General features: G+C 59.6%; 57 protein-coding genes and 1 tRNA gene (1 of these 58 running past the window's edge). 26 read left to right on the top strand and 32 right to left on the bottom strand.

From position 1 onward, the window contains the following. Positions 1–116: 116 nt before the first annotated feature. The 5 genes from K3177_RS05255 to K3177_RS05235 all read right to left on the bottom strand — a co-directional run bounded on the left by K3177_RS05255 (position 117) and on the right by K3177_RS05235 (position 7,806). Entirely contained in the window at positions 117–971 is an 855-nt protein-coding gene (locus K3177_RS05255) for a type 1 glutamine amidotransferase (protein ID WP_345725357.1), read from the bottom strand. 146 nt (positions 972–1,117) lie between these two features. Then, a complete protein-coding gene (locus K3177_RS05250; protein ID WP_221597393.1) occupies positions 1,118–3,043 on the bottom strand; it encodes a TonB-dependent receptor in 1,926 nt (641 codons plus the stop codon). Positions 3,044–3,118: 75 nt separating this feature from the next. Continuing rightward, complete coding sequence (locus K3177_RS05245; protein WP_221597392.1) at positions 3,119–3,835, bottom strand: hypothetical protein; 717 nt, start codon at positions 3,833–3,835, stop codon at positions 3,119–3,121. A gap of 598 nt (positions 3,836–4,433) precedes the next feature. Beyond that, complete coding sequence (locus tag K3177_RS05240; protein WP_221597391.1) at positions 4,434–5,192, bottom strand: class I SAM-dependent methyltransferase; 759 nt, start codon at positions 5,190–5,192, stop codon at positions 4,434–4,436. A gap of 709 nt (positions 5,193–5,901) precedes the next feature. Further along, the gene (locus K3177_RS05235; RefSeq protein ID WP_221597390.1) at positions 5,902–7,806 is read right to left on the bottom strand and encodes a M1 family metallopeptidase; all 1,905 of its coding nucleotides are present in this window, start codon (positions 7,804–7,806) and stop codon (positions 5,902–5,904) included. A gap of 180 nt (positions 7,807–7,986) precedes the next feature. Here K3177_RS05235 and K3177_RS05230 point away from each other — a divergent pair, with 180 nt between their 5' ends. The 4 genes from K3177_RS05230 to K3177_RS05215 all read left to right on the top strand — a co-directional run bounded on the left by K3177_RS05230 (position 7,987) and on the right by K3177_RS05215 (position 11,487). Further along, positions 7,987–8,850, top strand: coding sequence for a glycoside hydrolase family 16 protein (locus K3177_RS05230; RefSeq protein ID WP_345725356.1), 864 nt, complete (start codon positions 7,987–7,989; stop codon positions 8,848–8,850). Positions 8,851–8,925: 75 nt separating this feature from the next. Then, on the top strand, positions 8,926–10,383 hold the full coding sequence (locus K3177_RS05225) for a cytochrome ubiquinol oxidase subunit I (RefSeq protein ID WP_221597388.1): 1,458 nt from the start codon (positions 8,926–8,928) through the stop codon (positions 10,381–10,383). Next, positions 10,373–11,380, top strand: coding sequence for a cytochrome d ubiquinol oxidase subunit II (cydB, locus tag K3177_RS05220; RefSeq protein WP_221597387.1), 1,008 nt, complete (start codon positions 10,373–10,375; stop codon positions 11,378–11,380). Before K3177_RS05225 ends, cydB begins: the two co-directional genes overlap by 11 nt. Further along, on the top strand, positions 11,338–11,487 hold the full coding sequence (locus K3177_RS05215; RefSeq protein WP_221597386.1) for a DUF2474 domain-containing protein: 150 nt from the start codon (positions 11,338–11,340) through the stop codon (positions 11,485–11,487). Before cydB ends, K3177_RS05215 begins: the two co-directional genes overlap by 43 nt. Here the strand turns inward: K3177_RS05215 and hemF are convergent, their stop codons facing one another. Beyond that, entirely contained in the window at positions 11,488–12,345 is an 858-nt protein-coding gene (hemF, locus tag K3177_RS05210; RefSeq protein WP_221597385.1) for an oxygen-dependent coproporphyrinogen oxidase, read from the bottom strand. 45 nt (positions 12,346–12,390) lie between these two features. On the opposite strand from hemF, the gene pdeM reads away from it, so the two are divergent. The 5 genes from pdeM (at position 12,391) to K3177_RS05185 (ending at position 16,798) form a co-directional block, all read left to right on the top strand. Then, a complete protein-coding gene (pdeM, locus tag K3177_RS05205; RefSeq protein ID WP_221597384.1) occupies positions 12,391–13,095 on the top strand; it encodes a ligase-associated DNA damage response endonuclease PdeM in 705 nt (234 codons plus the stop codon). 135 nt (positions 13,096–13,230) lie between these two features. Next, positions 13,231–13,749, top strand: coding sequence for a translation initiation factor IF-3 (infC, locus tag K3177_RS05200; protein ID WP_103024566.1), 519 nt, complete (start codon positions 13,231–13,233; stop codon positions 13,747–13,749). A gap of 69 nt (positions 13,750–13,818) precedes the next feature. Next, complete coding sequence (locus tag K3177_RS05195; RefSeq protein ID WP_221597383.1) at positions 13,819–14,403, top strand: hypothetical protein; 585 nt, start codon at positions 13,819–13,821, stop codon at positions 14,401–14,403. A 194-nt stretch (positions 14,404–14,597) separates the two neighbouring features. After that, positions 14,598–15,905, top strand: a complete 1,308-nt coding sequence (locus tag K3177_RS05190; protein ID WP_221597382.1) for a cystathionine gamma-synthase family protein — start codon at positions 14,598–14,600, stop codon at positions 15,903–15,905. A 113-nt stretch (positions 15,906–16,018) separates the two neighbouring features. Then, positions 16,019–16,798 (top strand): ATP-grasp domain-containing protein, encoded by a 780-nt coding sequence (locus K3177_RS05185; RefSeq protein WP_345725355.1) that lies wholly within the window; start codon positions 16,019–16,021, stop codon positions 16,796–16,798. Positions 16,799–16,878: 80 nt separating this feature from the next. Here the strand turns inward: K3177_RS05185 and K3177_RS05180 are convergent, their stop codons facing one another. Continuing rightward, complete coding sequence (locus tag K3177_RS05180; RefSeq protein ID WP_221597381.1) at positions 16,879–17,412, bottom strand: J domain-containing protein; 534 nt, start codon at positions 17,410–17,412, stop codon at positions 16,879–16,881. A 155-nt stretch (positions 17,413–17,567) separates the two neighbouring features. Between K3177_RS05180 and K3177_RS05175 the strand changes: the two genes are divergently transcribed. Further along, entirely contained in the window at positions 17,568–17,717 is a 150-nt protein-coding gene (locus K3177_RS05175; RefSeq protein WP_221597380.1) for a hypothetical protein, read from the top strand. A gap of 62 nt (positions 17,718–17,779) precedes the next feature. Here K3177_RS05175 and pal read toward each other — a convergent pair whose 3' ends face one another. The 7 genes from pal to galE form a co-directional block, all read right to left on the bottom strand. Beyond that, a complete protein-coding gene (gene pal / locus K3177_RS05170; protein ID WP_103024562.1) occupies positions 17,780–18,289 on the bottom strand; it encodes a peptidoglycan-associated lipoprotein Pal in 510 nt (169 codons plus the stop codon). A gap of 74 nt (positions 18,290–18,363) precedes the next feature. After that, the gene (gene tolB / locus K3177_RS05165) at positions 18,364–19,761 is read right to left on the bottom strand and encodes a Tol-Pal system beta propeller repeat protein TolB (protein ID WP_234003233.1); all 1,398 of its coding nucleotides are present in this window, start codon (positions 19,759–19,761) and stop codon (positions 18,364–18,366) included. Further along, positions 19,758–20,618 (bottom strand): energy transducer TonB, encoded by an 861-nt coding sequence (locus tag K3177_RS05160; RefSeq protein ID WP_247714227.1) that lies wholly within the window; start codon positions 20,616–20,618, stop codon positions 19,758–19,760. Before K3177_RS05160 ends, tolB begins: the two co-directional genes overlap by 4 nt. 4 nt (positions 20,619–20,622) lie before the next feature. After that, complete coding sequence (locus K3177_RS05155) at positions 20,623–21,099, bottom strand: ExbD/TolR family protein (RefSeq protein ID WP_196847776.1); 477 nt, start codon at positions 21,097–21,099, stop codon at positions 20,623–20,625. Next, positions 21,099–21,797, bottom strand: coding sequence for a protein TolQ (tolQ, locus tag K3177_RS05150; RefSeq protein WP_221597379.1), 699 nt, complete (start codon positions 21,795–21,797; stop codon positions 21,099–21,101). The genes K3177_RS05155 and tolQ overlap by 1 nt, the downstream gene beginning before the upstream one ends. After that, complete coding sequence (locus K3177_RS05145; RefSeq protein ID WP_103024558.1) at positions 21,794–22,258, bottom strand: YbgC/FadM family acyl-CoA thioesterase; 465 nt, start codon at positions 22,256–22,258, stop codon at positions 21,794–21,796. Before K3177_RS05145 ends, tolQ begins: the two co-directional genes overlap by 4 nt. 88 nt (positions 22,259–22,346) lie before the next feature. Beyond that, positions 22,347–23,357, bottom strand: a complete 1,011-nt coding sequence (galE, locus tag K3177_RS05140; protein WP_221597378.1) for a UDP-glucose 4-epimerase GalE — start codon at positions 23,355–23,357, stop codon at positions 22,347–22,349. Between the two features lie 136 nt (positions 23,358–23,493). On the opposite strand from galE, the gene K3177_RS05135 reads away from it, so the two are divergent. Both K3177_RS05135 and K3177_RS05130 read left to right on the top strand, forming a co-directional pair. Continuing rightward, on the top strand, positions 23,494–24,102 hold the full coding sequence (locus K3177_RS05135; RefSeq protein WP_221597377.1) for a hypothetical protein: 609 nt from the start codon (positions 23,494–23,496) through the stop codon (positions 24,100–24,102). Then, positions 24,099–25,238, top strand: coding sequence for a M14 family metallopeptidase (locus K3177_RS05130; RefSeq protein ID WP_103024556.1), 1,140 nt, complete (start codon positions 24,099–24,101; stop codon positions 25,236–25,238). The genes K3177_RS05135 and K3177_RS05130 overlap by 4 nt, the downstream gene beginning before the upstream one ends. 9 nt (positions 25,239–25,247) lie before the next feature. Here the strand turns inward: K3177_RS05130 and K3177_RS05125 are convergent, their stop codons facing one another. The 5 genes from K3177_RS05125 to K3177_RS05105 form a co-directional block, all read right to left on the bottom strand. Then, positions 25,248–25,421: a hypothetical protein gene (locus tag K3177_RS05125; protein WP_173830077.1), complete on the bottom strand. Its 174-nt coding sequence runs from the start codon at positions 25,419–25,421 to the stop codon at positions 25,248–25,250. Between the two features lie 71 nt (positions 25,422–25,492). Further along, positions 25,493–26,512, bottom strand: coding sequence for a S66 peptidase family protein (locus K3177_RS05120; RefSeq protein WP_221597376.1), 1,020 nt, complete (start codon positions 26,510–26,512; stop codon positions 25,493–25,495). Further along, a complete protein-coding gene (locus tag K3177_RS05115) occupies positions 26,509–26,913 on the bottom strand; it encodes a cytidine deaminase (RefSeq protein WP_196847772.1) in 405 nt (134 codons plus the stop codon). Before K3177_RS05115 ends, K3177_RS05120 begins: the two co-directional genes overlap by 4 nt. Before the next feature lie 10 nt (positions 26,914–26,923). Then, on the bottom strand, positions 26,924–27,652 hold the full coding sequence (locus K3177_RS05110; RefSeq protein ID WP_221597375.1) for a glycoside hydrolase family 25 protein: 729 nt from the start codon (positions 27,650–27,652) through the stop codon (positions 26,924–26,926). Positions 27,653–27,661: 9 nt separating this feature from the next. Further along, positions 27,662–28,165: a UPF0262 family protein gene (locus tag K3177_RS05105; RefSeq protein WP_221597374.1), complete on the bottom strand. Its 504-nt coding sequence runs from the start codon at positions 28,163–28,165 to the stop codon at positions 27,662–27,664. A 139-nt stretch (positions 28,166–28,304) separates the two neighbouring features. On the opposite strand from K3177_RS05105, the gene K3177_RS05100 reads away from it, so the two are divergent. Continuing rightward, complete coding sequence (locus K3177_RS05100; RefSeq protein WP_221597373.1) at positions 28,305–29,825, top strand: replicative DNA helicase; 1,521 nt, start codon at positions 28,305–28,307, stop codon at positions 29,823–29,825. Between the two features lies 1 nt (position 29,826). Here K3177_RS05100 and K3177_RS05095 read toward each other — a convergent pair whose 3' ends face one another. Beyond that, the gene (locus K3177_RS05095) at positions 29,827–31,008 is read right to left on the bottom strand and encodes a phospholipase D-like domain-containing protein (protein ID WP_221597372.1); all 1,182 of its coding nucleotides are present in this window, start codon (positions 31,006–31,008) and stop codon (positions 29,827–29,829) included. Positions 31,009–31,116: 108 nt separating this feature from the next. Here K3177_RS05095 and rpoZ point away from each other — a divergent pair, with 108 nt between their 5' ends. Continuing rightward, positions 31,117–31,461, top strand: a complete 345-nt coding sequence (rpoZ, locus tag K3177_RS05090; protein WP_103024549.1) for a DNA-directed RNA polymerase subunit omega — start codon at positions 31,117–31,119, stop codon at positions 31,459–31,461. 107 nt (positions 31,462–31,568) lie between these two features. Next, positions 31,569–32,642, top strand: a complete 1,074-nt coding sequence (locus K3177_RS05085) for a DUF3667 domain-containing protein (protein WP_221597371.1) — start codon at positions 31,569–31,571, stop codon at positions 32,640–32,642. Positions 32,643–32,708: 66 nt separating this feature from the next. Here the strand turns inward: K3177_RS05085 and ftsH are convergent, their stop codons facing one another. The 6 genes from ftsH to K3177_RS05055 form a co-directional block, all read right to left on the bottom strand. After that, positions 32,709–34,667 (bottom strand): ATP-dependent zinc metalloprotease FtsH, encoded by a 1,959-nt coding sequence (ftsH, locus tag K3177_RS05080; RefSeq protein ID WP_221597370.1) that lies wholly within the window; start codon positions 34,665–34,667, stop codon positions 32,709–32,711. A 93-nt stretch (positions 34,668–34,760) separates the two neighbouring features. Continuing rightward, positions 34,761–35,384: an exopolysaccharide biosynthesis protein gene (locus K3177_RS05075; protein ID WP_247714226.1), complete on the bottom strand. Its 624-nt coding sequence runs from the start codon at positions 35,382–35,384 to the stop codon at positions 34,761–34,763. Between the two features lie 53 nt (positions 35,385–35,437). After that, positions 35,438–35,887, bottom strand: a complete 450-nt coding sequence (locus K3177_RS05070) for a MaoC family dehydratase (protein ID WP_221597368.1) — start codon at positions 35,885–35,887, stop codon at positions 35,438–35,440. Continuing rightward, complete coding sequence (locus K3177_RS05065; protein WP_221597367.1) at positions 35,887–37,305, bottom strand: aldehyde dehydrogenase family protein; 1,419 nt, start codon at positions 37,303–37,305, stop codon at positions 35,887–35,889. Before K3177_RS05065 ends, K3177_RS05070 begins: the two co-directional genes overlap by 1 nt. 25 nt (positions 37,306–37,330) lie before the next feature. Continuing rightward, positions 37,331–38,410, bottom strand: a complete 1,080-nt coding sequence (locus K3177_RS05060; protein ID WP_221597366.1) for a CaiB/BaiF CoA transferase family protein — start codon at positions 38,408–38,410, stop codon at positions 37,331–37,333. Positions 38,411–38,422: 12 nt separating this feature from the next. Further along, positions 38,423–39,589 (bottom strand): acyl-CoA dehydrogenase family protein, encoded by a 1,167-nt coding sequence (locus K3177_RS05055; RefSeq protein WP_221597365.1) that lies wholly within the window; start codon positions 39,587–39,589, stop codon positions 38,423–38,425. Positions 39,590–39,912: 323 nt separating this feature from the next. On the opposite strand from K3177_RS05055, the gene K3177_RS05050 reads away from it, so the two are divergent. The 5 genes from K3177_RS05050 to K3177_RS05030 all read left to right on the top strand — a co-directional run bounded on the left by K3177_RS05050 (position 39,913) and on the right by K3177_RS05030 (position 46,219). Continuing rightward, positions 39,913–40,998, top strand: coding sequence for a DNA adenine methylase (locus tag K3177_RS05050; protein ID WP_221597364.1), 1,086 nt, complete (start codon positions 39,913–39,915; stop codon positions 40,996–40,998). Then, positions 40,995–43,208 (top strand): DNA methyltransferase family protein, encoded by a 2,214-nt coding sequence (locus K3177_RS05045; protein WP_221597363.1) that lies wholly within the window; start codon positions 40,995–40,997, stop codon positions 43,206–43,208. Before K3177_RS05050 ends, K3177_RS05045 begins: the two co-directional genes overlap by 4 nt. Next, positions 43,208–43,825: a hypothetical protein gene (locus K3177_RS05040; protein ID WP_221597362.1), complete on the top strand. Its 618-nt coding sequence runs from the start codon at positions 43,208–43,210 to the stop codon at positions 43,823–43,825. The genes K3177_RS05045 and K3177_RS05040 overlap by 1 nt, the downstream gene beginning before the upstream one ends. A 335-nt stretch (positions 43,826–44,160) precedes the next feature. Beyond that, entirely contained in the window at positions 44,161–44,937 is a 777-nt protein-coding gene (locus K3177_RS05035) for a 5-methylcytosine-specific restriction endonuclease subunit McrB (RefSeq protein WP_221597361.1), read from the top strand. Between the two features lie 76 nt (positions 44,938–45,013). Continuing rightward, positions 45,014–46,219: a 5-methylcytosine restriction system specificity protein McrC gene (locus tag K3177_RS05030; RefSeq protein ID WP_221597360.1), complete on the top strand. Its 1,206-nt coding sequence runs from the start codon at positions 45,014–45,016 to the stop codon at positions 46,217–46,219. On the opposite strand, the gene K3177_RS05025 is transcribed toward K3177_RS05030, so the two are convergent. Next, complete coding sequence (locus tag K3177_RS05025; RefSeq protein ID WP_221597359.1) at positions 46,205–46,519, bottom strand: DUF6471 domain-containing protein; 315 nt, start codon at positions 46,517–46,519, stop codon at positions 46,205–46,207. The two genes, K3177_RS05030 and K3177_RS05025, sit on opposite strands and share 15 nt — an antisense overlap. Positions 46,520–46,718: 199 nt before the next feature. Between K3177_RS05025 and K3177_RS05020 the strand changes: the two genes are divergently transcribed. Next, positions 46,719–47,744, top strand: a complete 1,026-nt coding sequence (locus tag K3177_RS05020) for an IS1595 family transposase (RefSeq protein WP_221597358.1) — start codon at positions 46,719–46,721, stop codon at positions 47,742–47,744. Here the strand turns inward: K3177_RS05020 and K3177_RS05015 are convergent. Next, on the bottom strand, positions 47,734–48,240 hold the full coding sequence (locus K3177_RS05015) for a hypothetical protein (RefSeq protein WP_221597357.1): 507 nt from the start codon (positions 48,238–48,240) through the stop codon (positions 47,734–47,736). The genes K3177_RS05020 and K3177_RS05015 overlap by 11 nt on opposite strands. Before the next feature lie 157 nt (positions 48,241–48,397). Next, positions 48,398–48,471, bottom strand: a tRNA-Gln gene (locus K3177_RS05010). 189 nt (positions 48,472–48,660) lie between these two features. Here K3177_RS05010 and K3177_RS05005 point away from each other — a divergent pair. Then, positions 48,661–49,878, top strand: coding sequence for a Ppx/GppA phosphatase family protein (locus K3177_RS05005; RefSeq protein WP_221597356.1), 1,218 nt, complete (start codon positions 48,661–48,663; stop codon positions 49,876–49,878). Continuing rightward, the gene (locus K3177_RS05000; protein ID WP_196847727.1) at positions 49,871–50,530 is read left to right on the top strand and encodes an RlmE family RNA methyltransferase; all 660 of its coding nucleotides are present in this window, start codon (positions 49,871–49,873) and stop codon (positions 50,528–50,530) included. Before K3177_RS05005 ends, K3177_RS05000 begins: the two co-directional genes overlap by 8 nt. 60 nt (positions 50,531–50,590) lie before the next feature. Here the strand turns inward: K3177_RS05000 and K3177_RS04995 are convergent, their stop codons facing one another. Next, positions 50,591–51,271 (bottom strand): c-type cytochrome, encoded by a 681-nt coding sequence (locus tag K3177_RS04995; RefSeq protein ID WP_103024541.1) that lies wholly within the window; start codon positions 51,269–51,271, stop codon positions 50,591–50,593. Between the two features lie 136 nt (positions 51,272–51,407). On the opposite strand from K3177_RS04995, the gene K3177_RS04990 reads away from it, so the two are divergent. Next, positions 51,408–52,301 carry a prephenate dehydratase gene (locus K3177_RS04990; protein ID WP_221597465.1) on the top strand — a complete coding sequence of 298 codons (894 nt, stop codon included), beginning with the start codon at positions 51,408–51,410 and terminating at the stop codon, positions 52,299–52,301. A gap of 47 nt (positions 52,302–52,348) precedes the next feature. Here the strand turns inward: K3177_RS04990 and K3177_RS04985 are convergent, their stop codons facing one another. Then, positions 52,349–53,350: an isoaspartyl peptidase/L-asparaginase family protein gene (locus K3177_RS04985; protein ID WP_221597355.1), complete on the bottom strand. Its 1,002-nt coding sequence runs from the start codon at positions 53,348–53,350 to the stop codon at positions 52,349–52,351. A 108-nt stretch (positions 53,351–53,458) separates the two neighbouring features. Between K3177_RS04985 and K3177_RS04980 the strand changes: the two genes are divergently transcribed. Beyond that, complete coding sequence (locus K3177_RS04980) at positions 53,459–54,703, top strand: mechanosensitive ion channel (protein WP_103024539.1); 1,245 nt, start codon at positions 53,459–53,461, stop codon at positions 54,701–54,703. 118 nt (positions 54,704–54,821) lie between these two features. Here K3177_RS04980 and K3177_RS04975 read toward each other — a convergent pair whose 3' ends face one another. Next, a complete protein-coding gene (locus tag K3177_RS04975; protein WP_221597464.1) occupies positions 54,822–55,823 on the bottom strand; it encodes a zinc transporter ZntB in 1,002 nt (333 codons plus the stop codon). A gap of 69 nt (positions 55,824–55,892) precedes the next feature. On the opposite strand from K3177_RS04975, the gene ispG reads away from it, so the two are divergent. Beyond that, positions 55,893–56,622 carry the 5' portion of a flavodoxin-dependent (E)-4-hydroxy-3-methylbut-2-enyl-diphosphate synthase gene (gene ispG / locus K3177_RS04970; protein WP_196847723.1) on the top strand. 413 nt of this gene lie beyond the right edge of the window, so only the first 730 of its 1,143 coding nucleotides appear in the window; its start codon is at positions 55,893–55,895; its stop codon lies beyond the right edge, outside the window.

Raw genomic sequence — 56,622 nt, 5'->3', positions numbered from 1 at the left:
TCGCGGGGATCCGGAGCGCCCTGATTTCAACGCTTAATATGCAGCAGGGCAGCCGTCAGGTCATTGACGAATTCGGGACGGACGGTGTCCTGAGCGTTTCAAGCCGCGCCATCTTCTCAGCGTTCTCGGCAATCAAGCGCAGGAATTGCTTCGATGAAGTTCAAAAGCTCCGTGCGCCGCTTCTCTTCACTAGCGAACTGGTCGTCGACGCCCAGCCTCCATCGCGCGGACCGACTGTCCGGTTCACGATGCAGGCGATCGAGGCTATCTGCCACTTCGTTCACGTCGCTGCATGTTATCACCAGCCCCGCATCGATCAGCGCATCGGCTTCGCGACGTAAGGCCGCTGCTATTTCCCCGATTGCGAGTTCGGGGTGATACTGCACTCCCCAGAATATCCCGCGCTCGTGACGGATTTCGACTGCCTGGACGGGGGTAATGCGGTTGCCGGCCAGCAGGATGGCGCCTTCAGGAAGCTTTTCTACTTCATCGCCGTGAAGCGCGGGAGCATCCCACACCGCAGGTCTCCCCGCGAGCAGTGCATGTCCTTCCCCCGCCGACGTGCGGACGAGGCCTCTCGATATGCCGGCCTCGAGCCTCTCTGGCATTTTGCGAACCCTGCCGCCAGCAGCTGCAACCGCGATCTGCAATCCCGCGCAGGATCCGAACGAGGGGACGCCGGATTTGAAAACGGCCTGCATGAACTCGATCTGCCGCTGAACCGGCGGTGTGTCATTGTAGACATGCATGGGCGAGCCGGTGATGAAGACGGAATCATAACGAACGATGTCGGCAACGGACACGGGTGTGCTCGTGTCGTCGGATGGCCGGACGATATCGATCTGGCATCCCGGCATGAGTTGTTCCAGCGTAGCCGCATAGGTTTCGCCTGAGCTCTTTCCGACATCGTCCCGCCGGTTCGCACGATCTTCAGATGTGCCGCTTTCGGCTATAAGGATTGTTCTGTTCACCCGTGCACTACGCGCAGCCGCTGGAAAGTGTCCGGCTCGTTTCGTTGCCTGACCCTGAACCCGTATGTTCTAGAGAATTCGAGCGCGCTACACAACTTCCACAGGCGCGTGATGGCGGTCGATCGAGATCGACCGCCATACTCGTTCTAGAACTGTGTGCGTATGCCGAAGACGATATTACGCCCGCGAAGCGGAGACTGGTCTTTGACGAAAGATGTATGTACGAAGGCAAGCTCGTCGGTCAGATTTGTCGCGCGCGCATAGACTTCGAAATCTGCCCGCTGCCCCATATCGATATTGTACGCGATGGTTGCGTTGAGCATGTTATAGCCGTCTGTGGGCCTTTCGTAGCTGGCGACCCTGTCCTGTTCCAAAGTCCGGTAGTATTCCAAATCCGCCGTTAGTGCTCCAGAAGCGTATTCGTATCGCGCACCAAATCGCCCTGGCGGGATGCGCGGCAAATTGCCTTCTTCGTTTTTAAGGCTGGTTGAAACGTAATCGCCGAAAACCGTAATTCTCGAGTTGGGGTTGAGCTGGTAGCTCACTTGTCCATCCGCACCGTAGAACTTGGCATCTGCAGTAGTGTAAAGCAGGAAATCGTGGCGCTGGCCGGTTGTGTATTCCGTCTCGAGCAGATGCGCGAATATATAGTTGTCGACATCCTGGAAGAATGCACCGATTTCAAATTCGAATGGTCCGCCGACCTTGCGGAACGTCAAGTTGATCGCGCGCGAGCGCTCAAGAACGCCGTCCTCATAATCGAACAGGTCATCGGGGAGGTAATTCTCGACGAAACCCGTTGCCAGAAGCCCGACCTCGTAGCTGTTGGTCGCAAGGCTGCTGCCGTCGGCGAATAGTTCGCGCACATTCGGCGCGCGCTCGGTATGAGCGAGAGATAGCGCGACCGAATATTTCTGCGAGACATTCCATGTCGCGCCGACCGATGCAGAAAAGGGATCGTGCTTTCGATCAGGATTGCTGAGGGCGAAACCCTCGCGATAATCCTGCTCAATCGCTTGCCGCCATTTCTCGCCATATGTGTCGATGTAATACCCCCAGTACTCCTCCTCGAGATTGATGTAGAAATCGCCAGGTATTGGCGTCTTGATCGTGCGCCAGTCCTTACGCGCTGCGATTTCGATATCGACAGAGCCGAAACTCCGCCGCTCGCTCAGGAACAATCCGACGTTCCGGGTCAGGTAATCCTGGACTCCGCCGAATCCGAACGACGCTGTCGGCGGTACGTGGAGGTCAATGAGGTTGAGGCCGCTAAAGGTGCCGTCAGTGTATTGCACCCCAACAGTTCCGATGAAGCCGAGCAAGGGTTTGTGCGTGAGCTCGAGCCTGCCGTCCCAGACGTCATTGGCATAGCGGCTGTAAAGGATCGGGCCATCGACTTCGTCGTGCAGGTAGTCGGTATAGGATCCCCTGACCCTGATATCGGAAATGCCGGGAAGCACATCGACGAGATCGGCGCGCAAATCGACTCGCTCGCTCCGCAAATCGATGAGGGCTGTGTCGCTGTCGGGATTGGGGAACGGGTTTTGATAGTTGCCATGTCCCAGACAATGTAGATCGATGCGTCCAGGCGCGGGGAAAGGATAGCCATGCAAGTGACATACTCCGTTCGCATGGCTGTGCCCGGGAAGGCCGTATGTCGCATCCTGCCGCGTATAAGCTGCGCCGACATAACCCTTGTCCGTAACCACGGACGCACCAAAGGCATATGTCGAATTTTCGGCAAAGGAATCGCCCAGAGTGTCGGTGCCGAATTCTTCCGGTACGCCGTAATCATCACGGAAGCTGCGCGCGCCCTCGGCATGAACGACAATCGGTCCAAGCCCAGCGGTGACACGGCCAGCTGTGGTCATTTCCTGATCCGACGTGCCGTAGCGTAGCTCTGCCGCACCCGCTAATCCGCCGGCTGGACGGATTTTGGGGACCTTGCTGTCGATCAGATTGACTGCGCCATTTACTGCGCTGCCACCGTAACGGACCGCAGCCGGACCACGCTGAATCTCGATCGCGTCGAGCAGCAATGGATCGGTAACGATGGCGTGGTCTGGCGACACCGATGCTGCATCGAATACATTGCCGCTCGCCTATGGCGAGTGAGACTTCACCGCCTTTACGAATATGAAACGGCGTTATTGCCGTCCCCCCTTGAAAGCTAATGCAACCAGTTGCAGCCAGCTAGGAGACTTATCGGCTGAGGATCCCTCTTCATCGGCAACATCAGCAGAGGCGAAATCTCCCTCATGCTCGATAGCTGTGACATCCTGCTCAGGTGCTTGCATCACTTCCAGCGCGACGTTCGCAATCTCAGAGGCTGTAATTTGTAGCTGGGTTATCGGATTGGCACTTGTGTTCACCCTTGCCAGACCGCCTTCTGTGATGCGCACCAAAAAGCGGTCCACTTCATTGAGGACAACAAGTTTGATGGATTGGTCCTCATCAAGGGCCAACTGTTGGACCACGCCCTCGTAAGCTACCGAAAGGTCATTGTGGCTCGTTTTAGTGACGACGTAGGCGGTGACAAAGGAGTTGCCGTTCTTCACCGCCTGCACAGCAGGTGAGAGCCAGCCAAACGCAATGGGGTCTAATCTGTCGGTAACGAACTTCCACCTGGACAGCCAAAACGCCCCGATCGCCGCGAGCACGCCGATCAGAAGCACTTGGAGAAGCCAGATCTCAATCGCCAAATCTGGCGCACGTTGGGCTGCAGCGGCCCCTTGGAGCAAGGCTCGATATGAGTTCGGATCGAAGTCAAGCGGCACGCATGAGTTGGACTGACAGTACCAGTTTTGCAGCGTGAGCAGAGCAGCACCGACAAAATGCCCGGCGATTGTACCGAGAACTATCATGAAAAGCGTGAGCGTCGAATTAGGCTTGTCGGGCGCGGGCGTGAGGAAATCAGTCCTCTCTCCGGCGCGCCAACCTGCCCAAAAGCAGAGGCCGGGAAAGAGGAGCAGTAAGACTAGGAAAAGTGAGTAACTAAACGCCAATGCTATGCGGGTGCGAGCGGCTTATCAGCAGGCTTGGTTGCTTCCTGCTGCTTTCGCTTCGCCTCTACAACGAAGACCCCATCCCGCACCTGCGAAGCATCTCTAACTGCTTGCCAAGTTCCGTAGCGTCCCTTCACACGGCGCGCGAGCAGCATCGACTTCTTCGTGTTTAGACGCATGAATGTTCACTCCTTGATCTTCAAGGTAGCCTCTTATCCTGAAACGTCTAGTCCCTTACGCTAAATCGCGCCCTCCACTGATGGCCGTCGAATGCTACAAACGAGGCTCCAAAACCGATAGTTGCAAAAATCCTAAGTGCCTGTTTTATTTGGGCTATATGAATAGGGAGGAGTATCCCTCCGTCTCCGCCATCGGTCGGTAAAATTTGGGCTTTCAGCGTTGAGAGCCAGGATCATCACGTGCCAGTATGGGTAGGGCGCATAAACTCGCAACATTGCTAGTGAGAACGGGGCTTCCGGGCTGTGATCGGCAAACCTTGATCATGGGGAGGAAATATCCCGAATTCCGGAAGTACTTCCGAATGAATATAAATATCTTGGAATCCTGCGCTCGACAATTCTTGAACAAGGTTCTCGCGCCCGAAAAAACGCATTTCAACTGTTGTCCCCGGTCCTCCATGGAATGTTAAATCTTGGTTGACTTCAAACCCACCCGAAGATGTCTTCCCTACCATCACCCATTCACCATCGATCTCAATTGTTTTGAATTGTGTAATACCGGGAAAATGCTCTTTTGTCGTTTCCCGGCCGTCAAACGGCACAGTTAGGGCCAAGATCCCGCCATCCTTCAGCACGCTGTAAGCTCCCGAAAATGCCGATGAAACCGGACTTGGGACGTGCTCAAAAACGTCGCTCGACGTTAAGAAGTCCGCATGTCCGAGCCAATCGTCAGTCGGACTACAAATGTCGAGTATTGGTGGTTGATGGTAATAGGTGTTTGTGTAAGAAAATGCACTTGCGAGCGCCACTGCAAGGTCCTGCGAGTCGCTCAAGCCTACTCCAAAAACTTCCGGGCGCTTGATCGAAGGCAATGCCTGCGAATGACCTAGAACTCCTAGGGTAACACAATGCGCCATTTGGCGGGCACGCACAGACGAGCCGCAATTTGTGCAACTGGGGGCCTCTCTCCAATCACCCTCAGGCTGGAAGACTGAAAATTGTCCGCAAATGTTGCAGGTGAATTTGGTTCCGATCATGAAGTGCCTTCCTGTTTCAGCCCATCGCGGACAGCGGTTTCGCTCAGACTTTCCTACCGAGACACTCCACTCCGATCAATTACCGGCTGTCACGGGCATTAAAGATGCGTGGATATCGACAACTGCTTTGCTTAGCCTGCCCACCTTTCAGGCCTGCAACAAGGTTCAAACACCTGGCGCAAAAACGCACATCGGCGACTCTATGAGTCACCTGTGATCCGGCGAAACGCGCGAACCCGTGCCAACCCCACAGATCGTCCGCCAAGCGTCCGCGCGTAGCGATTATTTCATCGTGTCACGGTGATCCTGCCGCCTTGACTCCTGCGTCATCATCCTCCCTTCGCGCTTGCGGATCGGTATGCTGGTCCGCACGGATGCGGCGTGCCTAACGGGTTTCGAGTCGGCACCAAGTGTTGCAAAGCCGGGCGCCAGCGTTGCGTTTTCGCGTCAGCTCACATCAGGAGCCGCCTCGCGTGCCTTCAATCTCGCTCCAGCGCATACATTAGGTGTGCCAATTCGATTTGGCAGATAACTAATCTAGCGACTTTGGGGGATTACAGGTTGCCAACGCCACGTTTCCTGTTTTGACCGGCCTTTCTTTTGTACGAACTGCGCTTTCCTAGATCAATCAACGCCAAAGCAACTCCCTCTGACGTCTTAGTGGCCATTTCAGCATTCTCGCCCGCTCGCGGGGAGGGGGCCTTGTCAGTCATCGTGACCTTACAATTCTCTCAACACCGGCGCGTGTTACCGCGTGATAGCTATCGCGTGTTTTGGCGTAGATGCGCCGCGCGATCGGTTGGCCCCATTCGCCTTCGTCCCACAGGACCTGAAACAGCGGGCGCACGAATTTTGCCCTGCCGACCTCAGCGAGAAACTCCTCTACTTTCGGAACGGCAGGCTCGTATCGGTTCATCAGTCCAAGTTCGAGCCAGAGGAACAGGATCTCGTTGTTTCCAGCGTCAGACAGGCCGAGCGCGCTGTCGAGTGCGGCGAGTTGTTCGGCACTGCGTATTTTTGGAATGTTGTCTAGGAACCGCATCTGCTCCGCCGCGCTCCAGCCGCTATAGGCGGCAGGGATCGACCCATCGGCTGTATAAGCCGATACGGCCGCATCGACTTCAGCGAAAGCGGCAGGATCAGGGCGCACGACATTCGATGGCAAGCCTGGTTCGAAAATCCACTCACGAAGCTTCAGCGCTTGTGCTTCGGCTGGCGAAGTAACGAGGTTTGCAAGCATGTCCTCATAAATGAGCTCGCTCGTAGCAGGCTGGAAAGCGTGGTTGTCGAACCACTGGCGCAACCAGGCATCGAAGCGTTCGCGGCCTATGGTGCGTTCCAAGGTCCGCATGAAGAAATGGCCCTTGTCGTATGTGATCGCACTGCCGAGTTCGTCGGCACCGGGTTCGTGATGCAACGCACTACCAGGCGCGTCCATGCCGACTTCGGCCAAAGTCTCTTCGATCGCAGCGAATGAAAGAGCGGCCTCCTGCTCGGCGCGCTTCTTGCCGTAGACCGCCTCGACGATCCGGTTTTCGAAGTATGAGGTTACGCCTTCGTTGAGCCAGCTATCTTCCCATACGGCATTCGTCACGAGGTTGCCGGACCAGCTATGCGCCAATTCATGGGCAACGAGGCCGTTATTCGAACGGTCGCCCGCAATGAAAGTCGGTGTCAGGAAGGTCATGACCGGATTTTCCATTCCGCCATAAGGGAAGGAAGGCGGAAGCACGATCATGTCGTAGCGGCCCCAGCGATAATCGCCGTAAAGCTGCTCGGCAGCGACAACCATGTCTTCCGTATCGCCAACCTCTTTCCATGCGCGATCCAGCGTTGCAGGCTCTGCCCAGACGCCTGTGCGCGGTCCGATGGCTTTGAAATCGATATCACCGGCCGCGATAGCGATCAGATAAGGGGGGACCGGCTTGTCCATCACGAATTTGAACGCGCGGCGGCCATCGCCGAGATCTTCGGGCTCGCCCTGCCGCACGCCGCTCATCACAACGTCGAGCGGCTTGGGCGCGGTGATGCGCGCTTCCCAAGTCTGACGGATGCCGGGGCTATCCTGAGTTGGTATCCACGTGCGATTGAGAATGGCCTGACCCTGGCTGAACAAAAACGGATGAACGCCGCCCTTGGTCTGTTCGGGGCTCAACCATTGTAGCGCGTCCGCATCAGCAGACGCACGGTACTCGATGCGCAGCTTTTGCGCGCCGTCCAGCGCGATTGTCAGCGGCGCGCCCTTGCCTCCTTCGGCGATCGTCTCGCCGATCTGATATTGAAGCTCACGCCCCGCACCATCGGTTACACGGGCGATTTCCAACCCGTTCGAGTCGAGCACAATCTCTTTGGCGCCGGGCTGTGCGAGCACATCGAGTTCGGCGGTGCCACTTACGCGTTTGGCATCGAAATCGAGCGCCAGATCGAGCGCAACGTGGGTAACTCGCGCTATCTGGGGCTTTGCATACGTCGCGCTGTCGACGGCATCCGGACGGGTCAGAATCGGTGAAACCATACGATCCGATGCAGGGTTGGCCATGGGCGGTGCGGTCTCCATCGTAGTGCAGGCGGTGCTGGCAAGTAACAGGGCGAGCGGGGCAGCTAGACGACGCATGGGGAAACTCCGGCTTGTTATAATACCGGATGCGCGATCCGGCCTCTTTTCGGTTCCGGGACTCTATTGCCGATCTGTCGAATGCGCGCCAGCCCTGCAGCCGAAATCATATCGAAGACACTGGCCAAATCCCTGATCCCATACGATGAGAACGTTAACAAAGAACGAGGGAGAAATGTTGTGATCCGAACTGCACTCATATGCGCAGCGGCAGCCTGCCTTGCTGCACCATCGCTGGCGGCGCAGGAGCCAAGCGGTGATCGTACGCTCGTATGGTCGGATGAATTCAACCAGGCCGAACTCGATCGCACGAAGTGGGGCGTTATCGGCACGGACTTCTGGGTCAATAACGAACAACAGGCCTATGTGGATGACCCGGCCGTACTGTCGATCGTCGATGGGGTGTCGGGCGCCGATGGAGGCGCGCTGATGCTACGCCCCGTATTCGAGCCGGGCGTAGATCCCCATCCCGAACGCAAGGCGGATTTTCTATCCGGCCGGGTGGAAAGCCAGAACAAGTACGAATTCACATATGGCCGTGCCGAAGCCCGCATCAAAATGCCAGACGCCGATGGCGTTTGGCCAGCTTTCTGGCTGCTCGGTAACGATGCTTGGCCCGGCACCGGCGAAATCGACATCATGGAATATGTTGGCGAGAAGGACTGGGTTGGTGTCGCCCTGCACGGCCCTGGTTACTCCGGCGAAACTCCGCTGGTAAACAAGTTCTACTTTTCCGAAGGTGAAGATGTAACGGGCTGGCACGTCTATGCGGTTGAATGGAAAAAGAATGAGATCCTGTTCCAGGTCGATGGCCACACGCTGTACCGCGTGACGCGCCCTATGGTCGAAAATTACGGAAAGTGGGCATTCGACAATCCCAAATACCTGATCCTGAATTTCGCGATGGGCGGGGCCTATCCGTTCAAGACAAACGGCATAGAAAAACCCTATAACGGCGTTCCGCAATCTACGGTCGACAAGGTCAAGTCGGGCGAAGTGGCGATGCTCGTCGATTGGGTCAGGGTTTACGCGCCCGAAGAATAAGGTTGCGTTGCGCGCAACATGCGGTGCGTGCACATAGCTGGAAATGATTGGGGCGACCGGCTAGGGCGATAAACCATGTTCGATGGCTTTGACGCTTTGCTGCTCGCCCGGATCCAGTTTGCCTTCACGGTGAGCTTCCATTTCATATTTCCGGCCTTGTCGATCGGGCTGGCGAGTTACCTCATGGTGCTCGAGGGCTTGTGGCTGAAAACCGGCAAGCAACTCTATCTCGACCTGTTCAAATACTGGCTCAAGATCTTCGCAATCACTTTCGCGATGGGCGTCGTGTCCGGCATCGTGATGAGTTATCAGTTCGGGACGAACTGGGCCGTGTTTTCAGACAAGGCCGGGCCAGTAATCGGGCCATTGATGGCTTACGAGGTGCTTACGGCATTCTTCCTTGAGGCGGGTTTTCTCGGCGTCATGCTTTTCGGTATGAACAGGGTTGGGAAAGGCCTGCACTTCGCGGCTACATTTATGGTCGCGTTCGGCACCTTCGTATCTGCATTCTGGATCCTCTCGGTCAATAGCTGGATGCAGACCCCGGTCGGGTTCGAGATGGGCGCCAATGGGCAGTTCCTGCCCGGCGAGAGCTGGTGGAATATCGTCTTCAGCCCGAGCTTTCCCTATCGCCTGGTCCATACGGTGCTGGCTGCCTACCTTACCACCGCGTTCGTCGTTGGTGGTGTCGGCGCATGGCACCTGCTGAAAGATCGGACGAATGCGCACGCACGCAAGATGTTTTCGATGGCCATGTGGATGGCAGCATTGGTGGTGCCGATCCAGATATTTGCGGGCGACATGCACGGCCTCAACACTCTGGAACATCAGCCGCCAAAGGTGATGGCGATGGAAGGGCATTTCGAAAGCCATCCGGACGGTGCCCCTCTGTATCTCTTCGGCATTCCGGATCAGGATGCGCAAGAACTCAGATATGCCATCGGCATCCCCAAACTCTCGTCGCTCATCCTCAAGCATGATCCGGACGCACCGCTGGATGGGCTGGACACCGTGCCGCGCGACGAACAGCCGCCAGTGGCTGTGGTTTTCTGGACCTTCCGCATCATGGTCGGCTTGGGATTCGCCATGCTTGGCGTAGGCCTATGGAGCCTTTTCGCCAGAATGCGGGGCAAACTATACGACTGGAAATGGTTGCACCGTGCCGCCCTGCTCATGGGGCCGAGCGGCTTTATCGCTGTCATCGCCGGCTGGGTCACCACCGAAGTCGGCCGGCAGCCGTGGGTGATTTACGGTCTTTTGCGAACAGCCGATGCGGCCAGCCCGCTTGATGCCCCGGCAGTCGGGGCATCCTTGCTCGCTTTCGTTATCGTCTACTTTACGGTTTTCGGCGTGGGCGTCTGGTATATCCTGCGACTGATGAAGGCACCGCCTCATGCCGGGGAAAAGGGCGTGAAGCGAACCGAGAAGGGGCCCGTGCGGATCGCCGGTATCACACCCGGGCCGACGCAAAATCCGGGTCACAATCCCGACACCCTCCCTTCGAACCACGAGGAGGCAGACGATGGCCGTTAACGTCGATCTCACCGTCGTCTGGGCTTTTATCATCGCCTTCGCGGTTTTCGCCTATGTGGTCATGGACGGCTTCGATCTGGGGATCGGCATCCTGTTCCCAAGCTTCGAAGTCGGACGCGAGCGAGACCGGGCGATGAATTCGATCGCACCGGTGTGGGACGGGAACGAGACGTGGCTTGTGCTCGGCGGCGGCGGCCTGTTCGCCGCGTTCCCGCTCGCCTACGCCGTAATTCTTCCCGCAACCTACCCACTCATAATTGCCATGCTACTGGGGTTGGTGTTTCGCGGCGTGGCTTTCGAGTTCCGGTGGCGCGACCCTTCGCATCGACGCCTCTGGGACTTCGCCTTCACCGGCGGCAGCCTGGTGGCTGCGATGGCACAGGGGATGACCCTTGGCGCGCTGCTGCAAGGCATTGATGTCGTCGACCGGGCCTACGCGGGCAGCTGGTTCGACTGGTTCACCCCATACACGCTCCTTACCGGGATCGGCACGGTAGCCGGTTATGCGCTGCTCGGTGCTTGCTGGCTGGTATGGAAACTCGATGGCGAAGCGCAGGCGCACGCCCGCACGCTGGCGAAGCGCGCAGCATGGGCTACTCTCATCCTCATGGGCGGTGTAAGCGTCTACAATCTCGGGCTACGACCCGAATATGCAGACCGCTGGCTGACCGCACCCGAAATCTATTTCGCTGCTCCCGTGCCGATCCTGACAGGACTTATAGCGCTCGCGCTGCTTCGCTCGCTGTCGGTGGAGCGTCATTCAAAGCCATTTTGGCTCAGCCTTGCGCTGTTCTTTTTCGGCATGGCAGGACTGGGCGTTACCATGTGGCCGTACGTGGTCCCACCGGGGCTCACCATATGGGATGTTGCCGCGCCCGAACGCAGCCAGATATTCATGCTGATTGGCGTCAGCATTACCATGCCGCTGATTATCGCCTATACCGCCTGGGCCTATTGGGTGTTTCGTGGCAAGGTCGGAGACGAAGGCTACCATTGACGCAGGCTCCTCTCTGGAAGCGCCTCGCCTGGATGGCAGCGATCTGGCTGGCGAGCGTAAGCGTCCTCGGCGCGGTCGCTTACGTCCTGCGCTTTTGGCTTAGCTGATCAGCTCCACACCGCTTCGGGCGGCAGGCTCATCAAAATGGCGTCGATATTGCCCCCGGTCTTCAGTCCGAACAAAGTCCCGCGGTCGTAGACCAGATTGAATTCGGCGTAACGGCCGCGCCATTCCAGCTGGGTCTGCTTGTCTTCGGGCGTGAATTCGGTTTCCATTCGGCGGCGGACAAGCGAGGGAAAAACATCCAGAAAGGCCTCACCCACGTCCTTCGTGTAAGCAAGATTCCGTTCGAATGCAGCCTCGTCTTCGCATTCCAGGTGATCGTAGAAAATGCCGCCGACCCCGCGATGCACACTACGATGCGGGATATAGAAATAATCGTCGGCCCATTTTCTGAAGCGTTCGTAATAGGTCGGGTTATGTGCTGAGCAGGCGGCACGAAAACGCGCGTGAAACTGTTCCGTATCCTCTTCATACGGGATCGGGGGATTCAAGTCCGCCCCGCCCCCGAACCATGCCTTCCCTGTGGTCAGGAAGCGCGTGTTCATATGTACCGCGGGAACATGCGGATTGGCCATATGAGCTACCAGACTGATACCCGTCGCAGTGAAGCCGGGGCTTTCGGCGCTGGCGCCATTGATCGTACCTGCAAACTCGGGCGCGAAATTTCCGCGAACAGTCGACACGTTTACGCCGACCTTTTCGAAGACCTTGCCTTTCATCAAACCGCGCGTACCGCCGCCAGGATCTGAATTGCCTTCTTCCTTACGGCTCCAGCTGTCGTATCGGAAACTCGCCTCCGAACCTGCCTCGCGCTCGATCGCTTCGAACTCGGTGCATATGCGATCGCGCAGGTTTTCGAACCATTTGCGGGCGGCGTCGGTTTGCTGTGTCCAGTCGGTCATGCCAAAGGCCTTGCCATCGCACTTTGGCTACGGCAATAGCTAGCTATGGTTCCCCTTTCGTTCGCCGGTGAGGAATGGCTCCTGACAGAGGGCCGCGCGCTGTATTGGCCGCGTGAACGCGCGCTACTAGTCGCCGACCTGCACCTCGAGAAAGGGAGCTTTTTTGCAGGTCACGGGCAGATGATCCCGCCTTACGATAGCAGAGAGACACTGGAACGTGTTGCACTCGCCATTCGCGAAACAGGCGCGCGCCGTGTTATTACGCTTGGAGACAATTTTCATGATTCCGACGGATCTGCGCGGCTCGAGCCTCATGCCTGCGGGATGCTCGAGGCTTTGACGAAGGCCGTCGACTGGGTGTGGATCACGGGCAATCACGATCCGCACATGGATGCGCGATGTGGCGGTGTTCTGGTGGAAGAACTCGAATTGGGGGGCGTTGTCTTGCGCCACCGAGCGCACAAGGGTGAGACCCGACCTGAGCTGTCGGGCCATTACCATCCGCGTCTGCAACTCAAAATCCGCCATCGCAACATCCGTCGGCCATGCGCTGTCGTTAGCGCGAACGACGGGGCGGACGGGAAGCCATCCGGTCGGATGATATTGCCGGCCTTCGGCGCTTATACGGGCGGAATGAATGCGGCCGATCCAGCCATCCTTGCGGCGCTTCAACCGGCCGAGCGGATCGATGCCGTGGTACCCGCAAAAGGCCAGTTGGCCCGGTTCAATTTGTGGAATCGCGCTGCTTAAGCGCAACGCCGCAGCGATAAACTGCGCCCCATTCGCATAACACACTTCCGAATCCTCGGAACAATGCCTACATGCGCCCTTTCTAGTACGGCCACCAAAGGAGATTGCCCCATAGCCCGTCCACCCCGCCGTAGCATGCAGATGCCCGTGAAAAGCGGCCCTCGCTACGATAACATGATCAATGTGCCGAAGGTCCGCGTGATCGATCACGAAGGTGAGAACCTCGGCGTTATGTTCACCCGCGAAGCTGTCGAGCAGGCCAACGAACTCGGCCTCAACCTCGTCGAAGTGTCCCCCAACGCGGACCCGCCGGTGTGCAAATTCCTCGACGTCGGCAAATATCGCTACGAGGCGCAGAAAAAGGCGAACCTCGCGCGAAAGACGCAAAAGACGCAGGAAATCAAAGAGATCAAGATGCGCCCGAACATCGATGATCACGATTACGATGTGAAAATGCGCAACGTCGTCAAGTTCCTCGAGAACGGTGACAAGGTGAAATGTACCCTGCGTTTCCGTGGTCGTGAAATGGCCCATCAGCAACTCGGCATGGACCTGCTCAACCGCGTTCGTGACGATGTTGAAGAAATCGCCAAGGTCGAAGCCTTCCCGCGGCTCGAAGGCCGCCAGATGGTCATGGTGCTGGCTCCCAAATAGTCAGCCGATAACGCAATCAAAAGCGACGAACCGGGGAACGCGAATGGCGTCTCCCCGGTTTTTCTTTGCATGAAACATGCGTCCATTCTCGCCGTGGCCTGCAGTCTCGCGCTAACGGCATGCAACCAGTCCGAAACAGATCAGGACAGCCCGGCGACCACCCCGGCAAGTGGATCTTCCGTGGAGGTCGCCCTTCCTGCTCCGACCCAGGCTACTGGGCAGATGACAGGTGGAGAGAACAATGGTTCGCCCGATCTCTCCCCCGCCCCCCTGACTCCTGAGGCGGAACGCGGTGAAACAGGGGCTCGCAACGTTTTGCTGTCCTTTGCCCGCGCCATTGAGCTGCGCGAGTTCGATCAAGCGTGGGAAATGCTTGACGAGGGTGATCAGCAAAGGTGGAGCAAGGCTCAATGGCGCGCCTTATTCGCCGATCTCGGCAAGATCACGGTAGCAGTCCCGGATGGCTCCATGGAAGGCGCGGCCGGATCATCCTATTACACCAGTGAGGCCACCATAACGGCAAACGACAAGGATGGTCGTCCCATTCGATATGAAGGCCCCATCGTCCTTCGCCGCGTCAACGACGTGCCAGGCGCCAGTGCCGCCCAACTTCGCTGGCATATCGACAGCGTCCAGCTCGACTGGACACACTAGGCTGTTGCAGATGCAAGCCTGACCCTGCTCGCCATGCGCGGGCCTAGTTGAACGCGATCACGAAGCAAACTAGTGGGATCGCTACAAGCGACGGTTGGCGGAGAAGCGTTCCTGCGGAGGTTAGGAACGGGTGCCGCGATCATTCGATCAGCTCCCGCCTTCCTGGGAGCGTGTTTTAGGAAGGATGCTCCCCAATGAGCGATCACGATATCGACCCCACCTCGCCCCGCATGGCGCCCAAGCCGGAAGTGACCAAGATCGGTGGCCGCGAACTCAAGCCCAGCACACTGATGATGGGTCACGGCTTTGACCCGGTGCTGTCGGAAGGTAGCCTCAAACCGCCGATCTTCCTGACGTCCACCTTCGCGTTCCCAAGCGCTGCCGATGGGAAACGCCATTTCGAAGGCATCACCGGCAAGCGCCCAGGCGGTTCGGACGGCTTGGTCTATTCGCGCTTCAACGCCCCCAATCAGGAAATCCTCGAGGATCGCCTTTCCGTTTGGGACGGCGCCGAAGACGCGCTGAGTTTCTCGAGCGGCATGACGGCGATCTGTGTCCTGATGCTGGCCTATGCCAATCAGAACGATGTCATCGTGCATTCCGGTCCGCTTTATGCAGCGTCTGAAGGCTTCGTTGCCAAGGTGCTTGCACGCTTCGGCATCACCTATGTCGATTTCCCCGCCGGTGCCACGCGCGAAGACATCGACGCAGTGCTCAGCAAAGCGAAGGCGCAAGCCAAATCGCAGGGCGGCAACGTCTGCATGGTGTATCTCGAAAGTCCCGGCAATCCGACAAATGCTCTGGTCGATGTCGAAGCCGTCCGCGCGGCCGTCGATGAGGCTGGGCTCGACTGTCCGATTGCCATCGATAACACCTTCCTTGGTCCGCTTTGGCAGCGTCCGCTCGACCAGGGCGCGGACATCGTGGTCTATTCGCTGACCAAATATGTCGGCGGCCATTCCGACCTCGTCGCGGGCAGCATCGCCGGAGCGAAGAAATGGATGGACCCGGTCCGCATGCTTCGCAACACGATGGGCGGCATCTGCGATCCCAACACCGCATGGATGCTTCTGCGCTCGCTCGAGACGGTCGAACTTCGCATGCAGCGGGCCGGAGACAATGCAGCGCGGGTTTGCGATTACCTTGCCAAGCACCCCAAGGTCGAAGGCCTAGGCTATCTTGGCATGATAAAGGATGCCCGCCAGCAGGATATCTATGATCGCCATTGCAAGGGCGCCGGCAGCACTTTTTCACTACTGCTAAAAGGCGGAGAGGCCGAGTGCTTCCGCTTTCTCGACAGTCTGAAAATTGCCAAGCTCGCCGTCAGCCTTGGCGGAACAGAAACTCTGGCAAGTCACCCGGCTTCGATGACTCACCTTTCGGTCGCGGAAGGACGCCGCGCGGAACTCGGAATTTCCGATAATCTGGTACGGATCAGTATCGGGATCGAGGATCCGGACGATCTGATCGCCGACTTCGAACAGGCGCTGGAGGCAGTCTGACACGCATCGGTTTTCTCGCCTGCGCGGAAACGCTTCCCAATGGCGGCCCCCGTCGCGGAGATGCATTCGAACATGATCTCGAGGTCGGCGCCCTACGACCGGCCTTCGAGACCGTGGGGCTCACGCTGGTCGAGATCGACTGGCGGGCCCCGCTCGAATGTTTCGACGACATTGCCTTGGTGCTGCTCGGAACGGCGTGGGACTACCAGGATCACGCTCAGGATTTTCTTGCCAAACTGGATGCTCTTGCGGATCGCGGCGTCCTAATATGCAACTCCCCCGAGATCGTTCGTTGGAACGCGAACAAGCGGTATCTGGAAGAGCTAGCGGATAGAGGCGCCACGACGGTCCCGACACTCTGGCTCGACGATGTCGATCGTGCCGGCATCATCCGCGCGATGGATGAATTCGACACCGATCGCATCGTCGTGAAGCGACAGATTGGTGCTGGGGCTCTCGGCCAGCATAGCTTCAGCCGAACTGAACTGCCCCGAGAAGATTGGGCCATGAGGCATGCCTGCATGGTGCAGCCCTTCCTCCCGAGCATTGTACAGGAAGGCGAATATACCTTTGTCTTCATCGAAGGGTGTTTCAGTCACGGCGTGCTGAAGCGCGCAAGCGAAGGGGACTACCGGATCCAATCGCTCTACGGCGGCATCGAATGCGATTATGTGCCGAGCGAACAGGATCTCGCGACAGCAGAGGCAGTGGTAGCTGCGCTACCCTTCGACCGCCCACTTTACTGCCGCATCGATATGGTCCGGCTCGCTTCAGGCGAACTTGCGGTCATGGAAGCGGAAATGATCGAACCCTATCTCTACCCCGTGCAGGGACCGCAGTTGGGTGAGAAGATGGCCAAAGCGATTCTCGCACGCGTGACTGACCTGCCCTGAAAGAAGACGCCAGGAACCGAACCGTACAGTTACCTTGCAGACAGGAAACACCACTCAGCTTGGCGCCGAGCGCTAACGTATTAGCCCCGCCATTCGCGGCGCTCTTCCGCCGATTTCAGCACTTCGTAAGCCAACTGCAGCTTCTGGAACTCTGCCGCGGCCTGCTTGTCGCCGGGCTTCACGTCGGGATGCACCTTTTTGACTTTTTCCCGCCACGCTTTCTTTATCGCACCGAACTCGACATCGGCTTCGAGTTCGAGAACTTCGAGCGCGCGCATTTCATCCGCGCTGCGCGAACCATCGCCGCTGCCGCTCCAGCCATAATGTTGGGCTTCGGCATAGCCTGCGTTCTCACTGCGCTCGGTCTGCGCGCGAGCTTCCTTTTCGGCTTTGTCGAGTCCTTCGAAATAGTCCCACTTCTGATTATATTCGGCGGCATGCTTCTGGCAAAACATCCATCGTTCTGGGCTGTTCGGCGCCTTCGGGGCGGGACAATTGCCAGGCTCTTCACAGCCATGCCGGTCGCACAGCCGCACGGTGGTAGCTTCGCGGGCAGAGCCATATCCGCGCCAGCGCGGAAATCCCCAATCGTTGGACCTACGCGGTTTAACCACGGCGAATATATGTCGTTTGTCGATTGGGCATCGCGGTCAATCTAGGGGCGCTGGCAAAAGGTACAAGATCGGTTAATTCAGTTTCATTATGAAATGTTGCAATGCAACCAAGACGATTTATATGATTTGCCGCAACGCATCGAACGGATGATAAAATGAGCAAACAGCTGACGATTTCCGCACTGGCGGCATCGATATCGATGGCATTGTTCGCATTAAGTGCGGGTTTCGGCGCATTCTCCATCGACAATCCGGCGCACTTTGCCAGCAGAGCGCCGCTGATCGAACTTTACGCAGGTCAGTGACCCGCCATTGCAGTTCAACCGACTGTAAAAGGGCTCCCAACTCGGGAGCCCTTTCGTCTTAGTCAGTTGATCGTGACCGTCGCTGCGCGGCGGTTCTGTGCCCAGGCAGCCTGGTTCGACCCCAGGGCAACCGGACGTTCCTTGCCATAGCTGATCGTGCGGATGCGGTTAGCCGGGACGCCGACCGAAACGAGATAGTTCTTTGCGGCATTTGCGCGGCGTTCACCCAGCGCGAGGTTGTACTCACGCGTGCCACGTTCGTCGGCATGTCCTTCGATGGTGAAATTCACCTGCGAATACTGGCTGAAATACTGCGCCTGACGCTGCAGTTTGGCCTGGTCTTCGGCATCGATATTATATTGATCGGTGTCGAAGTAGACGACCGTGTTCTGCTGTCCCACCGCATCGATGAAATGCTGCTGCGAACCAACACCCGGACCCGAGGGTGCCGGTGCCGGAGCCGGCGCAGTTTCTGTCGGCGGCGGCGGAAGTTCTTCCGGTGCTTTCTTCTGGCAAGCGGCAAGCGCGATGGTCGATGCAAGCATCAGGCCGGTGGCAACACGAGTATTCATAGGCTGTCCCCTTTTAAACAGCTTGGTTGATCGTTATCCGCCAAGGATCCATTCCCTGTCATAACTCAATGCAGTTATGGCAGAATCGGTCCCCAAGCCGGATCGGATGCATCGACGGGCGTCGGGAGCTGGCGTAGGTTTTCACCCGTAAGATCGACTTGATACAGCGCTGCCTTGCCGCTGTTGCGTTCGGTACGGAAGAACTGGATGATGCGGCCGTTCGGCGCCCAGGTCGGGGCTTCATCCTGCCAGCCATTGGTCAACACCCGAACATTGCCGCCGGATGGTGTCATGACAGAAATGTTGAACGTGCTTGAGTTGGTGAAAGCAATCTGGTCGCCGCGCGGGCTCCACTCCGGGGTCGCGCAGCGCGAACCGCCGAAGCTGATCCGGCGCTGGTTCGTCCCGTCGGCATTCATGACATAGCATTGCTGTGCGCCGGACCGATCGCTTTCGAACACGATCTGGCGGCCATCGGGCGAATAGGAGCCGCCGATATCGATGCCTGGCGTGTCGGTCAGGCGAATGCTCTCGCCCCCACGTGCCGAAACGCGATAAATATCCGTATTGCCGCCCACTGCCATCGAATAGAGCAACCAGTTTCCATCAGGGCTCCAGCGCGGGGCGAACGTCGGGTTGTCGCTCTGCGTGATCAACGTCTGACGACCGGTTCCGATGTCATAGACGTAGATGCGCGGATTGCCGTCGACATAGCTGAGATAGGACAGCTTCTTGTAGTCTGGCGAATAGCGCGGCGTCAGCGCCGTCGAACGACCGGTCGTAATGAACCTGTGGTTGGCACCATCGCTATCCATGATGGCCAGGCGTTTGCTGCGATTATCCTTCGGTCCGGTCTCTGCGATATAAGCAATCCGGCTGTCGAAGAACGGGCTTTCGCCAGTCAGACGCGAATAGATAAGGTCGGAACACTTGTGCGCCGCACGACGCCAGTCTGCCGGGGGAACCACCCAGCCTTCACGAACGAGTTCGCTCCGCAGCGCCATGTCGTAGAGATAACAGCCGACCGTAAGCTTGCCGTCGGTGCGTCCGCGCACATAGCCGTGAACGAGCATTTCTGCCCCGCGGTTCGACCAAGTCGGAAAATTCGGCGAAGTGATTTCGTTGAACGTGGGCTGCGGAAGGGAATCAGGACCTGTTGGCTTGAATAGCCCGTTGTTACGCAAGTCGGCCGTGATCACCCGGGCCAGTTCCTTGCCGAGAGCTGCCGTTCCGGACGAATTGGCAGGCGTCGATACATCGCGATCTGTCGCGAAGCCCGGAATGGCTATGCCAAGATCGTCGAGATTACCCTCGAAACTGACCGATCCCGAAAGGCCTTCTCCCTCATCGATTGTTTCGACCACTCCTCCTTCGGGAAGCGGCTGCCCTAGATCCTGGTTCTGAACCGCCTGATCCTGGGCGGAAAGGGGTGCGGCGAGAAGCGCCGCGGCGGCAAAGAGAACATACTTCACTGGGCCAATCTCCAGTCGAAATCCACGGTGATGACTTTCCATGCCTCATAATACTCCTGAGGCAGATCGAAGGGTGCAGCCAATTGAACGGCTCTTACAGCTTGCTCTCCATGGCGGCCGGCCTGAGCGCGGTTGGTGTCGGTGACACCCCGCTGCCCGGCGACGCTCGGGGCACCGGCCAGCGAACCGTCCGGATTGAGGCTGAAGCGTACCTTGGTGACAATCTTTTCGACATCGGGACCGCTCGGCGGCTGCCAGTGTGGCCGAAGCTGTCGGGCGACAGCCTGAAACAGCGAAGCCTTCGTGCTGGCACCGATTTGCGATGCCGGGGCTCGCGTTTCGTTTGTGCGGCTGCTGTCCCCGGCCCCTTCAAGGAAATTGTCGCCCAGACGCGAGCCACCACTGCGCTGGCTGGTCTGGCGTTGAGGCTGCGGTTGCGGCTGCGCGCGCGGCGGTTGTGCCTGGGGCTGCGTCCGTTGCGGTTCCGGCCGACGCGCCCTTGGCGCTTCCGTACGAGGTTGCGGCGATGGCGCCCGCGTTTCGCGCTGCGGCTGCGGCGCCGGAACCGGACGTTCCACCTGAGGCGGCGCAGGTTGTTGCTGCTCCGGTGCCGGAGCCGGATTGACGTCCATAGTCGGCGCCGTCGAGGCGCGACTTTCCGTTACCGGGTCGGGCGCCGTTGCTTCCATGCCGACATCTTCCGCCAGACTTACGGTCATTCGCTGCGGTGGATCGATAGCTGGCGCCGGAAACAGGCCTTGCACGATAAGAATGGCGAGAAGCGCGACATGCAGCACGACCGCGACGATCAGCCCGGTGCGCTCCTCTGCTCTGATGCCCACTCTCTCCATCGGCATGCGGCTATTCCGCGCCAGATGAACGGTTGTTGACCGATGCAGGGGTTGCGCTGTTTGTGATCAGCGAAATCCGATTGAGACCCGCACGGTTCAATTCCCCCATCACTGCCATCACCCGCCCGTAATCCAGCGCACGATCGGCACGCAGGGTAATGTCGGGGCCTTCCCCGCCCGCACGAGGCAGACTTTCGAGCGCCTGCGGCAAACCGCCGAGTTCGACCGGTGCGTCGTCGATATAGACATAGCCGGCCTCGTCGATGCTGATGGTCACCTGCTGCTGCTCATTGGAAAGCTGGGCGGCGCGGCTGTCGGGCAGGTCGATCGGCACCCCGGCCGTCAATAGCGGGGCAGTGACCATGAAAATGATCAGTAGAACCAGCATGACATCGACGAACGGGGTGACGTTGATCTCGCTCATGGGGCGACGGCGACCGCCGCGCCCGCGTCTCGCACCGCGAGATGAGGCTAGCCCCATCGCCATCAGCGCGCCTCCAGCTGGCGGCTGAATGTTGCGTTGAGCTTATCTGCGAAGCGCTGCAGACGCGCTTCATAACGATCAACGCGGTGGCTGAAGCGGTTGTAGGCGATGACAGCCGGTATTGCGGCGAACAGGCCGATTGCGGTCGCGAACAGGGCTTCCGAGATACCGGGAGCGACGACGGCCAGCGAGCTGCTTTCCTGCGCGCCGATCTGGAAGAAGCTGTTCATGATGCCCCAGACCGTACCGAAGAGGCCCACAAACGGCGCAACCGAACCCACGGTCGCGAGGAAATTCAACCGCTCGGCGATCTCGTCGGTTTCATGGGCGATCTGGCTGTCCATGGCGGTCGTGATACGACCCCGGAGCGCTTCGGGATCGCGCACCGCCGTCTTGGTTGATCGGCGATATTCGGACACGGCGGCCTGGGCCACGCGAGCAACCGGGAGATCCTTCTTTCCGCGTTCGGACGCCAAGCTGTCGAAGCTGTCCGCCTGCCAGAACTCGCTCTCGTATTCGATGGTTTTGGTGCGCAGCTTGGCGACGCGCAGGCTGAAGCTGACTATGATCATCCATACCCATATGCTGGCGAGCAGCAGGCCGGTCATGACCAGCTGGACGACGATGTCGGCATCGAGAAAGAGACGGATCGGATCGAGCCGGGTCGGTGCCGCGGCGGCCAATAGTGTAAGCGAGCTCATTGTTCCCCTTGCTCGGCAAATTGCGCGAAAGCCGCGCGCCATTCCTCAGGCTGGCGTTTTGGCCGGCCTTCGGGTGAAACGAAGCCGACGCGCAAATGTGCCTCGGCCAGAAGTTCGCGCTGTTTACCCGCCAACCTGAACGCAAGCTGGTGCATGCGGCAGGAGGCCGCCTTCAGCTCGGTACAGCGCGTTTCGATGAGCACATCGTCATCGAGCCTGGCGGGGCGCAAGTATTTGAGATTTATCGCCGAAACGGCGTACGCCCCCTCCCCCGCCTCGATCGCGGCGCGCTGATCGATATCGAGGCGGCGCAGCAGATCGCTGCGGGCCCGTTCGAACCAGCGCAGGTAATTGGCGTGGTAGGTGATCCCGGACAGGTCCGTGTCTTCGTAATAGACGCGTACGGCATAGAGGTGGGTATCACCTTCGAGCGTTCCGTCCGGGAGATTGGGCAGTGTCATGGGCAAGGGCGCCCTTTAGACGAGGCTGGAGTCCCGCGGCAATGGAGAACGACGAACCGACGTGTTGGCGCGGCCAAGCGGGAATACATCACTTTCCGCGCAGGTCGGAGAGCTTGCGTTCCCATTGAAGTGCATGCGTGATGATATCGTCGAGATCGGCGTATTGCGGCTGCCACGGCAGGACCGAGCGGATGCGCGAAGGGTCCGAAACCAGTTCGCCCGGGTCCCCCGCACGACGCGGCACCAGATGTCGATCAAACGTATGATTGGTCACCCGAACAACGGCATCGAGCACTTCGAACACCGAAAAACCGCGCCCGTAACCGCAGTTCATGGTCAGCGAACGGTCGGGCTCGCTGATGAGAGCTTCGAGCGAGAGCAGATGAGCGGCGGCCAGGTCGCTGACGTGGATGTAGTCGCGCACGCCAGTACCGTCGCGCGTGTCGTAATCGGTGCCGAAGACGGACACGCTGTCCCGCTTGCCCGTCGCCGCTTCGCAGGCGACCTTGATCAGATGCGTCGCCCCGGCCGTCGACTGGCCGGTGCGCCCCTGAGGATCGGCGCCCGCGACATTGAAATACCGCAGCGCGCAATAGTTGAAACCATGCGCCGCGCTGGCATCTGCGAGCATCTGTTCGGTCATCAGCTTGGACCAGCCGTAAGGGTTGATCGGCTGTTTGGGGCTGTCTTCCGAAACCGGCGAGACTTCGGGCGTGCCGTAGGTCGCAGCAGTGGAACTGAAGATGAAATGCCGGATGCCGCCAGCAACCGCCGCTTCGATCAGCGCGCGGCTTTTGACGGTGTTGTTGTCGTAATATTTCAGCGGATTTTCGACCGATTCCGGGACCACGACGGACCCTGCAAAATGCATGATGGCCGCGATGCCCTGTTCTGCGAAAATGCGCGTCAACAGGGACGCATCGGCAATGTCGCCTTCGTAAAGTGGCACATCGTCAGGCACGGCAAAGGCAAAGCCGGTCGACAGATTGTCGATCACCGCCACCGGCCAACCAGCATCGCGCAAGGCAAGGACCGCGTGACTGCCGATATACCCGGCCCCGCCGGTCACCAGGACGGGCACTTTTCGAACGTCGTTCATGGCGCGCGGAGTTAGCACAAGATCAGGACGCGGCAACGCTTCACGCGAGCCTCGACGGTTCGCGGTGCAGATTTGCCTGCCCATGCGTTGCAGGGAAAGACAGAAATCTCAGACAGACGTGAGAAGGATCGCCCACATGAAACCTCTACCCATTGCTCTTGGCCTTGCCGCTGCACTGACGCTCGGCGCCTGCACCACCACGCCCACGGGTCCCGTCGAGGTAACCCGGTTCGTTGCCGCCGATCGCACGGCCGAGCTGGGCCGCGGGAGCATCTTCGTCGAGAGCGCCGCCGGGCTGGAGGGCGATAGCCTGACGCTGTCACCCTACAAGGCGGCCGTTGCCGACGAGCTGCGCCGTCTCGGCTATACCGAAAGTGCGCGCGAAGGCGCGGGTCAGGTCGCGCAGGTTTCGGTGGAACGCTACATGCTGGGAAGCGGCGGACGCCGCAGTCCGGTCAATGTCGGTGTGGGCGGTTCCACGGGCAGCTACGGGTCGGGCCTGGGACTTGGGATCGGCATCAATCTTGGCGGCGGACAGAAGGATCGGCTGGGTACGGAAATGGCCGTAACCATCCGCAACAAGGCAACCGGCGAGAGCATCTGGGAAGGCCGCGCCGATTTCCAGGCACCTGAAGATTCGCCCCTTGCACGCGGACCCGCGAACGCCCAGACGGTCGCCTCCGCGCTGTTCCGGGACTTCCCCGGCAACAATGGCGAAACAATAGAAGTAGAGGTTTCCGAGTGAGTGATATCCGGATCGATTCCGCGTTCGACAGCGGCAATATCGAAGTGCTGTCGGTTAACGGCGCCAGCGCCAGGCTGGCGATCCCGAAAGACACGAACAGCGATTTCAAACAGTGGTTTCACTTCCGCGTTTCGGGCGCGGCAGGCCGCGAACTGGAACTGAACATCACCGGGCTGGAAGAAAGCGCCTATCCCGGCGGCTGGCCCGGTTACGATGCCTGCGTGTCCGAAGATCGCGATTACTGGGGGCGCGCCGCGTCCAGTTACGACAAGAATGCGGACGGCGGTACGCTGACGATCCGTTATCTGCCGGCAAGCGACGTGGCGTGGTTTGCCTATTTCGCGCCCTATTCGATGGAACGCCATCACGATCTGATCTCGGAAGCGGCCGCTTCGGAAGGCGTCGACTACGTTCACCTCGGCACCACGCTCGACGGGCAACCGATCGATTGTCTCGAGATGGGCGAAGGCGAGTTCAAGGTTTGGCTCTATGCCCGCCAGCATCCCGGCGAAACGCAGGCGGAATGGTGGATGGAAGGTGCGCTGGAAGTGCTGACCGACCCCGCCGACAGCGTGGGCCGTCTGCTCCGCGAGAAGTGCCGCCTGCATCTGGTGCCCAACTGCAACCCCGATGGTTCGAAGCGCGGCAATCTGCGCGTCAACGCCGCCGGTTCGAACCTCAACCGCGAATGGGCCGAGCCCAGCGCGGAAAAATCACCGGAAGTACTCGCCATTCGCAACCGGATGGATGAAACGGGCGTTGATTTTGCCATGGATGTCCACGGCGACGAGGCGATCCCGGTCAGCTTCCTCGCTGGTTTCGAAGGCATCCCGAGCTGGACCGACCAGCAGGGCGATGGATATTACAGCTATGAGGCGATACTCGACCGCCGCACGCCGGATTTCCAGACCGAACAGGGCTATACCAAATCGGCCCCCGGCAAAGCCAATCTGGCGATGAGCACCAATCAGGTGGCCGAACGTTTCGGCGCCACGTCGATGACGCTGGAAATGCCGTACAAGGACAATCCGGCCAGCCCCGAACCCGAGCAAGGCTGGAGCCCCGAACGCTGCAAGATGCTGGCGCGCGACTGCCTGGCCAGCTTGCTCGAATGGCTGGAAACCCGCGAGGGCTGAGCGAAACGCTCAGCCTTCGAGGATTTTCTGGGCGACCTCTTCGATCGAGCCGGTAACGAGAAGCGGCTGGCCACCGACGATCCCGACGGTGGTCTGGCCGTTCTCGGCCGCGCGCAGCCACGCGATATTCGAGGCGACGACGAGATAGTTCCCGCCGCGCGAATTGAGGGCAACGAATTTCATAACTGGGGAGTCTCCTGATGCAGCGGGAATACCCTGCATCGCTCAAGGAGCGGTTAACGGGGGTACCGTAATCAGGCCACGGCGGGATGGAGCATCCGCAGGGTTCGCGCCGTAGCATCGAATTCCACGTCGACGCCGACCGGCAGGCTCAACTGGTTACCGACGTGGCCGGTGTCGAAGCCGGCAATTGCCGGTTTGCCAAGCGCACCAAGGTATTGGTCGATGACGTCGTCGAGCGTGAAGGTATCGCTGCCCGGTGTCGGGGAACCGCAGCGGGTGCACTGGCCGAAGATCACCCCACCCACACGGTCCAGGATTCCGCCAAGCTTCAACTGCTGGAACATGCGATCGACGCGATAGGGGTCTTCGTTGATGTCTTCCACGAAGAGGATCGCACCGTCGAAGTCGGGCAACCAGCCCGTGCCCATCAGGGTCGACAATATGGTGAGATTTCCCCCGAGGAGGCGCCCGCGGGCCGTGCCGCCGGTCAGCGTGCGCGCCGGGCGACCGACGGCATCTTCCACATCCGCCCCGCCGAGGACCGGCGTGCCCGCGGCAAATGCGATCTGCCACAGGCTGTCCCAGCTTTCCTTCTGCCAGCTGCTCGCCCCATTGGGTGCGTGCAGGGTCGCAAAGCCCGCCCGGGCAGCGATGGCAAGATGCAGCGCAGTCGTATCGCTGTAGCCGATCAGCAGCTTGGGGTTGTCACGAATCCGGTTCCAGTCAAGCAGGGGCAGGATGCGCGCCCCGCCCCAGCCCCCGCGTATGGCGAAGATGGCGCGGACATCCGGATCCGCGAACATTGCATCGAGATCGCTTGCCCGTGCGGCATCAGTTCCGGCAAGATAGCCATATTGTTCGCCGACATGCTGCCCCAGCTTCGGCACCAGTCCCATGCCGGTGATCCAGTGGATGGCACGGTCCAGTTCGTCCGGCAGGGTCAGAGCGCTGGCAGGCGCGACCAGCCCGACCGTATCGCCTGCGCACAGACGTGGCGGTTTGCGGCCAGCTTTCGCAGACAAGGAACCCGGCATGAGCGCCGCCCCCGCCAGCCCACCCAGCAGGCCAAGCGCGGTGCGGCGCGCGATCATGCGAGGCTCGCTGGGCCGAATGCGTGCGGCAGCAGATCCGACAGGCGCAGCCTGCGCACTTCGTCCGGGCCGACACAGAGAATTTCAGGATCGGTCCCGCCAAGCTGTGCAAGTTCGTTGAGCACCTGGCGGCAACGACCGCAGGGCGTGATCGGATCTGTGCCCGGACCGGTCACAGCAACCGCTTCCAGCCCGCCGCGCGCGCCATCGGCCATGGCCTTGGACACCGCGACCGTTTCAGCACATAGGGCCAGGCCGTAGCTGGCGTTTTCGATATTCGTTCCGGTCACGATGCTGCCATCTGCAAAACGTAGCGCCGCGCCGACTGGAAATTTCGAATAGGGCGAATAGGAGTGCTGTGCAGCCTGGCGCGCGGCATCGATAAGTTCCTGGTCGGTCATCGTTCAGTCCTCAGGGCCGGACAACGACCCAGCGCAGTGGTTCCTGCGCAGCTTCGGTCTTGTACCAGCGATTGGCGGTCCACATCAGCCACGGCCTGCTTGCGTAATCGGGTTCGACCCAGCTGCGGGTAAGCCATAGCTGACGGTCGAACCGGCGCGACGGCGCATAGGCGGCTTCGAATTCTTCTACCGGCGCGAGGATGGCGGGTTTGCCGCTATGCGCCTCGATCTGGTTGACGAGCGTGGTCAGCTCGCTCTGCACCGCGGCATCCGACACGCGCGACGGGCACTGGTCGGCCGTCGTTTCCAGCAGAATGACCGGAGGCAGGAGGTCGCTGTCGCGCGGTACCATGGTGACGAAATTGGCCGACTGGCCATCGGCCACGGCGCAGGGATCGAAACGGTGCGTCGCCCCCACCGCGAGCCCTGCGGTGCGTGCACGGGCGAGGTTCTGCCCGAATGCGATATCCTTGCGGCCGGCCCCGTCGCTTGCTTCCAGATAGACGAATTTGGCGCCAAGGCCCGCAATGGTGCCGAAATCGACCGCGCCATCGGCGGCGCCCACCAGCGCGCCCTGATCGGCCCAGACCGCCTCGTCCGGCCGCCAGCTGCGACCCTTGTGCCACGCATAGGCACCGGCGACGAGCAGCAGGACCAGCACCAGCAGCACGATCTTTCCCACCCGCGGGAACAGCCTTTTCGCCCCGGCCCTGCGCCGTCCGCGTCCGCGCTTAGCCATACTTACCCCTCAGCCCTTGATATGCAGTACGCAGATGAGCGTGAAGAGGCGCCGCGCAGTGGCGAAATCCGTTTCGATCTTGCCCTCCAGCCGCTCAACCAGCAGCTCTGCCGCGCGATTGTGAATGCCCCGGCGCGCCATGTCGATCGTCTCGATTTCCATCGGCGTCGCTTTGCGAATGGCCTGATAATAACTGTCGCAGATGGCGAAATATTCGCGGATCGGCCGCCGGAAGCGCGCCAGACCGAGCAACAGTTCTTCCAGCAGCTGATCGTCCTGATCGGCGATCCGCATCAGCAGGCGCCCATCGCGAACCGCAAGGGTCAGGCGATAGGGCCCGGCTGCGCCGCGTTCCACCGCGCGCACCGGCTTGAACAGGTTTTCCTCGATCAGATCGAAGATGGCGATCCGCCGTTCCTGCTCGATATCGGCATTACGCCAGATGATCGTCTCTTCATCGAGCTCGATATGCGCGATGCGATGGTCGCCCGGAGAAGATGCTGAATCGGTCATGCCTGCGCGCTGCTTTCGCAGAGATAGGCGGGTTGCGGCAAGGGGCTCGCGAAGTGTCCCCACTATCCACAGGGCGAAATGAAAATTTAGCGGCCTAATTTCCTTGTCACCACGACCCCGCGGCAGGCATCAGACGCGCATGGCCGATACCGATCTCCTCTTCCGCAACGACGATTCGACCGATGCCAGATCGGCGAAAGGTCCCGTGCTGCCCGCCAACCTGGAAGCGGAAGCGGCCTTTCTGGGCGCCGTGCTGATCGACAACAAGGTGATCGAGGAACTGACCACGCCGCTGATGGCGGATCATTTCCACGAGCCGGTGCACCAGCGTATCTATGAACGCGTGCTCAAGCTGCTGGACCGCAATTCGGTGGCGACGCCGGTTACGCTCAAGCCCTATTTCGAGAGCGACGAGGCGCTGAAGCAGCTTGGCGGCACGACCTATCTGGCGCAGCTGACGGCCGACGGCCAGGGCCTGCTGCACCCGCGCGAACTGGCCGACCAGATCTATGACCTCGCGCTGCTGCGCGAACTGGTAAGCGTGGGGCGCAATCTCGTGGAAGGGGCGCTGGACACGTCGGACGAGGTCGAACCGCTGCGCAAGATCGAGATGGCCGAGGCCGATCTTTACCGCGTGGCCGAGGGCGCGACGACGGGCAGCGAGGCGCAGACCTTCCGCAAGGCGGCGTTCGGCGCGCTGGAAGTGGTTCAGGCGGCGATGAATTCGGGGGGGCGCTTTTCGGGCAAGACCACCGGCCTCGACACGATCAACGACAAGACCAGCGGCCTGCACAATTCGGACCTCGTGATCCTTGCCGGGCGCCCGGCCATGGGCAAGACCTCGCTCGCCACCAACATCGCCTTCAATGCGGCGCGGCGGCTGATGGACGATCTCAAGACGGGAATCGAGGCCGACAAGTCGCCCGGCGCGGGCGTTGCTTTCTTCAGCCTGGAAATGAGCGCCGACCAGCTGGCCACGCGTATCCTGGCCGAACAAGCGGAAATCTCGAGCGAGAAGCTGCGTTCGGGCAAATTGAGCCGGGAGGAGTTCCAGCGCCTGTCCTTCGCCAGCCAAGAGCTGACCGACCTGCCGCTCTATATCGACGACACCCCGGCGCTGACCATCGGCGCGCTGCGGACACGGGCGCGGCGCCTGAAGCGGCGCCACAATATCGGCCTGGTGATCGTCGACTATCTGCAGCTGCTGCAGGGTTCGGGCCGTGCAAGCGACAACCGCGTGAACGAAATCTCGGAAATCAGCCGCGGACTGAAAACGCTGGCGAAGGAACTGCACGTTCCGGTGATCGCCCTGTCGCAGCTTTCACGCCAGGTCGAACAGCGCGAAGACAAGCGCCCGCAGCTGGCCGACCTGCGCGAATCCGGCTCGATCGAGCAGGACGCCGACATGGTGTGGTTCATCTTCCGCGCCGAATATTATCACAACGCGACCAAGCCCGACACGCCCGACGAAACCAGTTCGGAAGAAGTGCGGATGAAATACGCCGAATGGGAAGCGCGCCATCTGGAGCTGGTCAACAAGGCGACCCTGATCGTGGCCAAGCAGCGGCACGGTTCAACCGGCAATGTTCCACTGCTCTTCCACAGCGAGTTCACCAAGTTTTCCAGCCCGGAAGTGCGGAACTACGAGGAATACGAGTAGGTCAGATCCCCAGGTTCAGGCGCCTGGTAACGGTGTAGTCGATCACCGATACCAGCAGCCAGCTGAGGTTCCAGCGAATGCGGTTCCAGACCGTCGCGCGCTGCTTGTGAAGCGGTATCGAAATGCGTTCGGACGCCTCGATGTGCCAGCTGATGAAGTCGCGTATGCGATCAGCCAGGGCGGCATCGTCAACCTTCAGCACCAGTTCGAGATTGATGTAGAGGCTGCGCATGTCGAAATTCGCGCTGCCGAGATAAACCGAATCGTCCAGCACGATCAGCTTGGTGTGCAGCTTGCATGGCGCGAATTCCCAGATCTGCGCCCGTTTCGAAAGCAGATAGCCATAGAGCGAGCGGCTGGCGCCGATCGTGGCGCCATTGTCCGATTTGCCGGCCATCACGAGGCGCGTCGCGCCTTTCTGCGCGATCCGGCCCATCCTGCGCAGCAGCTTCCTGGGCGGGCTGAAATAGGCCATGAACATATCCAGGCGATCGCCGGACACGAGATCGTCCGACACGCAGCGCGCCCAGCTGGATAAACCACGCGTCGGACCGCCGACCAGCCATGTCGTGCGGGCCTGTTTCCATTCCCAGTCGCGGACCGTGCGCGCGATTTCCCGGGCGTGCTGCTCTTCACGTTCGGTCCATTGGCGCAATTTGGAATACCAGTCGTTCAGGCCTTCAACCGCAGATCCTTCGATCACGATGCCGAGATCGTTCCACCCGTTTTCGGCCGGAGGAGCAAAGTAATCGTCGGCAATGTTAAAGCCCCCGAACATCGCTTTCCTGCCATCTGCGATGACCATTTTCTGGTGGTTGCGGATGAGATAGCGCCGGGTCCACTTAGCCGAGAAGCACAGGAACTCGCCGCCCGCTTCTACCAGAGGCTGCAGAAACGCATCGGTCGCATCGGCGCCGAAACGATCCACGATGAGGGTGACCCGGACCCCGCGCCTTGCCGCCGCAACTAGCGCATCGCGAAATTGCGTGCTGACCGTATCCTCGGCAAATATGTAGAAGCAGACGTCGAGACTTTTCCGTGCGCCGGCGACGAGATCGAACAACGCCTTACGCCTGTCCTCCCCGCCCGGATAGAAAGCGAGATGCTGGCCCGCTGCATCCATTTCGAAAGGCTCCGGATCGGTAAAGTCCGCGCCGGGGCTGGCCGTTTCGATGTCTCCCATACTTCCGGCCTTACTCGCTTGCTGACGGGTGGCAATCCTTGACTGTCGGCCCCCGAACGCTTAAGTGGCGCACTTTCCCGGAATCACTTGATTTGCATCGGAGTGCCAATGGCGCGCGTTACTGTCGAAGACTGCGTAGACAAGGTCCCCAACCGTTTCGATCTCGTCCTGCTGGCTGCCCAGCGGGCGCGTGAGATTTCTGGTGGTGCGGAAATGACCGTCGATCGCGATCGCGACAAGAACCCGGTCGTTGCCCTGCGCGAAATCGCCGAGCAGACGGTCAAGCCGAAGGAACTGCACGAAGCTGCGGTGACCAACCTGCAGAAAATCCTTCCGGACGACGATGACGAGATGGATGAAGTGGGTTCGCTGAGCCAGTCCGCAGAAGCACTGCGGATCACCGCTTCGGCACCGACCCGTTCGACCTCTATCGGCGCCGACTACGACGGCTGATCCGAGCAGGCTTGCTGAAAAATAGTGGAAAGGCCGCCCGCTTGGCGGCCTTTTTGCGTTGCAGCAAGGATGGCGCTGGCCTTATCCTGCAACTGACAGGAGGGCATATGAGCGAGTTCGGCGATGCATTCGGGACTGCAGTCGAAGGCGGCCTTTTCGCCAAGGCCGTGGGCCGCGGAAGCAAGGGCCTGCCAGAAGCTGCAGAGCTGCAGGCTGGCCACTTCGACGAAGGGGCATGCCTCAATTGCGGAACGGCGCTGACGGGCAACTATTGCCACGCCTGCGGCCAAAAAGCGCATCTGCACCGGACGCTGGGCGCCTTCTTGCATGATCTTCTGCATGGCGCCCTGCACTTCGAAGGCAAAACCTGGAAGACGCTGCCGAAGCTGGCGCTGAAGCCCGGCCAGCTTACGCGTCGCTACATAGAAGGCGAACGCGCATCCTTCGTTAGCCCGATGGGCCTGTTTCTGTTCTCCGTCTTTCTGATGTTCGCGGTTTTTCAGATCGCAGGGATTGGACTTTCTACCCCGGCGCAATTCGGTTCTGCCAGCCGCGACATCACGCACGCCATCGAAAATCTCGAACGCGAGCGCGCCGACTTGCGCGCCGAGCTTTCGGCGATGGAGCCCAACGACCCCGAGCGTTCCGAGACACAGGCGGATCTGGCCCGAGTGGAAGAACAGGTGACAACGCTGAACTCGCTGCCGGTTATGGGCCCCGGCGCGAAAGGACAGACGCAATGGAAATCCGGCATCGGGTGGTTCGACAAGACGATCAAGAAGTGGAACGATAACCCGAACCTGATGCTCTACAAACTGCAGAGCAACAGCTACAAATTCAGCTGGCTGCTGATCCCGCTGTCATTGCCGTTCGTCTGGCTGCTGTTCTTCTGGAAGCGCCGCTTCCGCGCCTATGACCACGCGATTTTCGTGACATATTCGATCGCGTTCATGTCGCTCCTGTTCATCGTCATATCCATCCTGGTGAAGGTCGGGGCGCCCGAGTGGTTATCGGCAGGTCTGGCGTTCATCGTGCCGCCGATCCACATCTACAAGCAATTGCGCCACGCATATGATCTGAACCGCTTTTCGGCTTACTGGCGCTTGGCGTTGCTGCTGATCTTCATCACCATCATTGCCAGCCTCTTCATCCAGCTGGTGTTCTTCCTCGGCGCGTTCTGACGACGCGAAAGAAAAAAGGGGCGCTCCCGCGAGGAGCGCCCCTTATGATTGGGTTGGCTATGGCCTTCAGGCACCTTGCGGCGCAGTGCCCCCGCCGAATTTCCTGCCGGCCTTAGGGACAGCGGCCCCCGCCAGCGGCTTGATCGTGACGGAACTCTTGGGTTCGTCCGGCCGGTCGATCTTGCCATCTTTCATCAGCTGATCGATTTCTTCCCCGGTCAGAGTCTCGTATTCAAGCATAGCCTGAGCAAGCAGGTGCAACTTGTCTTCCTGATCTGTCAGAATTTCCGTTGCCCGCTTCAGACCGTTTTCGACCAGATCCTTGATTTCGGCATCGATCAGCTTGTTCGTTTCAGCGCCGCCCATGGTACGCGCGGTCTGTCCCATGCCGAGATAGCCTTCCTGGCTCTGCTCGTACTGCAGGGGACCGAGCTTGTCCGACATGCCCCACTTGGTGACCATGTTCCGGGCGAGATCGGTGGCGTACTGAATGTCGCCGCTGGCACCGCTCGATACCTTGTCGTGACCGAAGATGATCTCTTCTGCGACGCGGCCGCCCATAGCGACCGCCAGATTCGCGTGCATCTTGTCGCGGTGGTAGGAATAGCTGTCCCGTTCAGGCAGACGCATGACCATGCCCAGCGCGCGGCCACGCGGAATGATCGTTGCCTTATGGATGGGATCGGATGCCGGCTCGTTCAGCGACACCAGCGCGTGGCCGGCCTCGTGATAAGCGGTCATCTTCTTCTCATCCTCGGTCATGACCATGCTGCGGCGCTCCGCGCCCATCATGACCTTGTCCTTGGCGTCTTCGAATTCCTGCATGGCGACCAGCCGCTTGTTGCGGCGCGCGGCAAGCAAGGCCGCTTCGTTACACAGGTTGGCGAGGTCCGCCCCCGAGAAACCGGGTGTTCCGCGCGCGATCGTGCGAGGATTGACGTCGGGCGCCAGCGGCAGCTTCTTCATATGAACGGCGAGGATTTTCTCGCGGCCATCGATATCCGGCACCGGCACCACGACCTGACGGTCGAAACGACCCGGACGCAGCAGCGCAGGATCGAGCACATCGGGGCGGTTCGTGGCGGCGATGATGATGATGCCTTCGTTCGCCTCGAAACCGTCCATTTCGACCAGCAGTTGGTTCAGCGTCTGCTCGCGCTCGTCGTTCGAATTGCCCAACCCATGGCCGCGTGAACGGCCAACGGCATCGATTTCGTCGATAAAGAGGATGCACGGGGCATTCTTCTTCGCCTGTTCGAACATGTCGCGCACGCGGCTTGCACCAACGCCGACGAACATTTCGACGAAGTCTGACCCGGAAATGGTAAAGAAAGGCACGCCCGCCTCGCCCGCAATGGCGCGAGCGAGCAGTGTCTTACCGGTGCCGGGCGAACCGACGAGCAGCGCACCCTTGGGAATCTGGCCGCCGAGTTTGGAGAAGCGCTGCGGATCCTTGAGGAATTCGACGATTTCTTCCAGCTCTTCGCGAGCTTCATCGATGCCGGCGACATCGGCGAACGTAACCTTGCCCTGGCGTTCGGTCAGCAGCTTGGCTTTCGATTTTCCGAAACCCATCGCCCCGCCAGCGCCGCCGCCCTTCTGGACCTGTCGCAAGGCGAAGAATGCGATACCGAGGATCAGCACGAATGGCAGGATCTGGATCAGTGCGTAGAGCAGGATATTACCGTTATCGGCTTCCGCACCCGAATAGCGCACGCCATTGTCTTCGAGCAGCTGAGGCAGCGATGTGTCGTTGGCCACGGGAATGGTCGAAAACTGTTCGCCATTCTTCATCTCCCCCACGATCTGCGTTTCGGAAATCTGCACATTGGCAACCGAGCCTTCGGCGACCTTGTCGCGGAAGTCGGAATAGAGCAGCTGCGTGCCATTGCCGCTGCTGCTGCCACCAAAGAACGAGACGACCATCAGCAGGGCGAGAAAAATGCCGCCCCAGATCATCAGGCTCTTCACCCAGGGGTTGGGTCCGTTGCCTTCGGGCTCGGGGGGAGAATTCTGCTCGCTCATTCGCGGGTTCCTTTCATTCCCGAGTATGTAGGATACCACAGGTGAATGGCAAGTTGACCCGTGCCCGCAATTTTACGCGTGCCGCAGCGCGGTTCACAGGAACGGCAGACCGCCGCCGTCGCCCGAAGAATTCAGGAACATGTAAAGGCCCGCCCCGGCCGCAATGCAGGTGAAGACAAGCGCGGCAAGGACGAGCGCACCGTCCCGCACGGTAAGAGCCAGTCCCAACACCGCGATGGCGAGCATGGGGAAGGAACTGGCGAAGGGCAGAAATTCGAGTGGCGGCACCGTACAGCACAATGCGATGATGAGGATCGCAACCAGTTTGATAGCGATGCCTTCGGTCAGTATTTCGAGGCGACCTTCGCTGTGCCGGTCGAGAAATTTGCCGATACCGCGAAGCTTGCTGACCGCCTTGTGAAGCTTCTTGGAACCGACCGCCCGATTCTGCACGAACTGCGGCATCCAGACATGGTCGCGCCCAATGAGGAGCTGAACCGCTATCAGCGCGATGAACAGCGCGAGAGCGGTTGGCAGTCCCGGTATGCCGCCGATCGGCGAAAGTTCGAGCAAGGCCGGAAGCATTATGAAGGGGCCGAAGCTGCGTTCGCCGAAATCGTCCAGAACATCCGCGACGCAGACCTTGTCGCCGTGCGAAGCAAGCTCGTCGAGCTCGCTGAGCACTTCGGTTACGCTGGATGGTTCGTGATGCGCCAACTGCAACTCCCTCGCGCACGAAACGCCCATACGGCGAAAAGGTTACGCGCGGATCATCCCGCCTTCTTCAGCAAAGCCGAACGTTCGCAGCGGCATACCACTTCGCCGCGCTGGTTCACGGCTTCATGCATGAAGGTGACGATCCCCGTGTCCGGCCGCGATTTGCTTTCGCGCAGAGCGATGACTTCGCTGGTTGCATGAAGCGTGTCGCCGATGAAAACCGGCTTGGGCATGACCAGCTTGTCATAGCCAAGATTGGCGACCAGCGTGCCGAGCGTGGTATCCCCCACGCTCAACCCCACCATCAGCGAAAAAGTATAGGTCCCGTTGACGAGGATCTGTCCAAATTCACTCTCCTTGGCCGCTTCCACATCGAGATGAAGTGGCTGGGGATTGTGGGTCATCACGGTGAAGAAGAGGTTGTCCGCTTCCGTCACCGTGCGCCGTATTTCATGCGTCAGCTTGTCGCCGACCGTCCATTCATCGAAGTGCCTGCCTGCCATCAGCTGTGACCCATGACGGCTTTCACCTCGAGGAAGTCGTGGAAGCCCCATTCACCCCATTCGCGGCCATTGCCCGATTTCTTGTAACCGCCGAAAGCCGCGTTCATGTCGTAACCGCCATTGATCGCAACCCGCCCGGCACGGATGCGCTTGGCGAGGCTGCGGGCGAGTTCGATATCTTCGCCGGTGATCGCGCTGGCGAGGCCGTATTCGGTATCGTTGGCGATGCGAATGGCATCATCGTAATCGTCGTAGCCCAGAATGCAGAGCACGGGACCGAAGATTTCTTCGCGCGCGATGGTCATGTCGTTGTCGACATCGGCGAAGACGGTCGGCTTGACGAAGTGACCTGTTTCGAGGCCCTCCGGCTTGCCGGGACCGCCAGCGACCAATGTCGCGCCTTCCTCGATGCCTTTTTCGATCAGGCTCTGAATCTTGTCCCATTGGGTACGGCTGACTACCGGTCCGATTGCGGCATTGCCCTTGGGATCGCCGGGAATGACACCCTCTGCCGCTTCCCTGGCGGCAGCCTTGGCTTCCTCCATGCGCTTGCGCGGCACGAGCATGCGCGAAGGGGCGGTACAGGTCTGGCCCGAATTGCCCATCATCGCGACTGTGCCCTTGGCGACCGACTTTGCAAACGACCCGTCATCGAGGACGATGTTCGGGCTCTTGCCACCCAGTTCCTGCGCCACGCGCTTGACCGTATCGGCCGCGTTCTTGGCAATCAGCACGCCGGCACGGGTCGAGCCGGTAAAGCTGACCATGTCGATGTCGGGATGACCCGAGATCGCCTCGCCGACACCTGGACCGTCGCCGTTGATCAGATTGAAGACACCGGCAGGCACACCAGCCGCGTCGAGGATTTCAGCGAATATGTAAGCGTTGAAGGGTGCAATCTCGCTGGGCTTGAGGATCATGGTGTTGCCCGTCGCAAGCGCCGGGAAGACCTTGCAGGCGATCTGGTTGAGCGGCCAGTTCCACGGAGTGATCATGCCGACAACGCCGATCGGTTCCCACACGTGAAGCGTCGGGCCGTCCTGGCGTTCGAACTCGAAGCCTTCGAGAATTTCGATGGCCTTTTGGCAGTGGCCGGCGAGCAAGCCGACATGCGGGCCGTTGGCAAGGCTCATCGGGGCGCCCATTTCATCGCTGACGGCAGTGGCGAGTTCTTCCTTGCGGCTTTCGATCTCGGCCTGGATCGCGCGCAGCAGCGTCAGCCGATCTTCCCTGCTCGTCTGGCTGAAGCTTTCGAAAGCATGGCGCGCTGCCGCCACGGCCTTGTCGACATCGGCCTTCGTGCCGAAGCTGATCTGGCCGATCGTTTCCTCGGTCGCCGGGTTTTCGACGTCGACGGTGTTTGCAGCCTCGGGGGCGACCCATTGGCCATCGATGTAGAATTTGGTGCAATCGCGCATGGGAATCTCTCCTTTGCGCGGTTCACTAGCCTCCTTCGGACCAGCGCGCCACCACTGCATCGCCATCCTGAACGCTGTCGCGGATGGTCGCGGGCGTCCGGTCGAAACGCGGTGCAGGTGCCGTATGCCAGCGCCCGCCATGTTCGACGAACGCACCGCGCGCCTTCATATGCGAATGGTCTTTCGCGTGATCGAGCGGGACGACCGGCGCGAAACAGGCATCGGTTCCTTCGAGCAGTTCACACCATTCGTCCTGCGTTTTCGTCGCGAACAGATTCGCAAGATCGTGGGCATAGCTGTCCCATTTCGACGGATCCATCTGCGCTTCCCGCAGGTGATCGGGCGCATCGGCACGCTGAAGCAATTCGGCATAGAATTGCGGCTCGATGGCCCCCACGCTGATTTCCTTCCCGTCCTTGCAGGTATAGCAGCGGTAGAAATGCGCGGCCCCGCCCAGCAGGCCCGCGCCGCGATCGACCGTGCGCAAGGCGCTGTGCGGTTGGCCGTAGAAGAAACTCATCAAGCTGGTGACGCCGTCGACGATCGCCGCATCGACAACCTGACCCTTGCCGCTGCTGGTCCGTTCGAACAACGCCGCGAGGATGCCCATGGCGCAATACATCGAACCGCCGCCGAAATCGCCGACGAGGTTCTGTGGCGGCACCGGAAGTTCTCCGCGCTTGCCGATCGCATCCAGTGCGCCGGTGATGGCGATGTAATTGAGATCATGCCCGGCTGCTTGTGCCAAGGGGCCGTCCTGTCCCCAGCCGGTCATGCGGGCGTAGATGAGAGTCGGATTGGCCGAGAGCAGATCATCGGGTCCGAGACCGAGCCGCTCCATCACTCCGGGACGAAAACCTTCTATCAGCACATCGGCGTGCTTCAGCGCTGTCCTGACGAAGGCCTGGCCGTCCTCGCTCTTCAGATCGACCGCGACACGGTGGCGCGCGCGTTCGACGACGGGATTCATCGGCTGATGGCCGGACCGTTCGATCCGCACGACTTCCGCCCCCATGTCGGCCAGCATCATCGCGACGTGGGGCCCCGGGCCGATGCCCTGGAATTCGACGACCTTGAGGCCGGTCAGCGGACCGTTGCTCGACATATTGCTCTCTCCCTAAAAGCTTTTCGGCAGATCCAGCACATGCGTTGCCACATGGCTCAGGATCAGATTGGTGCTGATCGGCGCGACCTGATACAAGCGCGTCTCGCGAAACTTGCGCTCCACATCGTATTCCTCGGCGAAGCCGAAGCCGCCATGCGTCTGGATGCACATGTCGGCCGCAAACCAGCTCGCCTCGCTCGCCAGCATCTTGGCCATGTTCGCCTCCGTCCCCGCGCCTTCCCCGGCGTCGAACATTCGCGCGGCCTTGGTCACCATTTCGGCAGCTGCGGAGAGCTGGACGTACGCGCGCGCGATAGGAAACTGGATACCCTGATTTTCGCCGATCGCGCGACCGAAGACATTGCGATCCTTCGCGTAAGCCGAAGCGCGGTCGATAAAAAAGCGCCCATCGCCAATGCATTCGCTGGCAATAAGAATCCGCTCGGCATTCATACCGGAAAGGATGTAGCGAAAGCCCTTCCCCTCCTCCCCGATCAGTGCGCTGGCTGGTACGCGCAGATCGTCGAAGAACAGCTCCGTCGTCGCGTGATTGAGCATGGTCCGCACAGGCCTCACGGTCAGCCCGTTGCCGACCGCCTCGCGCATATCGACCAGAAGCACGCTCATGCCATCGGACGGCTTGGCGCATTCGTCGCGCGGGGTGGTGCGGCATAGCAGCACCATCAGGTCGGAATGCTCGGCGCGGCTGATCCAGATTTTCTGACCATTGACGATGTAGTCGTCGCCCTCCCGCCGAGCGAAGGTCGAGATACGGGTGGTGTCGGTACCGGCACCCGGCTCGGTCACACCGAAGGCTTGCAGGCGCAATTCCCCGCTTGCGATCTTGGGAAGATAGGTGCGCTTCTGTTCTTCCGATCCATGCTTGAGAAGCGTACCCATCGTGTACATCTGCGCATGGCAGGCCCCGCCGTTCGAGCCTGAACGATGGATTTCTTCCAAGACGGCGCATGCCGCCTCCAGGCCAAGGCCCGATCCGTCATATTCTTCCGGTATCAGGACCGACAGAAACCCTGCCTCGGTCAGCGCAGTAACGAACTCGGTCGGATAGGCGCGCTCACGGTCGAGCTGTTGCCAGTACTCGCCTGGAAACTTCGCACATAGTCGCCGGACCGCATCGCGGATTTCCGGAAAGGTCTCGCTCAAAACTCCGTCTCCCATTGCAACCTGTCTGGCGCGGGAATTCGGCTTTGGCAACGGTGATTGGAAGAATGCGGCATTATGGCGCAGTGGAACCAGCTATTGACCGTGATCTTCAAATCGCACGGCAGATTGGGGCATTCGCGTCTAAGCCTCCTTCCGCAATTCTAGGATGTGAGAGCGCAAAGCCCAATCAATCAGATTGGAGGCAGTCGGTCTTCAGAGGGTCGTCGATCCGAAAAATTTAGTCATGCAGAACAGATTGGAAACAAGTTGCTTGGCCCCTGCGCATTTTTCATCCTAGAATAGGGATAAATCGATCGCGCCGGGGAGACATAGCAACAATGACCTTCAGATATCTTGGCTCGAAGGCCCGGCTTTCCAATTCTCTCTCCGAACTTATCGCAACACCTACCTCGGCCGATGGCCGTTTCATTGATGCCTTTGCAGGCACTGGGGCGGTTGCAGAGATCGCAGCCTCCAATGGTTGGGCGGTGCAGGTCAATGACGCTCTTCCTTCAGCTGTAGTCATGTCCACTGCGCGTCTCCTATCGCTCGGCGAAGCAAAATTTGAAAGCCTGGGCGGCTACTCATCCGCAGTGGGGCGACTAAATGCCGTCGTGGCCAAACCCGGATATTTTCATTGCACTTACAGCCCGGCGTCGGAGGCCTGCGACGCAGACGGTGTGAAGCGAATGTATCTCACTGAGCGGAACGCAGCACGCCTCGATAGCATCCGCGCCGAGATCGCCGACTGGAAGGATAAAACCCTGATCAGTGACGATGAGGAGTGCCTCCTGCTCGCTGACCTCATCTCCGCAGTCAATCGAGTTGCGAACATTGCCGGCACCTACGGCTGTTTTTTGTCCAAGTGGCAGGCGAACTCGCAGCGCTTGCTGGAGATGACCCCTCGACGCTTGCGGCTGACCCCGACAGACCGAATTAGCCGCATCGGTAACGCCGAGGAGCTTCACGTGAAGAAGCAGGACCTAGTTTATCTGGATCCACCCTATACCAAGCGGCAGTATGCCTCCTACTATCACATCCTCGATAGCATCGTGCTCAACGACCAGCCCAACGTCGAAGGTGTCAGCGGTCTCCGGCCGTGGAAGGCAAAAGCCTCGAGCTTCTGCTACAAGCGCCGGGCTCTGGACGCTCTCGTCGATTTGATGGCAAATATCGGCTCATCCCGCATTCTTCTCTCCTACAGTTCAGAGGGGCACATACCACTCGATGACCTGATGGCAGCGTTAAGCGAGATAGGAGATTTTCAAATTCATGAAATCGACGGTGTAGGTCGGTATCGGCCGAACGTCGCCGCCAGCGCCCGCGGCGATGCTGTCACTGAATACATCGTCGACTTCCGTCATTTTGGCGCCTCGTCTGAGACGGAAAACGCCAAGACGAGCATGGAGGTTCAATACGCATGAGCTCACCCGTTCCATTCGAGCGCAAGCTGCTGTCGGCCGCCGAGAAGCGCCTCGAGACCTTCGTTGGGGCCGAGGGTGAGGGTTCGCCGGCCGAGCGACGCTTGCAGGCGTTGGAGGCCGTGTCGTCTCGATTGGGAGGATATGCCCTCAAGGGATATCACAGCCTGTTTTCCATCAACACAATCGAACCGTTCTGCAAGCTGGACCGCGTCGCGGAAGAGATTCTCGACCTTATTGGCGAGACAGGCATTCCCGCGCCGCTGGCGTTGTCCGCGCTAGCGCGGGAACGACTAGCCACGCAGGATCAGCGGAAGGCGGGTGCGCACTACACGGATTTCAGGCTTGCTTCCTACGTGGGTCGCAAGGCCGCTCAACTCAACAGCGCTCGTCGCCCGATTGTAGATGCAGCTTGTGGTTCCGGGATTCTACTCGTCGCCTCGGCGCTTGAGACATGCGGCTCGGATCGCAAGGAAATGGGCACTTTCCTCGCCGAGGGCGTCGTGGCAGGCGACGTCTCGCAAGTGGCTCAGCGGGGAGCAAGACTGGCACTATCATCCCTCACCGCTGACCTTGGGGCGATCGAGAGCCTGACCTCGCGATGGTATGTTGGTGATAGTCTCATGCGCCCAGTGGACGAATGGTTTGATGGTGTGAGGGACGGCTTTGGCGCCGTGGTAGGCAATCCCCCATGGGAGAAAGTGAAAATCCATCGCCACGAAGAGGCCCTCTCTCGGGGACACCAGGGCCACTACGGCGGAGTTCCCGATCAAGAATCTCTTTTCGACCTCGCTGACCTCCGAGCCGCAAAGAAAGACTACGCGAAGATGCTCTCGTCGGTGCACGATCTCGACGGGGAAGTCGACCTGTTCGCGGCGTTCACCAGACTGATGGCGGAGCTAGCGAAAGATGGCTCGATGGTGGCCCTGCTGCCCGCAGGGTTGATACGATCAAAGGGCACCGCTTCCCTTCGCACTGAGATCTTCGAGACGTTTGACGAGGTCGAGGTGACCATCTTCGACAACCGCCCTAGGTTCTTCTCCATCGACACGCGCTTCAAGTTCCTCGCGGTCAGCGGGAGGCATGGTGGGACGCAAGTAAATACCAGCAAGATTATCCTCGGCCATGGGACGTGTCCGGAAAACGAATGTGTCCTCGAAGGTGTCACTAGCATATCGAAATCATCGCTGGAGAGTGTGAGGCCGGACCTATCTCTTCCCGAAGTTGGCAGCCCGGCCGAGTGGCGCCTCTTTCAGAAGATGAGCCGTAGGGGACAAGCCTGGAGCAGCCGGGAAGACCCATGGTATCCCGAGTTCTCGCGGGAGATAGATATGACTCGCGAACGTTCGCGGTTTCTCGATTTACCGGCGAAGGACTCTCTTCCGCTCGTTGAAGGCCGAATGGTCCACCAGTTCCGCTTCGGTGCAAAGACCTACGTCGAAGGCTCAGGACGTCGGGCCATCTGGCAACCTAACCCCATCGGTGGAGCGGTCATCGAGCCGCAGTTCTACGTCCGTGCCGACGATGTGCCCTCGAGCGCGAGCGCTCGCACCGGTCAACCAAGGGCGTCGTTCTGCGATATCGCCGGGCAGACCAACGAGCGGTCGATGATGGCAGCCGTCGTTCCTGCGGGTGTCGTTTGTGGCAACAAAGTCCCGACAGTCGTATTCCCGAACGCCCTGGGCCAAAACAATCTTCACCTGTGGTGCGCGCTGGTGAATAGCCTGGCCTTCGACTGGATGCTCAGACGCGTCCTTACCACCACGGTTAACTACTTCCTCCTCCAAAGCGTCCCTTTGCCGCCTGTGCGGCCGGGTGAATTGCCGGCACGACGTATCATAGAAAGCGCGAAGCGCATCGCGGACGTCGACGTGTCGGGCAGGACGGATGCCGCAGAGATCATTGCTGCGGAAAGGCTCGCGATCGACTTGCTGTGCTTCAGGGCATATGGACTTGGCGGGGACGAAATCGCCACCATCATGGCCGACTTCCCGAGCCTCGATCGCAGCCAGCCACCGATCCCCGGCGAGAGGCGGTCTACTGTGACGCGAGACTATATCCTCAGCGCCGTTCCGGGTTCAATTAGATCTCAATCTACCGAGCGGTTAACCCTCGCTCAGGCGCAAGGCGCAATCGCCTACGTGCCATCTCAGATCAACACTGAAGAGGCTGCACCCTATGCGGGCAGTTCTGCGAACCACCGAGGTAAGTAATGTCTAGCACCGCAGTTCAGCGCTACGTCTTCAGAGAACTCAGGGAAGGCGACCTCGAGAAGTTCAATGCGACTTCGTCGACGAGTGGCACAGGGGGAGGTGCGCGAGATATTCGGTTCCGCTCGCCCAGCAAGTTTGATCCCGTGTTCGCCTCGATGTTTCCAAATCGAAAGGCGGAAACCAGACGTGATGGCGCCGGCACATACACGTCGACAATTTATCACGCAGATGTCGCTGTGCATATCGCACACACCAATGTGCCTCCATCAGATCCGCGCGTTCAGAATTACGGGTCCGATCAACTGGTCATTGATACCCTAGAGTATTGGCCTCCCGCGAGAACAGGCCGCTATAAAGACGAGTCTCGTGTCGGCCGGGTCAACAAGTTTTCTCTGAATCCGCCACGTAGTCAAGGAACAGTCTTTGCGCTCATCTATCAGGACGGAACGCCCCTCAGCCCTCGACTAAGCTTCGTTACCGAGGACGCCGTAAAGAACCGCATGTGGGAAAAGAGCGTCAACGACTTCTTCTCTGACTTATTCCTTCAACTTCCTGCCAAAGGCGCCGTGATGGGATACCGGGACCTCGTGAGCAATCAAACATGGGTGAACCTCTAATGTCTGCTTCCCCTCAGACTCAGGCAATCCTCGACGCTCTTGCAGCCAACCATAATGTGGTGCTTACCGGGCCTCCTGCCGTCGGTAAGACTCATTTGATGCAAGAAGTTGCCGATGCCTTCATGGCCGTGAGCGCAACAGCCGTTCCGAATGTGCCTCAATCGAGCACCGGACCGATTGCAATCCCGGCGGCTGCGCCGACCGGCAGCGCGGGGGCCTCTGTGCCGAGTCCCAGCCGGTCTCAGAGATACGTCGACAGAATCGCATTTTCCGCAAATACGAAGCATCGAGACTTTACCAGTGCTTATGTCCCAGTCGTGGGCGGCGCTGGGGGTATGTCTTTTAGAGTCGAAACTGGTGCGCTGATCCGCGCTAATGAGGCGGCTCTGAATGGCGCTGCATCTCTCTTAGTGATTGACGAACTGAACCGCGGGCCAGCAGTGCAGTTATTCGGCGACGGAATCGTCGCGATCGACACAAGCAAACGCCTCAAGGACGACGATACGGTCGGCACCAATAGCTTCCCTATGCAGGTCCTTGATGCGAGCGGAAACACAAGCAAGGTTCATCTTTCGAATCATCTCTACATTCTTTGCTCGATGAACCAGGCGGACACCTCGATCGAACCGCTCGACGTGGCGTTTCTGAGGCGCTTTCTCCCCCTGAAAATCGAACCTAGCCTAGACATCGCACGCCACTACCTGAATGCCAGTGGGGCTTCTTCTTCCCTTGGTGCCAGCGCTTCGTCGTCAGGGGAGGTAACGGAAGCACTCGTCAGGGCTTGGGAGAAGGTGAACTCCCGCATCGTAAATGGCCGGTCGGAGGACTTCCAGATTGGCCACGGTATCTTCATGGACCATCCTGCTCCCGCTTCGGTGCATGACGCAAGCGCAGCTGCCGTAGGCTGGTGGAAGAAGATCGAAGCGCACACCATGGAGGTCTTCTACGGCGACAGCATCGGTGCCGGAGTAGTTCTTAACGCCGGCAATGATACCGCTGGTTATCGGCTCGTAAACGCCTCTTTTGGTGACGATGAGCGCCAGAAGATCGTTGCACCAGCAGTCGGTGAGCAGAATATCTACGAGCTCCTTCTACGTGTTGCCGGTAGCTAGCGCCATCCATCGGCCCGTAATTACGGAATACGGATCGGCCACGCACATCGTCCCCGAACTGGCCACGGCGTTGGGCATGCCCAACGAAGCGGTTGAGGCACTTATTCTGCGGCGCGGCGAAGTCATCAGACGAAGGCATGGACTGAAGGAGAACCCCCTATCATCGGGCCGCGACGGTTTCCGCTCCAAGGGCATTGCTGGCGTCGTCTCACTATCACCTACGATAAATCTTGAGATCAGGCCAAAATTCGCGGGGCCAAGTGACAATTGGCGTGCCGATCTGATCTTTCTGGCGTTGATATCTGCGAGCGGACGACTCGATTTCAATTCGTCAATCGCTGCCGATACCGCCAAGACCGCGACACTTGCAGACTTGGTTGCCCGGGTGGTCTTGAACACCATCCAGCTCAACCACAGGCATCCGTTGAGGCTTCGCCGGAGGGAAAACTTCCAAAGCTTCGAGATACAGCATGAGGTTGATCCCGAGGTGTTCTTCAACCCAGGGGAGGATGGATGGCTGCAGCAGCGCTATGTGACAACTTGGGATAATGAGTTTTGGGCTACCATCCGCGCTGGGATGCTCATGCTCGAAACCTCTGTCAGGGACGTCCACCTCATCATGAGATTGCGCGAGGTGGCCTCGCGCTGGGGAACGACAACAGCTTTGCCAAGCCGCCATCGCCGGATTCTCCCGCCACGCCTCAATCAATGGCAGACGACCTATGATATATGCTTCGACATTCTGCAGGGCTCCACATTGTCTCCCGGTTTTGGAGGGTTCCAGTCGTTTGAATTTACGCTGGATATGTGGAGGGTTTGGGAAACGCTCGTAAGCAAATCGCTTGTCACGACATTCGGCGCTGACAAGGTAGCGCTGCAAGAAGATTTCCAGCTCGGGATTGTGCAAAGGGCTACACACAGCGGCCCCATAACGGTCAGGCCCGACGGGCTCCTTGTAGGTCCAACGCCTACCGTTATTGATGCGAAATATAAGGGGCGATGGGACAAGGACGCCGAACCGATTACTGCAGCCGACCGCTACGAAGCAATGGCTTTCATGGAGGCCAGCGGATCAGATCTGACGGTTCTTCTCTACCCGGATTTGGCGGGTCGAAGCGTTAGCGATCCGCCTCGGTTGGTGCAGCGCGAGAAAGTGCCTCAAGGAATAATTTGCGCCGTATCCATTGGGCTTGGTGGCATCTCGGCTCCAGGCGGTCGCAAGAGCTTTGCGACCGGAGTCTATAACGCGGTCAACGATGCGACCAGCCTAGCCTTCTCCTGACGAACTAGGAAGAGATGCAATTTTTCGGGCCATCAATTGAGCTCCCCCCTTACCGCTTGCTTCTTCAAGTGACGAGGGAATGTGGATCCACTCCGCCTCAAGCGCCTTGAGGCATTGCATCAAGAACACCGCAGTGAAACGACCACGGGCAACCTTGTTCCGCAAGTTCACCTCGTTGTCGTGCACGCCTATTTCCTCGAGCCGCTCGGCCAAGACAGCATAGGAAACACCCCGCTGCATCATCGCTGCGCGAAGGGTGTTCTTCGCGAGAGCTTCCCAGACTTTCTCGTCATTTGCCATCGACGCGGTTCCTCCTTTGCGAACCTTGTAGGACGCAGATTCCGCTACGCCAACCGGCGATGCATATGATACTGAAGGCGAACGCCATCACAAATGATGGTAATTTCTCTAGACAAGCTCGCCATACCACCATATATGCTGGTATTCACTACCAGAAACTATGGCGCAGCACTTCCTCCTTTCTCCACAATGCCGGTCGATGAGTCTTCTCACCATCGCCGAAATGTCGGAGGATTCTGCCCACGAGAAATTCAAGGGCATCATCTGGGAGGCCAACGGCGGAAATCCGATCTGCCCCGAATGCGGCTGCACCGATGTTTGGATGATCCGCAAGAACCGCCGCTGGAAATGCTCGGACAAGGCGTGCCGCGCGCAATTCAGTGTGACCAGCCATACCATCTTCAAGGATCGCAAGCTGACGTTCCGCAAGATCCTGATGGCGTGTGCGATCTTCGCCAACGGAGTGATGGGAGTAGCTGCGTGCCGGCTCTCACGAGAGATTGACATCACCTACAAGTCCGCCTGGGTCCTGCTCCAAAAAGTAAGAGACGCTATGGGCAAGGACGCTGAGGCGATGCAGCTGGGCGGCGTGGTCGAGATTGATGGTGCCGTGTTCGGCGGCAGCCTTCCCCGCCTGCCCAATTCCAAAGAGCTGTGGGCCGAGTTCAAGAAGAAGCACAAGGCGGCAGCGAAGAAGAAGCAAAAGCTCATCGTCGTCATGCGGGAGCGTGACGATCACGAAGCGGGCGTCATCGGCCGTCTGCGCACCTTCCTGCTTGGCAAGGAGGGTGACGCCATCGAAATCGCACGAGATACTCTACTGCCGGATACCGTCGTCCATGCGGATATGAGCCCCCAGTGGGAGCCTCTGCACATGCTCTTCGATACAAAGCGCATCAACCACTCGGAGCACTTCTCGAAGGACGGTGCCTGCACCAATATGGCCGAGAGCTTTTTCGAGAGGATGCGCTGTGCCGAGCGAGGCGTCCACAAGCATATCTCTGGTGCCCATATTCATCGATACGCGATGGAACTGGGATGGAGGGAGCAATACCGCCGCAGGTCCAATGGTGAACATCTGCATCTAATGATCTCGACCATTGGTCGCACGCCACCCTCAAAGACGCTCGTCGGATATTGGCAAGGTCGCAAGTCAAAGAGGGTTGGTCCTTATCCGGCTAATGATCAGGACGGGGATGACGCTATAGCCTACCTTACAGGCTAGATGCCTTCGAGGCGCCGGCTGGGAGAATAAACCACTTCCTACCGTAACCCTCGGTGCAATCGACAAACTTGCCCTGCTTTGCGCGTAGACTTGCATCGATGGCAGTCTTCACTCGAGCAACCAAGTCGCGCTCCTTTGGATCCAGTCCTTTTCGCTGCACAACGAGGCGCGCGATTTCAACGGTCCGCATTTCGCGACTCTCTTCCCGCATGACGTCGAATGCCATTCGCGTAACTTCGCCGGAGTCGAAAGGAAGCTTGGAAACAAACTTCCTGCTTGGCCGCACCGACTTCGGGTTCCATCCCGGGGCGATCTCTCCCATGATTACCTTTGCGCTCTCAAGAAGGAGTTCGACCTTCTCTAGACGCTCACGTTTCTCGTCGAGCTTCGCATACGCGGCTTCAATATCTTCGATATCTTTTTCGATAGATTGATGCTCGCCTAGCCAGTCAGCAAATTTGCTTTCCAAGTTCGTCCGGAGATTCGTGTATCCCATCCGTCAAATAGACAGAACCGCCTATCCTGTTGCAAGAACTTGGTCTTTGGTTCTGGGGAAAATCCATCCTACAATGCAGGACCGACGGAACGCTCTGTCATTGCGCCTGACATCGCCGACCTTTAGCCGGTTCCACAGCGCCATAATGCCGGAAGAATGGATGCCCCGTGAGGATTCGAACCTCAATTGACGGAGTCAGAGTCCGTAGTCTTACCATTAGACGACGGGGCATCAGCCGCGGGGGCAGCAAGAATCGCATGCTGCTCCGGGACGGGAGGCCGCGCATCTAGTTTCGTCGCGGAACAAGGTCAACCCCGTGCGAGACGGGTGCCCTTGCCCTGCCAACTGTTCACCGCTAGCATCTCGGTCAAGTCCCCGCGTACGGTGGTTTATGCGGGAGGAAAAAAGAAAGCTCTCGAAATGGCGGATCATTCTCCGCCGGACACGACAAGAGGGCACGGGACACAACGGGGCGGCAAGTCCGGCAAGGTAGCCGATTTTCGCTACAAGCGCCCCTCCCGGCCCGAAGCCAAGCAAGGCGACAGGCGCAATGCGCCGCGCCGCGATGGCGGTTTTGTATCCCGGCCAACGTCCAAATTGCACGATCAGCCAGGCCAGCTTCCGCGCAAACAGGCCTACGCTGCGCTGGATCTTGGGACCAACAATTGCCGCCTTCTGATAGCGCGCCCTTCGGGCGAAAATTTCACCGTGATCGACGCTTTCAGCCGCGTCGTGAGGTTGGGCGAAGGTCTCGCCGCAAGTGGCAAGCTTTCCGATGAAGCAATGGAACGCACTCTGGCTGCGCTGCACGTTTGCGCGGAAAAGCTGCGCCGCCGCAATGTTCGTCTGGCGCGATCCGTAGCGACGGAAGCCTGCCGTAGAGCATCAAACGGGCCGGCGTTCATCAGACGCGTGAAGCGCGAAACCGGCATCATGCTCGACATCATTTCAGCCCAGGAAGAGGCCCGGCTCGCGGTTCTGGGATGCCACGTCCTGCTGGAAGAAGGTAACGGTCCGGCCATTATCTTCGATATCGGCGGTGGCTCCACGGAGCTTGTACTGGTTCAACCGGGCGAAAAGGTGCCCCGCATCCTGGATTGGCTGAGCGTGCCCTGGGGCGTCGTGTCGCTTACCGACACGGTCGACGGATCGGACGAGACGCGCGACCTGCGGCTCGATCGTTACATGAACATGCGCCGCACGGTGGGGCGCAGCTTCGCCGAATTCGCCGAACGCATCCGCGATTACACACGTTCAACCGAGCCGATCCGCCTGTTGGGTACGAGCGGCACCGTTACCACCCTTGCCAGTCTGCATCTGGAACTGCCCCAGTACGACCGCCGCGCGGTCGACGGCCTGATCGTTCCGTCGATCGCCATGCGCGACATTTCCAACCGCCTCTCACGCATGAGCGGCCCCGACCGCAAACGCTTGCCTTGTATCGGCGACGACCGAGCGAATCTGGTCATCGCCGGATGTGCTATTCTCGAATCCATTCTCGACATCTGGCCGGCAGAGCAACTCGGTGTTGCCGACAGGGGAATTCGCGAGGGTATCTTGCGCAGCCTGATTGCCGCCGATGTAGAAGGCGACCGCAGCCGCGCGACTGTGCAAAGAATGCGAGAACAGGATGTCTAGGTCAGGAAAAGACCGCGAAACGCGCGTGCGAACTGCAAAAAAACGCACCGCGAGTTCGACCCGGTGGCTGCAGCGGCAACTCAACGATCCTTACGTCAAACAGGCCAAGGCCGAAGGTTATCGCAGCCGTGCCGCTTACAAACTGATCGAGCTGGACGAGAAGTTCGGTTTGCTGAAGGGCATCGAACGGGTCGTAGACCTCGGCATCGCGCCGGGCGGATGGAGCCAGGTCGTGCGCAAGGTAAAGCCCAAGGCCCACGTGGTCGGCATCGATCTGCTGGAGGTCGAGCCAATCGAAGGCGTTACGATTTTCCAGATGGATTTCATGGATGACACTGCACCGGCGGTCCTGGAAGAAGCCCTGGGCGGCAAGGCCGATCTGGTAATGAGCGACATGGCCGCCAATACGGTTGGCCACAAGCAGACGGATCACCTGCGAACGATGGGCCTTGTCGAAGCCGGTGCTTGGTTTGCGGTCGAAAACCTGGCGCCCAACGGCACATTTCTTGCCAAGGTTCTGGCTGGCGGTACCGATAACGATCTGCTGACGCTGCTCAAGAAGCACTTCAGGACGGTGAAGCATGCCAAGCCCCCGGCAAGCCGGAAAGGCTCGAGCGAATGGTATGTCATCGCGCAGGGGTTCAAGGGCTGAAGCACAAATGAAAAGGCCCCGCAGAAGCGGGGCCCTTACTTACCGTAGACTGTTCCGGGCTTATGCGCCCGGCTTGACGCCGCCAGCCTCCGTAGCCGCATTGTCCGCCGCAACCGGTTCATCGGCTGCCATCGCGCCCGCGGCTTCGGCATCGGTGGGCGTTTCGCCGCCAAGGTCCACAGCATCGTCAGCTTCGTCGGCCTCGGGAGCTACTGGGGCCGGCTTGGCCGGAGCACCGCCGTTGGCTGCCAGATATTCCATGACGTTGGCGCGATCTTCCGGCTTGGACAGACCAGCGAAGCTCATCTTGGTGCCGTTGGCGAACGCACGAGGGCTGGTCAGCCAGGCATCCATATTTTCCCAAGTCCAGGTTCCGCCATGATCGCTAAGCGCGCTGGAGAAGGCGAACCCGCCGTGACCCGTGCCGATCGTTTCGCCCATGACGCCGTAAAGGTTCGGACCGATGCCATTGGCACCGCCCTGTTCGATGGTGTGGCAAGCCGTGCACTTGGCAAAAACCTTTTCGCCGGCTGCCGCATCGGCACTTGCGAGCAAGGTGCCGAGATCGGGCCCCGCATCGGCGCCACCATCTTCGGCTACGCCCTCGATGAAAAAGCCCGGCTCTTCGACATGCGCATGCTTATCCGCAGTGAAATACATGCCTGAAACGATGGAACCTCCGAGCGCAACGATCCCTGCGAAGAGGACCCAGCCCGCGGCGGTGTTGAAACGATCATCCATTACGTAAAATACCCGGCGAAAATCGGTTGGTCTGATGGTTGCGCGCCGCTCTAGTGTGCAAGGCGGGCTTTCGCAAGTGCGCAAGCAGCAATAGCGCTTGATGCGCGAGAAAGGCCGCCTTAACGCGCCGGACATCATGCGTCAGTTCGCCAAACCTGCCCTCGCCCTTGTCGATTCGATGCGCTCCGCTGCGGCGGAGCAACCCGCGCAGGCGATTGCTTTTGGAGGGGCGCCGGGTTCCAATTCGCATCAGGCGGCAATGCAATTTGCACCCGATGCACTGCCCCTGCCCTGTTTCAGTTTCGAAGATGCGCTGGAAGCGGTTGAAAATGGCGCAGCGGGTTGCGCCATGATCCCGATCGAAAACAGCCAGCATGGCCGTGTGGCCGATATTCACTTCCTGCTTCCGGAAAGTGGGCTGTCGATAGTGGCAGAACATTTCATGCGCATAACGCATTGCCTGATGGCACTGGGCAAGGGACCATTCGAGGCCGCCTATAGCCATCCGCAAGCGCTCGGCCAGTCTCATAAATTCCTGTCAGACCGCGGGATCGTCGGCCTTAGTCATGCAGACACGGCAGGTGCCGCTGCCTTCGTTGCGGAAAGCGGAAAGCCCGATGTCGCTGCGATCGCCCCGTCACTGGCTGCAGACCTTTACGGCCTCGAGATCGTGGAGCGGGAAGTCGAAGATGCTCCCGACAACACGACCCGCTTTGTCGTTCTCGCCAAAGATGCACTGGATCCGGCAAGCCTTGCCGGCGCTCAGGCGATGACCACCTTCATTTTCGAAGTGAAGAACATTCCCGCCGCGCTCTACAAGGCGCTCGGTTGTTTCGCGACCAACGGCGTGAACATGACCAAGCTCGAAAGTTACCAGAAAGGTGCCAGCTTCGCGGCCACGCAGTTCTTTGCAGATATCGAGGGCGCGCCAGGCGAAGCGCGGGTCGATGCGGCCCTCGAAGAGCTGGCTTTCCAGACCAATGGCGTCAGACTGCTTGGCAGCTATGCGCAGGTCCGCAAACGCGGGTAGAGATTGACTTCAGCCGGTTTTAATCCGCCGCTTCAATCACGCCCGCTCTATTCGTCGGCGTAGATCGCCACTTCGGACAAGCCTTCGCTGGTCGCTCGACCGCGATACATGCCGCTGGTATTCATCGAGAATAGCGCGTCGCCGCTGCGATCCACTACGATGACGCCGCCGTCACCGCCCATTTCTCCCACTTCGGCGATGACCGTATCCGCCGCAAGTTGCGAGTCTTCATTCCCGAGGTCGATACGCGCGCAGATCATCCGGGCGACGCCAGCGCGTATGAAGAATTCACCCCACCCTGTCGCAGACACTGCGCAGCTGCGATTGTCGGCATAGGTCCCTGCACCGATGATGGGTGCATCGCCGATGCGACCCCAGCGCTTTCCGGTCATTCCGCCGGTCGACGTACCGGCCGCCATATTGCCATCCTGGTCGAGAGCCACTGCCCCGACGGTGCCGAACTTGACGTCGACGTCGATCGCCGAAAGCTTTTCTGTCTTCATGCGTTCGAGCGATTCCCGCCGGCGCTCGGTTTCGAACCATTCGCTGGGCATGTTTTCCATCCCCTGCTCCGCCGCGAATGTCTCCGCGCCTTCGCCGGAAAGCATGACATGCGGGCTTTCGGTCATCACCTTGCGCGCAAGCTGGATCGGATGCCTGATCCCGCGCACCCCGGCGATTGCACCTGCATCGCGTGTGCGCCCGTCCATAATCGATGCGTCCAGCTCGATATCGCCGTCCCAGGTGAACACCGCACCGCGCCCGGCATTGAATAACGGATCGTCTTCCATAGGCTCAATTGCGGCCTGGATCGCATCCATCGCCGTGCCGCCTTCCCGCAGGACCTTGGCTCCGGCGTCGAGTGCCTTGCGCAGCGCTTCGCGATAGGCGGCATCCTGTTCCGGCGTCATGTTATCGCGCGCGATGGTCCCGGCACCGCCGTGGATGGCGATCGACCACCGCCCATTTTCCTGTGCCGCTGCGGGCATGGACAGGACGATTGAAAATGCGGCCAGCAAACGGGCCAGGGGCGCGAAAAATCCACTCATGGGAATGGGATAGCAGCCGCAGTTATCCACTCAACCCCTCGACCGATTTTGTTCACGCGGCTCGGCATGATACGCTCGTCCGACCGAGCACCAACGGGGAGAGGCTTGATGATTTTCGACCGTTATCGTTTCAACGAACAGTTGGCGATGGATCTGGGGGAGAAAATTCTCCTCGCCCTGATCGCGCTTGTCGTGACCTGGCTTGCCGCACGCGCGGCTAAATGGGCATTCGCCAAGCTCGTCGACACTGTGGATTTCTTCAGACGCGGAACCGGTAACGGCCAGTCGCTCGGAGAATCCCTTGGAAAAATCGTCAGCCTCCTGATCTGGCTATTCGGGCTGCTGGTCATTCTCAACATCCTCGATCTCGGCGGCGTGTCCGGACCGATCGACAGCCTGCTTCAGAATGTCGTGGCATTTCTGCCTAACCTTCTTTGGGCAGGGCTCATCTTCTTTATCGGCATGATGGTCGCACGAATTGCGCGCGACCTTGTGGTCACGACCTTACAGACCGTCGATTTCGATAAATGGGCCAATCGCGGCGGGGTCGATAATGTCACAGGCAACCCCGCCATCAGCAAAACCATCGGTACGATCGTCTACGTCCTGATTGCAATTCCCGTAGCCATTGCAGCGCTTGAGCAACTCGGTATCGAATCGATCAGCAACCCTGCATCGCGCATGCTCGAAATGATCTTCTCGGCCATTCCCAACATCATCGGCGCCGCCGTTCTGCTGGGCATCGGTTATCTGATCAGCAAGTTCGTCGTGCAGATCCTGAAGGAAGTTCTTCCGGGGCTTGGCGTCGATAGGGCATTGGCGGAAAGCGGTCTTATCACCGAGGGCACCACAGCATCGGCAATCATCGCCCGCGTCGCCCAGGTTGCGATCCTGCTGTTCTTCGCCATCGCGGCGACGAGGCTGCTCGGCTTTCCCGAACTGACGGCGATCCTCGACCAGCTCCTCGAATTGGGCGGAAGGGTCATCTTCGGAGCGGTTGTCATCGCCTTTGGCTTCCTGATCGCCAATCTGCTTGCCCGTCTCATTGCGGGCGATGCAGGCGGGACGACCGCGGCGACCATCGTGCGGTGGGCAACCATCATCCTGTTCGTCTTCATGGGCCTGCAGTTCACCGGCATTGGCGGTATGATCCCGGCCAATGCGCTGACGATCCTGATTGCCGGCGTGTCTGTCGCAGGCGCTCTGGCCTTCGGCCTTGGCGGCCGCGACTGGGCCGCACGGAAGCTTGAGCAGATGGATAACGATCTGGGCGGAACTGGTTCTGCACCAACGCCGACACCGCGTCGCAAGGCTGCGTCGAAGTCGACCGATCCCTTGCCGCCGGGCGCCTGATCCAGCCGACCTTTCTGGAATATGCGCAAAGGACGCGGAGCCAACCACTCCGCGTCCTTTTCCTATTCAGTCTCGTCGGAAAACAGCTGGTATGGCGTCACCGGATTGCGCATCACCATCAAAGCCAGCGAAGGCGTCGAAAAACGACGAGCAGGCCAACGAAGAGCAGCGCGCACAGAGCGACGACTGCCCAAAAAGCCTCCGGGTTATTCATGCCCGGCATGCCTCCCACGTTGATGCCGAGGAGGCCAGTCAGAAAGCTCAGTGGCAGGAAGATGCCCGCCACGATCGTCAGCATGTAGGTTGCGTGTTCGCTGCTGGCGAGGCTGCGTGCCCGCAGTTCGTCCTGCAGGACAACCGCGCTCTCCTTGCTGATATCGATATCGTCCAGATAGCGACGCAGGCGCGCGATGCTTTCGGCTATCTCGCGCCGATCGTGATCCTCGAACCAGGCCGGTGCATCGCGGCTGATCTGTTCGAGTGCCTCGTGTTGCGGGGCCATGTGCCGCTTGAGGGCGAGCGAATTGCGACGAATGCTCGAGATCTTGGTGAGCATCTGATCCGCGTGCTCGTCGGGATCGTCGTCTTCCAGAAGATCGAGAACCTCGTTCATATCGACGATGGACTGGCTCATGCGGGTGATGAGCAGTTCGGCGAGCAGCGTGATGGTGGCGCCCGCGTCTGGCGGGCCTTCACCGCGATCAAGCAACGATACGATTTCGCGCGGTGTCTGGAGGGGATGGCGGCGCAGCGTCACCAGCCGCCTTCCGTCGCACCAGAACTGCATGGAGATCATGTCTTCCGGCTCGGCGCCCGGGTTGAAGTTGATCCCCCTCAGCGTGCCGACCAGATTGGTGCCTTCGCGAAACGCGCGTGGCCGGGTCTGGTCGCTGGTCAGCAGTTCTGCGGTGGGCTCGGGAATCCGGAGGTGATCTTCGAGCCAGTGCTTCACGCCGTCCCGGGTGCGGCAGATGTGGATCCAGAGCACGTCGTCGGGAGTGGAGGGTTGCCAGCTTTGGACTTCGTCCCAGTGGATCGTCCGGGCGCTGCCCGTTCCATCGAGCACACGCCCGAACAGCAGGGGAGTATCGGTGTCGGCGGCATCGGTTTCCTGACTCATCGGCCCATCATGCAACATGGAGCCGCCGCTGTCATTGCCCCTTAATGATCGGGCGACTATATCCATGCCATGTCCTCCGTACGCCCATGGCGCGATATCATGCGCCGCCAGTCCCGCCAGATCATGGTCGGCAATGTCCCCGTGGGGGGCGATGCGCCGATCACCGTGCAGACCATGACCAACACGCCGACCGAGGATGTGGGCGCGACGATCGACCAGATCCGCCGCTGCGAGGATGCCGGCGCGGACATCATCCGCGTGTCATGCCCGACGGCGGAAGCGACCGAACATTTCGACAAGATCACCAAGGCGGCCAACGTTCCGATCGTTGCCGACATCCATTTCCATTACAAACGGGCGCTGGAAGCGGCGGACAAGGGCGCAGCGTGCCTGCGCATCAATCCCGGAAACATCGGTTCGTCCGAACGCGTCGCTGAAGTCGTCCGCGCAGCCAAGGCCAATGGCTGCGCGATCCGCATTGGCGTCAATGCGGGCAGTCTCGAGAAGGACCTGCTCGAGAAATATGGCGAACCATGCCCCGAAGCGCTGATCGAGAGTGCGCTCGACCATATCAAGCTGTTGCAGGATCACGATTTCCACGAATTCAAGGTGGCCGTCAAAGCCAGCGACGTGTTCCTGGCAGTGGCGGCTTATCACGGCCTCGCGGATGCGGTGGATTGTCCTTTGCATCTGGGCATCACCGAAGCGGGCGGTCTCGTCGGCGGGACGGTGAAAAGCTCCATCGGGATCGGCAGCCTCCTGTGGGCCGGTATCGGCGATACGATCCGCGTTTCGCTTT

Origin of the sequence: Qipengyuania pacifica (assembly GCF_019711555.1) — a bacterium.
Classification (GTDB): Bacteria; Pseudomonadota; Alphaproteobacteria; order Sphingomonadales; family Sphingomonadaceae; genus Qipengyuania; species Qipengyuania pacifica.
The sequence above is the reverse complement of the archived record's forward strand: the minus strand, read 5'-3'. Positions and strand labels throughout refer to the sequence as shown.

Coding starts and splice junctions, on each gene's coding strand:
- K3177_RS05245 (WP_221597392.1), bottom strand. CDS start 3,835: ATGATAGTTCTCGGTACAATCGCCGGGCATTTTGTCGGTGCTGCTCTG.
- K3177_RS05195 (WP_221597383.1), top strand. CDS start 13,819: ATGAAACATGCGTCCATTCTCGCCGTGGCCTGCAGTCTCGCGCTAACG.
- pal (WP_103024562.1), bottom strand. CDS start 18,289: ATGAATACTCGTGTTGCCACCGGCCTGATGCTTGCATCGACCATCGCG.
- K3177_RS05035 (WP_221597361.1), top strand. CDS start 44,161: ATGTCTTTTAGAGTCGAAACTGGTGCGCTGATCCGCGCTAATGAGGCG.
- K3177_RS05105 (WP_221597374.1), bottom strand. CDS start 28,165: ATGACCGATTCAGCATCTTCTCCGGGCGACCATCGCATCGCGCATATC.
- K3177_RS05055 (WP_221597365.1), bottom strand. CDS start 39,589: ATGGGAGACGGAGTTTTGAGCGAGACCTTTCCGGAAATCCGCGATGCG.
- K3177_RS05160 (WP_247714227.1), bottom strand. CDS start 20,618: ATGCCGATGGAGAGAGTGGGCATCAGAGCAGAGGAGCGCACCGGGCTG.
- K3177_RS05135 (WP_221597377.1), top strand. CDS start 23,494: ATGAAACCTCTACCCATTGCTCTTGGCCTTGCCGCTGCACTGACGCTC.
- K3177_RS05050 (WP_221597364.1), top strand. CDS start 39,913: ATGACCTTCAGATATCTTGGCTCGAAGGCCCGGCTTTCCAATTCTCTC.
- pdeM (WP_221597384.1), top strand. CDS start 12,391: ATGGTTCCCCTTTCGTTCGCCGGTGAGGAATGGCTCCTGACAGAGGGC.
- K3177_RS05190 (WP_221597382.1), top strand. CDS start 14,598: ATGAGCGATCACGATATCGACCCCACCTCGCCCCGCATGGCGCCCAAG.
- K3177_RS05145 (WP_103024558.1), bottom strand. CDS start 22,258: ATGACACTGCCCAATCTCCCGGACGGAACGCTCGAAGGTGATACCCAC.
- K3177_RS05060 (WP_221597366.1), bottom strand. CDS start 38,410: ATGTCGAGCAACGGTCCGCTGACCGGCCTCAAGGTCGTCGAATTCCAG.
- K3177_RS05155 (WP_196847776.1), bottom strand. CDS start 21,099: ATGGCGATGGGGCTAGCCTCATCTCGCGGTGCGAGACGCGGGCGCGGC.
- K3177_RS05000 (WP_196847727.1), top strand. CDS start 49,871: ATGTCTAGGTCAGGAAAAGACCGCGAAACGCGCGTGCGAACTGCAAAA.
- K3177_RS05110 (WP_221597375.1), bottom strand. CDS start 27,652: ATGGCTAAGCGCGGACGCGGACGGCGCAGGGCCGGGGCGAAAAGGCTG.
- K3177_RS05225 (WP_221597388.1), top strand. CDS start 8,926: ATGTTCGATGGCTTTGACGCTTTGCTGCTCGCCCGGATCCAGTTTGCC.
- K3177_RS05045 (WP_221597363.1), top strand. CDS start 40,995: ATGAGCTCACCCGTTCCATTCGAGCGCAAGCTGCTGTCGGCCGCCGAG.
- K3177_RS05125 (WP_173830077.1), bottom strand. CDS start 25,421: ATGAAATTCGTTGCCCTCAATTCGCGCGGCGGGAACTATCTCGTCGTC.
- K3177_RS05115 (WP_196847772.1), bottom strand. CDS start 26,913: ATGACCGACCAGGAACTTATCGATGCCGCGCGCCAGGCTGCACAGCAC.
- K3177_RS05240 (WP_221597391.1), bottom strand. CDS start 5,192: ATGATCGGAACCAAATTCACCTGCAACATTTGCGGACAATTTTCAGTC.
- K3177_RS05030 (WP_221597360.1), top strand. CDS start 45,014: ATGCCCAACGAAGCGGTTGAGGCACTTATTCTGCGGCGCGGCGAAGTC.
- galE (WP_221597378.1), bottom strand. CDS start 23,357: ATGAACGACGTTCGAAAAGTGCCCGTCCTGGTGACCGGCGGGGCCGGG.
- K3177_RS04975 (WP_221597464.1), bottom strand. CDS start 55,823: ATGAGTCAGGAAACCGATGCCGCCGACACCGATACTCCCCTGCTGTTC.
- K3177_RS05020 (WP_221597358.1), top strand. CDS start 46,719: ATGAGTCTTCTCACCATCGCCGAAATGTCGGAGGATTCTGCCCACGAG.
- K3177_RS05040 (WP_221597362.1), top strand. CDS start 43,208: ATGTCTAGCACCGCAGTTCAGCGCTACGTCTTCAGAGAACTCAGGGAA.
- K3177_RS04980 (WP_103024539.1), top strand. CDS start 53,459: ATGATTTTCGACCGTTATCGTTTCAACGAACAGTTGGCGATGGATCTG.
- K3177_RS05015 (WP_221597357.1), bottom strand. CDS start 48,240: ATGGGATACACGAATCTCCGGACGAACTTGGAAAGCAAATTTGCTGAC.
- K3177_RS05095 (WP_221597372.1), bottom strand. CDS start 31,008: ATGGGAGACATCGAAACGGCCAGCCCCGGCGCGGACTTTACCGATCCG.
- ftsH (WP_221597370.1), bottom strand. CDS start 34,667: ATGAGCGAGCAGAATTCTCCCCCCGAGCCCGAAGGCAACGGACCCAAC.
- K3177_RS04990 (WP_221597465.1), top strand. CDS start 51,408: ATGCGTCAGTTCGCCAAACCTGCCCTCGCCCTTGTCGATTCGATGCGC.
- infC (WP_103024566.1), top strand. CDS start 13,231: ATGCAGATGCCCGTGAAAAGCGGCCCTCGCTACGATAACATGATCAAT.
- K3177_RS05235 (WP_221597390.1), bottom strand. CDS start 7,806: ATGCGTCGTCTAGCTGCCCCGCTCGCCCTGTTACTTGCCAGCACCGCC.
- tolQ (WP_221597379.1), bottom strand. CDS start 21,797: ATGAGCTCGCTTACACTATTGGCCGCCGCGGCACCGACCCGGCTCGAT.
- K3177_RS05065 (WP_221597367.1), bottom strand. CDS start 37,305: ATGCGCGATTGCACCAAATTCTACATCGATGGCCAATGGGTCGCCCCC.
- K3177_RS05005 (WP_221597356.1), top strand. CDS start 48,661: ATGGCGGATCATTCTCCGCCGGACACGACAAGAGGGCACGGGACACAA.
- K3177_RS05070 (WP_221597368.1), bottom strand. CDS start 35,887: ATGGCAGGCAGGCACTTCGATGAATGGACGGTCGGCGACAAGCTGACG.
- hemF (WP_221597385.1), bottom strand. CDS start 12,345: ATGACCGACTGGACACAGCAAACCGACGCCGCCCGCAAATGGTTCGAA.
- K3177_RS05100 (WP_221597373.1), top strand. CDS start 28,305: ATGGCCGATACCGATCTCCTCTTCCGCAACGACGATTCGACCGATGCC.
- cydB (WP_221597387.1), top strand. CDS start 10,373: ATGGCCGTTAACGTCGATCTCACCGTCGTCTGGGCTTTTATCATCGCC.
- K3177_RS05025 (WP_221597359.1), bottom strand. CDS start 46,519: ATGGCAAATGACGAGAAAGTCTGGGAAGCTCTCGCGAAGAACACCCTT.
- K3177_RS05120 (WP_221597376.1), bottom strand. CDS start 26,512: ATGATCGCGCGCCGCACCGCGCTTGGCCTGCTGGGTGGGCTGGCGGGG.
- K3177_RS05175 (WP_221597380.1), top strand. CDS start 17,568: ATGAGCAAACAGCTGACGATTTCCGCACTGGCGGCATCGATATCGATG.
- K3177_RS05085 (WP_221597371.1), top strand. CDS start 31,569: ATGAGCGAGTTCGGCGATGCATTCGGGACTGCAGTCGAAGGCGGCCTT.
- K3177_RS04985 (WP_221597355.1), bottom strand. CDS start 53,350: ATGAGTGGATTTTTCGCGCCCCTGGCCCGTTTGCTGGCCGCATTTTCA.
- rpoZ (WP_103024549.1), top strand. CDS start 31,117: ATGGCGCGCGTTACTGTCGAAGACTGCGTAGACAAGGTCCCCAACCGT.
- K3177_RS04995 (WP_103024541.1), bottom strand. CDS start 51,271: ATGGATGATCGTTTCAACACCGCCGCGGGCTGGGTCCTCTTCGCAGGG.